The sequence below is a fragment of the Corynebacterium lowii genome, assembly GCF_001412085.1.
GTDB classification, from domain to species: Bacteria; Actinomycetota; Actinomycetes; order Mycobacteriales; family Mycobacteriaceae; genus Corynebacterium; species Corynebacterium lowii.
Genome location: NZ_LKEV01000002.1, coordinates 115,344 through 172,169 on the forward strand (window position 1 = coordinate 115,344; position 56,826 = coordinate 172,169).

At 62.3% G+C, this 56,826-nt stretch carries 56 protein-coding genes and 1 pseudogene (1 of these 57 cut by a window edge); 15 read left to right on the forward strand and 42 right to left on the reverse strand.

All coding sequences use genetic code 11. From position 1 onward, the window contains the following. The 3 genes from Clow_RS03885 to rimP all read right to left on the reverse strand — a co-directional run. A protein-coding gene (locus Clow_RS03885; RefSeq protein WP_055176629.1) for a hypothetical protein crosses the window boundary here: on the reverse strand, positions 1–191 show its 5' portion. 31 nt of this gene lie to the left of the window's left edge; only the first 191 of its 222 coding nucleotides appear in the window; the start codon lies at positions 189–191; the stop codon falls past the left edge of the window. 201 nt (positions 192–392) lie between these two features. Then, the gene (nusA, locus tag Clow_RS03890) at positions 393–1,391 is read right to left on the reverse strand and encodes a transcription termination factor NusA (protein WP_055176631.1); all 999 of its coding nucleotides are present in this window, start codon (positions 1,389–1,391) and stop codon (positions 393–395) included. Next, entirely contained in the window at positions 1,388–1,930 is a 543-nt protein-coding gene (rimP, locus tag Clow_RS03895) for a ribosome maturation factor RimP (protein WP_055176632.1), read from the reverse strand. Before rimP ends, nusA begins: the two co-directional genes overlap by 4 nt. Positions 1,931–1,968: 38 nt before the next feature. Here rimP and Clow_RS03900 point away from each other — a divergent pair, with 38 nt between their 5' ends. After that, positions 1,969–2,796, forward strand: coding sequence for a hypothetical protein (locus Clow_RS03900; RefSeq protein WP_156334614.1), 828 nt, complete (start codon positions 1,969–1,971; stop codon positions 2,794–2,796). A 76-nt stretch (positions 2,797–2,872) separates the two neighbouring features. Here the strand turns inward: Clow_RS03900 and Clow_RS03905 are convergent, their stop codons facing one another. Further along, positions 2,873–4,630 carry a proline--tRNA ligase gene (locus Clow_RS03905; protein WP_055177532.1) on the reverse strand — a complete coding sequence of 586 codons (1,758 nt, stop codon included), beginning with the start codon at positions 4,628–4,630 and terminating at the stop codon, positions 2,873–2,875. A 31-nt stretch (positions 4,631–4,661) separates the two neighbouring features. On the opposite strand from Clow_RS03905, the gene yaaA reads away from it, so the two are divergent. After that, complete coding sequence (yaaA, locus tag Clow_RS03910; protein ID WP_055176637.1) at positions 4,662–5,393, forward strand: peroxide stress protein YaaA; 732 nt, start codon at positions 4,662–4,664, stop codon at positions 5,391–5,393. On the opposite strand, the gene Clow_RS11350 is transcribed toward yaaA, so the two are convergent. The 8 genes from Clow_RS11350 to mqo all read right to left on the reverse strand — a co-directional run bounded on the left by Clow_RS11350 (position 5,390) and on the right by mqo (position 13,816). Next, entirely contained in the window at positions 5,390–6,577 is a 1,188-nt protein-coding gene (locus tag Clow_RS11350) for a chymotrypsin family serine protease (RefSeq protein ID WP_082418515.1), read from the reverse strand. The genes yaaA and Clow_RS11350 overlap by 4 nt on opposite strands. 80 nt (positions 6,578–6,657) lie before the next feature. Then, complete coding sequence (locus tag Clow_RS03920) at positions 6,658–7,815, reverse strand: chymotrypsin family serine protease (RefSeq protein WP_156334616.1); 1,158 nt, start codon at positions 7,813–7,815, stop codon at positions 6,658–6,660. Positions 7,816–7,872: 57 nt separating this feature from the next. After that, on the reverse strand, positions 7,873–8,601 hold the full coding sequence (locus Clow_RS03925; RefSeq protein WP_055176639.1) for a hypothetical protein: 729 nt from the start codon (positions 8,599–8,601) through the stop codon (positions 7,873–7,875). 29 nt (positions 8,602–8,630) lie between these two features. Beyond that, the gene (locus Clow_RS03930) at positions 8,631–9,536 is read right to left on the reverse strand and encodes an ABC transporter ATP-binding protein (protein WP_055177540.1); all 906 of its coding nucleotides are present in this window, start codon (positions 9,534–9,536) and stop codon (positions 8,631–8,633) included. Between the two features lie 60 nt (positions 9,537–9,596). After that, positions 9,597–10,283, reverse strand: a complete 687-nt coding sequence (locus tag Clow_RS03935) for a response regulator transcription factor (RefSeq protein WP_082418516.1) — start codon at positions 10,281–10,283, stop codon at positions 9,597–9,599. Continuing rightward, positions 10,280–11,377, reverse strand: coding sequence for a sensor histidine kinase (locus Clow_RS03940; protein ID WP_156334618.1), 1,098 nt, complete (start codon positions 11,375–11,377; stop codon positions 10,280–10,282). The genes Clow_RS03935 and Clow_RS03940 overlap by 4 nt, the downstream gene beginning before the upstream one ends. A 42-nt stretch (positions 11,378–11,419) precedes the next feature. Then, on the reverse strand, positions 11,420–12,181 hold the full coding sequence (gene cobA, locus Clow_RS03945) for a uroporphyrinogen-III C-methyltransferase (RefSeq protein WP_055176645.1): 762 nt from the start codon (positions 12,179–12,181) through the stop codon (positions 11,420–11,422). 147 nt (positions 12,182–12,328) lie between these two features. Beyond that, complete coding sequence (mqo, locus tag Clow_RS03950; RefSeq protein WP_055176648.1) at positions 12,329–13,816, reverse strand: malate dehydrogenase (quinone); 1,488 nt, start codon at positions 13,814–13,816, stop codon at positions 12,329–12,331. A gap of 262 nt (positions 13,817–14,078) precedes the next feature. Between mqo and Clow_RS03955 the strand changes: the two genes are divergently transcribed. Both Clow_RS03955 and mtr read left to right on the forward strand, forming a co-directional pair. Then, on the forward strand, positions 14,079–15,098 hold the full coding sequence (locus Clow_RS03955) for an alpha/beta hydrolase (RefSeq protein WP_055176650.1): 1,020 nt from the start codon (positions 14,079–14,081) through the stop codon (positions 15,096–15,098). A 19-nt stretch (positions 15,099–15,117) separates the two neighbouring features. Continuing rightward, positions 15,118–16,509 (forward strand): mycothione reductase, encoded by a 1,392-nt coding sequence (gene mtr / locus Clow_RS03960; protein WP_055176653.1) that lies wholly within the window; start codon positions 15,118–15,120, stop codon positions 16,507–16,509. Between the two features lie 4 nt (positions 16,510–16,513). On the opposite strand, the gene map is transcribed toward mtr, so the two are convergent. Beyond that, a complete protein-coding gene (map, locus tag Clow_RS03965; protein ID WP_055176656.1) occupies positions 16,514–17,404 on the reverse strand; it encodes a type I methionyl aminopeptidase in 891 nt (296 codons plus the stop codon). An 88-nt stretch (positions 17,405–17,492) separates the two neighbouring features. On the opposite strand from map, the gene Clow_RS03970 reads away from it, so the two are divergent. After that, positions 17,493–19,316, forward strand: a complete 1,824-nt coding sequence (locus Clow_RS03970) for a LamG-like jellyroll fold domain-containing protein (protein WP_156334620.1) — start codon at positions 17,493–17,495, stop codon at positions 19,314–19,316. A 3-nt stretch (positions 19,317–19,319) separates the two neighbouring features. On the opposite strand, the gene Clow_RS03975 is transcribed toward Clow_RS03970, so the two are convergent. From Clow_RS03975 to dxr, 7 genes are all read right to left on the reverse strand, one after another. Then, positions 19,320–20,327, reverse strand: a complete 1,008-nt coding sequence (locus tag Clow_RS03975) for a poly-gamma-glutamate biosynthesis protein PgsC/CapC (protein ID WP_055176662.1) — start codon at positions 20,325–20,327, stop codon at positions 19,320–19,322. Further along, positions 20,327–21,583 (reverse strand): poly-gamma-glutamate synthase PgsB, encoded by a 1,257-nt coding sequence (gene pgsB, locus Clow_RS03980; protein ID WP_245625696.1) that lies wholly within the window; start codon positions 21,581–21,583, stop codon positions 20,327–20,329. Before pgsB ends, Clow_RS03975 begins: the two co-directional genes overlap by 1 nt. A 66-nt stretch (positions 21,584–21,649) precedes the next feature. Next, complete coding sequence (locus Clow_RS03985; protein ID WP_055176668.1) at positions 21,650–23,467, reverse strand: gamma-glutamyltransferase; 1,818 nt, start codon at positions 23,465–23,467, stop codon at positions 21,650–21,652. Between the two features lie 111 nt (positions 23,468–23,578). Next, entirely contained in the window at positions 23,579–25,414 is a 1,836-nt protein-coding gene (locus tag Clow_RS03990) for a penicillin-binding transpeptidase domain-containing protein (RefSeq protein ID WP_055176671.1), read from the reverse strand. A gap of 32 nt (positions 25,415–25,446) precedes the next feature. Beyond that, the gene (gene ispG / locus Clow_RS03995; protein WP_055176673.1) at positions 25,447–26,601 is read right to left on the reverse strand and encodes a flavodoxin-dependent (E)-4-hydroxy-3-methylbut-2-enyl-diphosphate synthase; all 1,155 of its coding nucleotides are present in this window, start codon (positions 26,599–26,601) and stop codon (positions 25,447–25,449) included. Between the two features lie 155 nt (positions 26,602–26,756). Further along, entirely contained in the window at positions 26,757–27,893 is a 1,137-nt protein-coding gene (locus Clow_RS04000) for a M50 family metallopeptidase (protein ID WP_055176676.1), read from the reverse strand. Between the two features lie 42 nt (positions 27,894–27,935). Then, positions 27,936–29,132: a 1-deoxy-D-xylulose-5-phosphate reductoisomerase gene (dxr, locus tag Clow_RS04005; protein ID WP_055176679.1), complete on the reverse strand. Its 1,197-nt coding sequence runs from the start codon at positions 29,130–29,132 to the stop codon at positions 27,936–27,938. Positions 29,133–29,295: 163 nt separating this feature from the next. On the opposite strand from dxr, the gene Clow_RS04010 reads away from it, so the two are divergent. Next, positions 29,296–29,721, forward strand: coding sequence for a DUF2631 domain-containing protein (locus Clow_RS04010; protein ID WP_055176682.1), 426 nt, complete (start codon positions 29,296–29,298; stop codon positions 29,719–29,721). Between the two features lie 139 nt (positions 29,722–29,860). Here the strand turns inward: Clow_RS04010 and Clow_RS04015 are convergent, their stop codons facing one another. The 3 genes from Clow_RS04015 to rlmN all read right to left on the reverse strand — a co-directional run bounded on the left by Clow_RS04015 (position 29,861) and on the right by rlmN (position 33,416). Continuing rightward, positions 29,861–31,447: a hypothetical protein gene (locus Clow_RS04015; RefSeq protein WP_055176685.1), complete on the reverse strand. Its 1,587-nt coding sequence runs from the start codon at positions 31,445–31,447 to the stop codon at positions 29,861–29,863. Then, positions 31,444–32,223, reverse strand: a complete 780-nt coding sequence (locus Clow_RS04020) for an ABC transporter ATP-binding protein (protein WP_055176688.1) — start codon at positions 32,221–32,223, stop codon at positions 31,444–31,446. Before Clow_RS04020 ends, Clow_RS04015 begins: the two co-directional genes overlap by 4 nt. An 83-nt stretch (positions 32,224–32,306) precedes the next feature. Then, on the reverse strand, positions 32,307–33,416 hold the full coding sequence (gene rlmN, locus Clow_RS04025; protein WP_055177545.1) for a dual-specificity RNA methyltransferase RlmN: 1,110 nt from the start codon (positions 33,414–33,416) through the stop codon (positions 32,307–32,309). A gap of 94 nt (positions 33,417–33,510) precedes the next feature. Between rlmN and Clow_RS04030 the strand changes: the two genes are divergently transcribed. Next, the gene (locus tag Clow_RS04030) at positions 33,511–33,885 is read left to right on the forward strand and encodes a LapA family protein (RefSeq protein ID WP_245625697.1); all 375 of its coding nucleotides are present in this window, start codon (positions 33,511–33,513) and stop codon (positions 33,883–33,885) included. On the opposite strand, the gene Clow_RS04035 is transcribed toward Clow_RS04030, so the two are convergent. From Clow_RS04035 to rpsB, 5 genes are all read right to left on the reverse strand, one after another. Continuing rightward, positions 33,882–34,763, reverse strand: coding sequence for a phosphatidate cytidylyltransferase (locus Clow_RS04035; protein WP_370871871.1), 882 nt, complete (start codon positions 34,761–34,763; stop codon positions 33,882–33,884). The genes Clow_RS04030 and Clow_RS04035 overlap by 4 nt on opposite strands. Positions 34,764–34,799: 36 nt before the next feature. Next, positions 34,800–35,357, reverse strand: coding sequence for a ribosome recycling factor (frr, locus tag Clow_RS04040; RefSeq protein WP_055176694.1), 558 nt, complete (start codon positions 35,355–35,357; stop codon positions 34,800–34,802). Between the two features lie 91 nt (positions 35,358–35,448). After that, the gene (gene pyrH, locus Clow_RS04045; RefSeq protein WP_370871892.1) at positions 35,449–36,135 is read right to left on the reverse strand and encodes a UMP kinase; all 687 of its coding nucleotides are present in this window, start codon (positions 36,133–36,135) and stop codon (positions 35,449–35,451) included. Between the two features lie 234 nt (positions 36,136–36,369). Further along, on the reverse strand, positions 36,370–37,188 hold the full coding sequence (gene tsf / locus Clow_RS04050; RefSeq protein WP_055176699.1) for a translation elongation factor Ts: 819 nt from the start codon (positions 37,186–37,188) through the stop codon (positions 36,370–36,372). A gap of 195 nt (positions 37,189–37,383) precedes the next feature. Beyond that, positions 37,384–38,190, reverse strand: coding sequence for a 30S ribosomal protein S2 (gene rpsB / locus Clow_RS04055; RefSeq protein WP_055176702.1), 807 nt, complete (start codon positions 38,188–38,190; stop codon positions 37,384–37,386). A 338-nt stretch (positions 38,191–38,528) separates the two neighbouring features. Between rpsB and Clow_RS11355 the strand changes: the two genes are divergently transcribed. Then, complete coding sequence (locus tag Clow_RS11355) at positions 38,529–39,101, forward strand: M23 family metallopeptidase (protein ID WP_082418519.1); 573 nt, start codon at positions 38,529–38,531, stop codon at positions 39,099–39,101. Here the strand turns inward: Clow_RS11355 and Clow_RS04065 are convergent. From Clow_RS04065 to rplS, 8 genes are all read right to left on the reverse strand, one after another. After that, a complete protein-coding gene (locus Clow_RS04065; RefSeq protein ID WP_055176708.1) occupies positions 39,028–39,981 on the reverse strand; it encodes a tyrosine recombinase XerC in 954 nt (317 codons plus the stop codon). The two genes, Clow_RS11355 and Clow_RS04065, sit on opposite strands and share 74 nt — an antisense overlap. A gap of 11 nt (positions 39,982–39,992) precedes the next feature. Next, on the reverse strand, positions 39,993–41,177 hold the full coding sequence (gene dprA / locus Clow_RS04070; protein WP_055176711.1) for a DNA-processing protein DprA: 1,185 nt from the start codon (positions 41,175–41,177) through the stop codon (positions 39,993–39,995). Further along, complete coding sequence (locus Clow_RS04075) at positions 41,174–42,745, reverse strand: YifB family Mg chelatase-like AAA ATPase (protein ID WP_370871872.1); 1,572 nt, start codon at positions 42,743–42,745, stop codon at positions 41,174–41,176. Before Clow_RS04075 ends, dprA begins: the two co-directional genes overlap by 4 nt. Then, a complete protein-coding gene (locus Clow_RS04080; protein WP_055176717.1) occupies positions 42,735–43,109 on the reverse strand; it encodes a YraN family protein in 375 nt (124 codons plus the stop codon). Before Clow_RS04080 ends, Clow_RS04075 begins: the two co-directional genes overlap by 11 nt. Positions 43,110–43,222: 113 nt before the next feature. Then, complete coding sequence (locus Clow_RS04085) at positions 43,223–43,528, reverse strand: DUF2469 domain-containing protein (RefSeq protein WP_055176719.1); 306 nt, start codon at positions 43,526–43,528, stop codon at positions 43,223–43,225. Between the two features lie 115 nt (positions 43,529–43,643). Then, positions 43,644–44,288 carry a ribonuclease HII gene (locus Clow_RS04090; RefSeq protein WP_055176722.1) on the reverse strand — a complete coding sequence of 215 codons (645 nt, stop codon included), beginning with the start codon at positions 44,286–44,288 and terminating at the stop codon, positions 43,644–43,646. A 1-nt stretch (position 44,289) separates the two neighbouring features. Continuing rightward, positions 44,290–45,153 (reverse strand): signal peptidase I, encoded by an 864-nt coding sequence (gene lepB / locus Clow_RS04095; protein ID WP_055176725.1) that lies wholly within the window; start codon positions 45,151–45,153, stop codon positions 44,290–44,292. Between the two features lie 107 nt (positions 45,154–45,260). After that, on the reverse strand, positions 45,261–45,602 hold the full coding sequence (gene rplS, locus Clow_RS04100; protein ID WP_055121671.1) for a 50S ribosomal protein L19: 342 nt from the start codon (positions 45,600–45,602) through the stop codon (positions 45,261–45,263). A gap of 280 nt (positions 45,603–45,882) precedes the next feature. Here rplS and Clow_RS04105 point away from each other — a divergent pair, with 280 nt between their 5' ends. Genes Clow_RS04105 through Clow_RS04125 form a run of 5 tightly spaced genes read left to right on the forward strand, consistent with a single transcriptional unit; the run spans position 45,883 to position 49,708 of the window. Further along, entirely contained in the window at positions 45,883–46,512 is a 630-nt protein-coding gene (locus Clow_RS04105; protein WP_055176727.1) for a thiamine phosphate synthase, read from the forward strand. Then, entirely contained in the window at positions 46,509–47,588 is a 1,080-nt protein-coding gene (thiO, locus tag Clow_RS04110) for a glycine oxidase ThiO (protein ID WP_055176730.1), read from the forward strand. The genes Clow_RS04105 and thiO overlap by 4 nt, the downstream gene beginning before the upstream one ends. A 10-nt stretch (positions 47,589–47,598) precedes the next feature. Further along, entirely contained in the window at positions 47,599–47,796 is a 198-nt protein-coding gene (gene thiS / locus Clow_RS04115) for a sulfur carrier protein ThiS (RefSeq protein WP_055176732.1), read from the forward strand. A gap of 2 nt (positions 47,797–47,798) precedes the next feature. Beyond that, positions 47,799–48,584, forward strand: a complete 786-nt coding sequence (locus Clow_RS04120; protein ID WP_055176735.1) for a thiazole synthase — start codon at positions 47,799–47,801, stop codon at positions 48,582–48,584. Then, complete coding sequence (locus tag Clow_RS04125) at positions 48,584–49,708, forward strand: ThiF family adenylyltransferase (protein WP_055176738.1); 1,125 nt, start codon at positions 48,584–48,586, stop codon at positions 49,706–49,708. The genes Clow_RS04120 and Clow_RS04125 overlap by 1 nt, the downstream gene beginning before the upstream one ends. Before the next feature lie 73 nt (positions 49,709–49,781). Here Clow_RS04125 and Clow_RS04130 read toward each other — a convergent pair whose 3' ends face one another. The 3 genes from Clow_RS04130 to Clow_RS04140 are packed head-to-tail and all read right to left on the reverse strand — an operon-like array spanning position 49,782 to position 53,650. Further along, positions 49,782–50,915 carry an ATP-binding protein gene (locus Clow_RS04130; RefSeq protein WP_156334679.1) on the reverse strand — a complete coding sequence of 378 codons (1,134 nt, stop codon included), beginning with the start codon at positions 50,913–50,915 and terminating at the stop codon, positions 49,782–49,784. Between the two features lie 39 nt (positions 50,916–50,954). Further along, positions 50,955–51,287, reverse strand: coding sequence for a hypothetical protein (locus Clow_RS04135; protein WP_055176742.1), 333 nt, complete (start codon positions 51,285–51,287; stop codon positions 50,955–50,957). An 11-nt stretch (positions 51,288–51,298) separates the two neighbouring features. Next, the gene (locus Clow_RS04140) at positions 51,299–53,650 is read right to left on the reverse strand and encodes a Tex family protein (protein ID WP_055176745.1); all 2,352 of its coding nucleotides are present in this window, start codon (positions 53,648–53,650) and stop codon (positions 51,299–51,301) included. A gap of 54 nt (positions 53,651–53,704) precedes the next feature. Between Clow_RS04140 and Clow_RS04145 the strand changes: the two genes are divergently transcribed. Then, positions 53,705–54,070: a GntR family transcriptional regulator gene (locus tag Clow_RS04145; protein ID WP_055176748.1), complete on the forward strand. Its 366-nt coding sequence runs from the start codon at positions 53,705–53,707 to the stop codon at positions 54,068–54,070. Further along, positions 54,067–55,008 (forward strand): hypothetical protein, encoded by a 942-nt coding sequence (locus tag Clow_RS04150; protein WP_055176751.1) that lies wholly within the window; start codon positions 54,067–54,069, stop codon positions 55,006–55,008. The genes Clow_RS04145 and Clow_RS04150 overlap by 4 nt, the downstream gene beginning before the upstream one ends. Here the strand turns inward: Clow_RS04150 and Clow_RS04155 are convergent. The 3 genes and pseudogenes from Clow_RS04155 to rimM form a co-directional block, all read right to left on the reverse strand. Then, positions 54,968–55,277: pseudogene (locus tag Clow_RS04155) on the reverse strand (hypothetical protein). The gene Clow_RS04150 and the pseudogene Clow_RS04155 overlap by 41 nt on opposite strands. A gap of 79 nt (positions 55,278–55,356) precedes the next feature. Further along, positions 55,357–56,208 (reverse strand): tRNA (guanosine(37)-N1)-methyltransferase TrmD, encoded by an 852-nt coding sequence (gene trmD, locus Clow_RS04160; protein WP_055176754.1) that lies wholly within the window; start codon positions 56,206–56,208, stop codon positions 55,357–55,359. Beyond that, complete coding sequence (gene rimM, locus Clow_RS04165; protein ID WP_055176757.1) at positions 56,208–56,708, reverse strand: ribosome maturation factor RimM; 501 nt, start codon at positions 56,706–56,708, stop codon at positions 56,208–56,210. Before rimM ends, trmD begins: the two co-directional genes overlap by 1 nt. Positions 56,709–56,826: the final 118 nt, after the last annotated feature.

Genomic DNA, 56,826 nt, shown 5'->3' on the forward strand with positions numbered 1-56,826 from the left:
ACCAGTTCATCATAAATATCGCGATCCGCTTCAGTGAGAACTCCCATATCGGCAAGATAATGCAGATTACGATAGCTCAAACCCGGCCCCTCAATACCGAGGTAAGCAGACACATCAAGCTGAGCTTCCAAGAGCCTTCGACGCTCGCGGAGCCCCTCTTCCGTAACGTACTCAAACTGCAAATCACTCATAGCAGCGCTTCCTTCCCCAACAGTGTCGCCCACAGTAGCACAGCTCCCGATCAATAGACCATATATCTGCCCTACAAAGCCCCAACATGCCTAGCGATATTGCCCTGCCCAATCTCTCGTGAGGGATTTTTGCGGGATCAATCCCCCGCCCCGCGAACACCCCCAAAGTTTTCGCAGGTCAGAACCCCTAGAATCGAGCATTTATTCCGCATCGGAGTGAATATCAATCTTCCACCCCGTGAGCCTAGCCGCCAAGCGCGCGTTCTGCCCTTCTTTACCGATAGCCAAAGAAAGCTGATAATCCGGCACCACCACGCGCGCGGATTGTTCCTCCTCACTGAGGATTTCCACCCGCACCACCTTGGAGGGGGAAAGCGCGTTGGCCACAAACTCCTTGGGGTTATTGGAGTAGTCGATAATGTCGATCTTCTCCCCTCCCAGGGCCTCCATGATGTTGCGCACGCGCTGCCCGCGCGGCCCAATGCAGGCTCCCTTGGCATTGAGTCCTCGGGAGCGGGCCTTCACGGCCACCTTGGAGCGGTGTCCGGCCTCGCGGGCGATGCCCACGATTTCCACGGAGCCCTCCACGATCTCGGGGACTTCGAGCTCAAAGAGGCCGCGCACCAGTTCCGGGTGGGTACGCGAGAGGTTGATTTGCAGGTTGCGCGGGCCGCGGTTTACCCCCACCACGTAGGCCTTCACTCGCTCGCCGTGGCTGAGTTTTTCGCCGGGGAGCTGCTCGGCAGGCAGCAGAATACCGTCCTGGGAGTCCAGCTCGGTTCCCAGTTCCACCACCACGATGCCCTTTTGGTTGGCGTAGGCATCGCGCTGCACCACGCCGGATACCACGGTGCCTTGGAGTTGCTGGTAGTTGCCGTAGGCCACTCCGGTTTCAGCCTCGCGCAAGCGCTTAACGAGGGCGTCGCGCACGGCGGGGGCGGCCACGCCCACGAAGCCCTCGGGGGTGTCGTCGTATTCGGAGGAGACGGTGCCGTCCTCCTCGTATTCGGTGACGATCACGGCCACGGCCCCGGTGGCGGGGTCAATGTCCACGCGGGCGCGCTCGGAATCGCTGGGCGTGGTGCCTCGATAGGTGCGATAGGCCTGGAGGAGAGCCCCTGCTACCGTCTGGAGCAGTTCTTCAACGGGGATTTCCCGGTCGTTTTCGATCGCTTGAAGCGCGCCGAGGTCAATATTCACTTGTTCTCCTCCTGCCACTGCGTGGCTTCCTCGAATGTCATGCCGGTGAGTGCGGTCTGTTCCACCGGCGGTTGTGCGAACTCAATTTGTACCACTGCCGTGAGTTCTTGTTCCAATCGCAGTTCCTCTACGCGCAGGGTTTTCCCCTCCTTGCGCACCAGGATCACGGCATTTTCGTCCTCGGATAGCGCCCCGATGCGCCCGGTTAGGGTCTCATCCCCCACTTTCACTTCCACCATGCGGTTGCGGTTGCGCTTCCAGTGACGCGGAGCGGTCAGCGGGGTGTCCACGCCGGGGGTGCTCACTTCCAGGGTGTAGCCGGGGCCGAAGTTGAGGTCACCTGCGGCCTCAGCGGCGTCGAAAAGTGCGGAGAGCTCGCCGGAGATGGCCTCAAGGGTATCGGAATCGGCATCCACCATGACCCCTACCAGGGATTTCTTGCCCGCACGGTTGATGCGTACCCCCTCGATGGGGTGTCCGTGGGCCTCCACGATGGAGCGGGCGAGGTCGGTGATTTGTTCAGCGCTCGGGAATGGCATGATCCAAGCCTAGCGTGAGGCCGGTATGGTCAATGCACGTGTCTTTCTTCCGTTCCCGCGCCAGCCTTACCCTCGCCGCTACCCTCGCCGCCGCTCCTCTGTTGAGTGGCTGCGAGGTCGATTCCCTCTTTGGCCCCAAGCCCAACGCCGCCGTGAGCGCTCTGGCCCAAGGTGCCCGCGAGGACGCCGAGCGCCTGGAAGGCAGCGATCCGGAACTTTCCGCACTGCGCGGGGAGCAGGCCCTTGCTTTCGACGCCGAGGTAGCCCGGCTCTGCGGCACCCTTGAGGATGGCTCTACCCCCGCCTCTTGCTCCGCTGAAAAAGTCGAGGAAGCCAGCGAGCCGGTGGAAACCACGGGGTTGGAGCAAATCATCGCCACCTTTGGCGACCTCCCGGAGGAATCGCGCCCCCTGGCGGCCCAACAAGCCATTATCCTGGCTGAGGCTACCGGCTCTACCGACGTCGCCAAGGCCGCCCAAGCCGCCAACCTCACCGAGGAACCGGAGGCCGCCGAAGCTGCCCGCGAGGTACTGCGCGGGGAATATGCTCTGGCCTACGGGGTGGGCGTGGCCAAGGCCTTTGGTGCCACGAACCTCAAAGACCTCACCGCCGCCATTAATGAGCGCATCGCGGCACTAACCACCGCCCTAGAGCCCACCGGCGAGGTACCCGTGGCCGAAGCCGGATATGAGATTACCGGGATAGCCTCTCCCACCGACGCCGCCTCTGCCCAGGCCTTCATCAACGCCGCCATTGCCCAGGCGGCCGATTCCTGGGAGGCCGCCGCAGCAGACGCGGAAAGCAACGAGGGCGGTTGGCTCAACCTGGCGATCACCGGGGCCGCCCACGCCGGGCGGTTCCGTTAAGTGCCCGGCTAAACATTCAGCCCCAAGCACCCAGCCCCGTTAAGCCCCAAGCGCTCAACGGAGGCACCTAGCAAAGCTAAGCCCGCACCCACTCCACCAGGGTCTGCGCGGCCTCGGCGGCGGGAACCTCCACGGTCTCCCCACCGCGGCGGCGCACCTCGATAACGCCCTGGGCGTAGCCACGGCCCAGAACCGCGGCGAAGGGCATGCCGAGCAGTTCGGCGTCCTTGAACTTCACGCCGGGGCTGACCTTGGGGCGGTCGTCGAAAAGCACGTCGATTCCCGCTGCGGAAAGTTCCTCGGCTAGTTTCTCGGCGGCCGCAATGGCCTCGGCGTCCTTGTTCGCGGCCACCACGTGCACCTGATACGGGGCCACCTCAACGGGCCAGCGCAGGCCCTTCTCATCGTGCATCTGCTCAGCAAGCACCGCCATCACGCGGGATACGCCAATGCCGTAGGAGCCCATCGTGGGCACGGAGCGCTTGCCATTGCCGTCCAGAATTTGTACGTCGAAGGCCTCGGTGTACTTGCGCCCCAGCTGGAAGATGTGGCCGATCTCGATGCCGCGTTCCAGGGTCAGCGTGCCCTGGCCTGCGGGGGCGGGGTCGCCCTCCTTGATCTGGGCGGCCTCCACAAAACCGTCCGGGGTGAAGTCGCGCCCGCACACCAGGTTCACGATGTGGCGGTTCTTCTCGTCGGCCCCGGTGATCCAGCGCGTGCCGCTCACCACGCGGGGGTCGGCTAGCACGCGCACGTCGTTGGCGGCCAGACCCTTGGGGCCGATGTACCCCTTGACCAGGAAGGGATTTTTCTTGAAGTCCTCTTCGGTGGCTAGTTCCACGGTGGCGGGCTCAAAGGAGGCTTCCAGGCGCTTCATATCGGCCTCGCGGTCGCCCGGCAGCAAGATTCCGGTGAGTTCGGCCTCTTCCGCGCCAGGTTGAGTCACCCGCACCATGAGGCACTTGAGGGTATCTTCCAGCTGCACCTCGCGGCCGTCGATAGTTAAGCCCTCCTCGCGTGCCCAGGCCACGAGGGTATCCATCGTGGGGGCGTCGGGAGTCTCGCACACGCGGGCCTCGGGCTGGCCCTCGATCTCGCGCTCGGTGCCCGGCTGGGTAACCACGGCCTCCACGTTGGCGGCGTAAGCTCCCTCGGTGGCGCGCACAAAGGTGTCCTCGCCGTTGGGGGAAATAGCCAGGAACTCCTCGGAGGCCGAGCCACCCATCGCCCCGGAGGTGGCCGCGCAGATCACGTATTCCAGGCCCAGGCGGTCAAAAATGCGCTGGTAGGCGGCGCGGTGCGCCTGGTAGGAGGCATCAAGACCCTCGTCGTCCATGTCAAAGGAGTAGGAATCCTTCATCACGAACTCGCGGCCGCGCAGGATACCCGCACGCGGGCGTTCCTCATCGCGGTACTTGGTCTGCACCTGGTAAAGCGTGACCGGGAAGTCCTTGTAGGAGGAATAGAGGTCCTTGACCGCCGTGGTGAACATTTCCTCGTGGGTGGGGCCAAGCAGCATGTCCGCACCCTTGCGGTCTTTCAGGCGCAGCAGGGAGTTGCCGTACTCCGTCCAACGCTGGGAGGTCTCATAAGGCTCGCGCGGCAGCAGCGCGGGGAAGAGAAGTTCCTGGGCGCCGATACCATCCATCTCCTCGCGCACCACCGTTTCAATCTTGCGCAGCGTGCGCAAGCCCAGCGGCAACCAGGAATAAATACCGGGGGCAACGCGGCGAATATATCCGGCGCGCACCAGTAACTTATGGCTGGGTACTTCTGCGTCGGCGGGGTCCTCACGCAGGGTTCGCAAAAAGAGCGTGGACAAGCGAGTAATCATGGCCACTGACTTTACCCGTAGGCTATAGCGCATGTTGATCGTCCTCCCCCCTTCGGAAACCAAGGCCCACGGGGGCGATGGCGCGCCACTGCGCTGGGAAAGCCTTTCCTTCCCCTCTTTGAACCCGCAGCGCGCCAGCATCGCCGCCGACCTCACCCGCTTAACGGTGGATGAAGCACTCGCGGTGCTGGGCATATCGGAAAAACTGCGCCCCGAGGCCGAGCTGAGCGCCCGCCTCCTGCATAGCCCCACCATGCCCGCCATTGAGCGCTACACGGGGGTGCTTTACGACGCCCTCGACGCCCCCTCCCTGCCCCCGCAAGCCCGCGCGCGCCTGGCCATCGGTTCTGCACTCTTCGGGGTGCTCGGCGCGGAGAACCCCATCCCCCACTACCGGCTTTCGGCCTCTACCAAACTTCCCGACGCCACGGGAGCCACCCCCACCATGAAGGCCCGCTGGGGCTCGGCTATCACCCAGGCTTTGAGCGAGGTGGAGGGCCTGGTGATTGATCTGCGTTCCGGGGGGTATCAGCAACTCGGCAAACTCCCCGGCGCGCTCACCGTGCGGGTGGAATCCGTGCGCGAGGACGGCAGCCGCAAGGTGGTGAGCCACTTCAACAAGCACTACAAGGGAGAACTGGCCCGCGTGCTCGCGCTATCGGAGACCGCGCCTGCCGACGCCCCCGAGGTCGCCCAGGTAGCGCGCGCTGCGGGCATGACCGTGGAGGAGAACTCCCCCACGGAGCTGACCTTGGTGGTCTAGCTTTCTGTCAGCGAGTTCTGCAAGGCCGCCTCATACACCTCGGCGGTCTGCTCTACGAGGCCACCGATGCGCTGCGTGCCCTCGATAGCGCTCTCCACCACGGTGCCAACTTGAGTGGGGTCCTGGGAAAGGGTATTCACGGCGTCCTGGGTTTGGAGGCGAGCCTCCCCCACTCCTGCCTCAAAGTTCACCTCTGCCACGATCTGCGCGTCCTCCAACGTGAGAGGCTCCTCGGGGACAGTCATCTCCTCGGGAAGGTTCTCTTCCGCCCACTGCGCCTTGCGCTGAGACTCCTCCTCCAGGGTGTACATGGGGGTGTGCAGCTGGGTGGATTCCGGCAAGGTGAAGTGCTCATTGACCTCCCCATCGGGTATGCCATACACCTCCTCGATGGCCACGTCGATGGGCTGGGCGCGCCCACCAAAGCCATAGAAGCCCATCGAGGTCACTCCCAGGGCCTCGCCGTTATTGGGGTCAAAGTTCACCCCACCGGAATCACCGGGCAGGCTCAAAGCGGTATGCCACAGGCCGTTGCTCGTCCGCAGCACCTGTACCCCGCAGGTGCGCCCGCTGGTCTGGCCATCCTTGCAGATAGGCTGGCCAAAGTTATCAAACGATACCTCCCACGGACCCAGGTCGCGATAATCGCGCACCCCGGTCAGTTCCACCGGCTCACCGTGCCGGCGCCCGTACTGATCCACGGAATCGGCCACGCGGGTGGCCTCCACTCCTTCGGGGATTTCCGCAGTGGCCCAGTCCGCGCCGTTGTATTGCACGGCCAGTTGTTCCGCGTTTAGGCTGTCCTCGGCCGGATACACCTTTTCTCCATGCTCGCGCTGGGCGATGAGGCCGTGCTCATCATAGAGCGGAGCATAGACCTCCGGGTAGGTCTCCGTGCCGTCTCCCTCGATTCCATAGAGGCAGTGTCCAGCGCTCACCAGCACGTTCTTGGTGGTGCCATCGGGCAGGGTGACGGTGCCCGGCACACCCTGGGAGCAGCCGCCGGTAGCCTGAATCTCCAAGGGGATGTCAATGGGCTCATCTTCGTAGGCATCCGTTTGCATACGCATCGGAGCACCGGGGGCCACCTCGGCCGCTGAGGCGATGGCGCCTGGGGCGGTGGTCACTGCCACCGCAGAGATCATGACCGCCGAGGCGGTACCAATGAGGTTACGAGTCTTCATTTTCTCCCCTATCTGATTCTTCCGTGTTGTTTGCTGTGTTCACCGTAACTCAGCAAGTGCACCTGTGTCCCCACTTTCATTCATTCCTCTTCCAGAGAGGTTTGGAAGGCCTCGGCATAAGCCCGTGCAGTCCCCTCCAACCGCTCACCCACATAGAGCGCGGTATTCACGGCATTTTCCGCCACCTGCCCCACCTGGGTGGGGTCCTCGGATAGCAGGTTCACCGAATCGCGGGCTTGTACATGCGCCTCGGCCACGCTCTCTGCTATGTTCTGGTCCGCCTTCTTCTTTGCGCTCTCGAAAGTAACTGGCTCATCAAGCGCCTCCGGGGAGTTCTCCTCCATCCACTGGCGCGTTGCCTGCTGATCTTCCTCAAACGTCCTCATGGGAGCATGCGGGGCGGTGGAGTCCGGCAGGGCGAAGTACTCATTGACCTGCCCATCGGGAATGTCATAGGCCTCTTCCAGCGCAATATCCACCGGCTGGGCGCGTACCACCAAACCCCACGAGGCCAGAGAAGATACTCCCAGCGCCTCGCCATTATTGGGGTCAAAGTTCACTCCCCCGGAATCACCGGGGATACCGGTGCCCAGGTACCACAGGCCATTTCTCGTGCGCATGAATTGGATACCGCACGTGCGCCCGCTGGTCTGTCCATCCTTGCAGATAGGCTGGCCAAAGTTATCAAAGGAAATTTCCCAGTCTTGGAGGTCACGGTAATCGCGCACCCCGGTCAGCTCCACCGGCTCACCGTGGCGTCGCCCATATTGATCCACGGAGTCCGCCACACGGCTCATCTCCACGTCGGGCCCGAGGTCAGCGGTGGCCCAATCGGGCATATTAGGTATCCCTAGCTGCGTCTCTATCCAGTGCTCTCCCGGCTCCATGCGCATTTTCTCCCCATGCGCGGCCATAGCGATGAGCTCGTTGCCTTCTTCCAGCGGCGCATAGACGTACACATCGGGCTGTACGTCATCGTCGTCTGTCCCCTTCACGCAGTGCGCGGCGCTCACCATCACATTGCGCTTGCTTCCATCAGGAAGGGTCACGGTACCGGGAACACCCTGCGAGCACGACATCGCCGTAAATACCTCCGGCGGCATATTCTCGGGGCGCTCCATTCCTTCGATTTGCATCCGCATCGGCGCGCCGGGGGCCACCTCAGCGCCATTATCGACGGCCGCAGTGGCGGGGGTTGCCGCAACGGTTACGGCGGGAACACAGGTCAGAGCAGCCATCAGGGCCAGGGAAATACGATTGGTCTTTATGATTCTTTCCTTTCAGTTCTTTCTTTTTCAGTTCACCGCGCGGCGATCAGTAATCCGCCAAGCGGCGGCTCCCAGAAGCGCGATGAGGGTGACGATGATGAGGGTGGCGCCCAGCCTTCCGATCTCCCCTGGTTCAGCCCCCAAGGCCATGACCATAGTGTTACGCATGGGAAGCAACTGGGCGAGTTTATGCGCCCATTCCTGGGGCATAAGGTTCAGTGACATTTCCAGAAGGAATAGATCAAGCACCAACAGCATGACGGCATAGACGGCCCGACCAAAGATGTAGGTGAGCAACACCGCCAGGATGCTAAAGACAATCCATTCGGAGAAAACAGTGGCAATACCCTGCCATTGCTCCTTATCCAGAGCAAAGTCCACTTTGTAACCCAAGGCCAGCACGAGCAACACGGACACCGCCGCGCCGAGAACCGTCGCCGCAGAAAAAGCAGCGATCAGCAAAGCCACCTGGCTGAGCAGGAGCGCAAAACGATGATTGGTGGAGAGGTAGCACCACCCCAGAGTTCCCTTGGTGAGGTCCGCGCCGGGGAGCATGGCGGCCCCAAAGACCATCACGAGGAGAGCAAACTGGCCCGGGTTCACTAAGAATCCGGCAGCCACCAGCTCTTCCTCCTTCCCCGTACCAAAGGCCACCAGGAAACCGATCCCCGCCATGCCCAGGCAGATGATGCCCAGATAAATCCAGGTGGCTCGGAGAGAGAAGAGAGCACGCGCTTGGCTCTGTAAGAATGACACGATGAATAGTCCTTTTCTGTGAGAAGGTTTTAGGAGGCCCGATATTCGGTGGAATCGACGGTGGCGGCCAGGAAGGCTTCTTCCAGGGAGGGAGTACGGCGCTGCAAGCCCGCCACGGTGAGGTCGAGTGCGCGGCACATGGCCCCTACCTCGATGGGGTCGTCCATGCCAAAAACGCGCAGCAGGTTATCTGCCCCGCGCTCCACCTGGATGCCCGCGCTAGCCAGCGCATCTTCCAGCACGTCGGGGCGGTCCACCTTCACCTCGATCACCGTCTCCCCACTGGTGCCCACGAACTCGTCCACGGTGCCCTCACGCACCAACTGTCCACGCCCGATCACCACCAGGCGATCCGCCGTCATGGACATCTCGGAGAGCAGGTGGGAGGAGACCAGCACGGAACGTCCCTCGGCGGCCAGCTCCCGGATGCGATCACGCATCCAGTGCACGCCCTCGGGGTCAAGGCCGTTGACGGGCTCGTCGAGAAGCAAGTGCTTGGGGTCGCCCAGCAGCGCGCAGGCCAGGCCGAAGCGCTGCTTCATGCCCAGCGAGTAGCCGCCCACCTTCTTGTGTGCCACCTCCGCGATGCCCACGCGCTCTAGCACGTCGTCCACGCGGCTCATGGGTACCTTTTGCAGGGAGGCCATCATGCCCAGGTGGGCGCGAGCGCTACGGCCGGGATGGAACCAGGTGGCGTCGAGCAGCGTGCCCACCACTTTGCCGGGGTGGCTGAGTTTGCGGAAGTCCGTGCCGTCGAAGGTTGCCGTGCCCGAGGTGGGGCGTTCCAGCCCGACGGCCATGCGCATCGTGGTGGACTTTCCCGCACCGTTGGGCCCGAGGAAGCCAGTCACGAGGCCATCGGGGACGGTGAAGGAAAGGTTATCCACCGCCTTTTTTGACTTATACGTCTTAGTGAGATTCTTGATTGTGAGCATGGTTTTATCTTCGCCCCCGAACCCCGCTGCCCACATCGCCCTGCGGGTTGAAACCTTAGCTCAGCCTTGAGGATGATTAAGTAGCTCCTGTGGAGATACCACGCCGCGCCTGTACGCAAAAAGCACGGCCTGCACCCTATCCCTGGAACAGGTTTTCATCAGAATATGGCGCACGTGAGTTTTCACCGTGGCCATAGAAACAAACTCGCGCTCCGCAATCTCCTGGTTATTCAGCCCCAGCGCCATAAGGCGCAACACGTGCGTTTCCCGCTGCGTTAATTCCTCCACCGGGGCAGGAGGACTGCTTATCGGCGCCCCCTTTTCCGTCATATCGCGCAGCACATTCGCGGTGACTTTGGGGGATAACACTGCCTCGCCGGAATGCACCACGCGCACGGCGCGCAACAATTCCTCCGGTTGGGCGTCTTTGAGCAAGAAACCGCTGGCCCCGGCCTCGACAGCGCCGCGCACAAAGTCGTGCTCATCAAAGGTGGTGAGCATGATGATTCTGGTTTGTGGGTGCTGTTTCAGAAGCGCGCGGGTGGCCTCTATTCCGTCCATGCGGGCCATTTGCACGTCCATGAGCACCACGTCCGCCGGCTCTTGGGCTAATACCTGGTCACCATCGCTCACGTCCCAAACCACCCGCATATCCGCCTGGGAACCGAGCAGCATCGCAAAGCCCGTGCGCACCAGGGGTTGATCGTCCACCAGCCCCACTCGGATCACTGTATTGTCCGCTTTCATAGGGCCACCTGTGCTTTCACTACGAACTCTCCGTTTTCCCTCTTCACCTCTAACCGGCCTCCCTGAGCCAGCAAACGCTCCTCCATACCAATGAGACCAAAGCCACCCTCATTGGGCTTGCTCTCTGTGGGATTGTGAGATTGAATCAATAGCATTTGACCTTGAGTTTCGACCTTGATCCCACCCGTGGCCGTGGAGGAGTACTTGAGCATATTCGTGAGTAATTCCTGCATGGTGCGATAAATAGTGAATTGAACGAACGTAGGAAGATCCGCAGGAATATCGCCTAAGCCAATAACGGTAAGCTCCAAACCATTGCGGCGAGCATCCGCCACCAGGGCCGCTATATCGGCTACACCTGGGGCCGCGTTACGTTCCCGCCCTCCCTCTTCCCGCAAAACTGAGAGCAAACCCCGCATTTGAGTCAGCGCCTCCCGGGAGGTCTGTGAGATAGTTTCCAAGGTCTCTGCCGCCATCTGCGGGTTCTTAACAGCGTTATATCGAGCGCCATCCGCCAGCGCAATCACCCCGGAAAGATTATGAGCGATAATGTCGTGCATCTCCCTGGCGATGCGGGTGCGCTCTAGGGTTCCGGCGAGTTCGGCCTTCTCTCGCATCAGTACGATAGTTTCGGAGCGTTGACGCAACAGCGTGCCCAGTAGCCAAAAAGCCACAATGGGAATAATTCTACCCGTAAATGCCCCGAGCATCCCCCAGGTATCATACACTTCATGCAAGCGCGCAAGACAAGCGAGAAAAATAACACCAACTATATAGGATATATAAATAATAGAAATGTACCAGCCGCATAAAGTGGCAACGAAATATGAAAAATATATAAGGGCAATGAGAACTATCCCGCCCCCTTCGGACGTCCCAGAAAAAAGCGCAATAGTAACCAATACCCCCACAAATATAATCAAAACATTGGGCGCACGGCGAAAGAATAATGCAACGAGGACCAGCAGGGACATAGTAGTAGCTTTAACCGGCCCCTCATCCCAGTAAGCAGCCACAGTAAGCACAGCAAATAAAACTAGTACTACTTTGCCGGTTCCCCGTGCAATCTTCTTCCACCACGCCGCGCTCATCATTTTCCCCACGCTACCCACCGGGTAGCGCCCCGCGCCTCATTCCTAGGGTTGATTCGCGCTCAACCCCGCCACCTCACCAATCACGTAGGTAGCCGGGGAACGCACCTCGTAGCGCTCCATCGTCTCGGCCAGGGTTCCCAAGTCGCAGCGGAACACGCGCTGTTGGGAGGTGCTGCCCTCCTGCACGATGGCGCAGGGGGTGGTGGGCGCCAAGGGGGCGTCGATAAGCGCCTGAGCAATCGCCGGGGCCTGGCGTACCCCCATGATGACCACGATGGTGCCGCCGCTGCGGGCTAGGGCCTGCCAATCGACCTCCGAGCGCGGGTGGCCGGGTGGCAGGTGACCGGAAACGACGTGGAAGGAATGGACGAGGCCGCGCTGGGTCACGGGTACTCCGGCCAGGGCGGGCACGGAGACCGCCGAGGTCACGCCGGGTATGACCTCGCAGTCAATGCTGTGGCGCAGGCAGTATTCGTATTCCTCGAAGCCCCGGCCAAATACGTAGGGGTCTCCCCCTTTGAGTCGGGCCACGACCTTCCCCGCCTGGGCGTGTTCCACCAGGAGTTCATTGATCTTTTCCTGAGCGGTTTGGCGCTCGTAGGGCAGCTTGGCTACGTCGATGATCTCTTTGTGCGTGGTATCGCACAGCTGGTCCAACTCCCCCGTGGGGCCGAGGTGATCGGTGAGAATCACCTCGGCGCGCTCTAGGGCCTTCATGCCGCGCACGGTGATGAGGTCCCAGGCGCCGGGCCCTCCTCCCACGAGGTAGACGTGTCCGGGGTTGGGCTGTTGTGCTGCGCTCATGGGGCATGAGTGTACCCGCCGCCCCAGCCCAACCAGGCCTTTATAACCAGCAGCCCCGGCAACGCACGAGCCGCGCCTTGCCTCCCGGGAAGAGCACCCAGGGAAAGCAAAGCGCGGCTCGTGCCGCTGCCATGCAGCAGAAGAGTATTAATCCTCCAATTGCAGCGTGCGCTGCGTGCTCTCCCACACCTGAGAGAACATGTCCGGCTCCCCGGCCAGCTTGTGGCCGTAGGAGGGGATCATCTCGATGAGCTTGTCTGCCCAGTCAATCATGCGTTCGCCAAAGCAGCGTTCCAGCAGTTCCACCATCGCCGCAGGAGCAATCGAGGCGCCCGGCGAGGCACCGAGCAGGCCAGCGATGGAGCCGTCGGTGTCATTGACCAGAGCGGTGCCGAACTCTAGGGAGCCAAAGCGCGGGGCGGCCACGGGCTGAATCACCTGCACGCGCTGTCCGGCAATCACCGTCTCCCAATCCTTGCTCTCGGCCAGGGGCATGTACTCGCGCAGGGAGTCCACGCGGTGCTCAAAGTTCTTCAGCACCTCGGTGACCAGGTACTTGGTCAATCCGAACTCCTGGACGGCCACGCCCAGGTAGGAGGGGATATTATCCGGGCGGATGGACTTGAAGAGGTCAAGGTAAGAGCCCTTCTTGAGGAACTTGGGCGTCCACCCGGCAAAGGGGCCAAAGAGCAGGCCGCGCTTGCCGTCGATCACGCGGGTATCCAGGTGCGGCACGGACATCGGCGGGGCACCCACGCGGGCCTTGCCGTACACCTTGGCCTGGTGCTGCTCAATGAGTTCTTCATTGGTGCAGCGCAGCCACATGCCGGAGATGGGGAATCCTGCGATACCGCGCACATCGGCCACCCCGGCTTTGCGCATGAGGTCCAGGGCATAACCACCCGCGCCCACGAACACGAAGTTCGCGCGCACCACGGAGAGATCACCGGTGTGGAGGTTCTTCACGGTGATGCGCCACTTCTTGCCCTCGCGCTTGAGGGCCTTGACCTCGTGCCCGTAACGGAACTGGGTACCGGCGCGCTGGCCGGCGTCGAAGAACTGGCGGGTCAGCGAGCCGTAGTTGATGTCCGTACCGGCGTCGGTCCAGGAGATAGCCACGTCCTCGGAGTAATCGCGGCCGCGCGCCATGAGCGGAAGTTTCTCGGCAAACTCATCGCGGTCAGCGGTGAACTGCATATCGGGGAAGAGCGGGTGGTTCGCCAGCACCTCGTAGCGGCGTCGCAAGTAGCCCACCTGATCCTCGCCCTGCGCCAGGGATACGTGCGGCACGGGGTTGATGAAGTCGCGGGGGGAGGGCAGCACGCCGCTGGTGACCTGGTGGGACCAGAACTGGCGGGATACCTGGAACTTCTCGTTGATCGCCACGGCCTTAGTGACGTCAATCTTGCCGTTCTTCTCCGGCGTATAGTTCAGCTCGCACAGGGCGGAGTGCCCGGTACCGGCGTTGTTCCAGGGGGAGGAGGATTCCATCGCCGCGCCGTCGAGGCGCTCAAACACCATCTGCGTCCACGTGGGTTCCAGTTCGCGGAGCATGGCACCCAGGGTGGCGCTCATGATGCCCGCACCGATGAGTGCGACATCCACCTCGTCGCTGATCTTTGTACTCTCAGACACTTGCTCTTTACCTCTTCATTTTCGTTGCACTGGCGGCCGCCAAGCGGGTCTGTGCCCGTGCGCAGACACCCGCCGAGCCGCTTCCTGCTCACGCGGGCCACAGTCAGTGACCTACACCTTACGCCCCCAGGGGGCGAATCCGCGCATTATCCCACGAGTTTTTGGTATAAAACGGGTGTTCTGCCATGCCATCGCCGCCGAATGACACCCCCGATTCCCTCCCCCGCTTGCCCGCCCGCGAGACTGTCTACACTAGCTCAATATGAATCACACCTCCGAGGAAAGTTTGCACTGGGGCGAGGACATACTGGGGGACGGCTTTTCCGCCACCACCCTGGACTTTGGGCGCGACCCCGACGGCGAGGGGGAGGCGGTGGCCACCCTCGTGCGTGCCGACGCCTCCGTGGGCACTGAATCTGCGCAAGGTAACGGTAAACCTGCGGTGCTGTGGATACACGGCATGACCGATTACTTCTTCCAAGCCCACGTGGCCGAGCAATTCGCGGAGCACGGCTACCCCTTTTACGCCCTGGATCTGCGCAAGTGCGGGCGCTCCCACCGGCCAGGCCAGCACTGGCACTACACCAGCGATCTGCGCCACTATTACCCGGAGCTCACCGCCACGGCCCGGATACTCGTGGAGCGCCACGGCAGCGTCGTTCCGCTGGCGCATTCCACCGGCGGGCTCATCGCTACGCTCTGGCTTGACCACCTGCGCAGCACCGAACCCGCGCTATTCGATTCCGTGCCCGCGATGATTCTCAATAGCCCGTGGCTGGACATGCCCTTCCCCAACGCCGTGGTCCTCGCCACCAAGGCGCTTACCTCCACCGTCGGCAAGGTGCGCCCCCTGCTTTCCCTGCCACAGAAAGAGGTGAGCGCCTACGGCCAATCCCTGCACCAATCCCTCGGCGGCGAGTGGGATTATGACACCACCATGAAACCCCTGGGCGGGCACCGTAAATATTACGGCTGGATCAACGCGATCTTTGCCGGACAGGCGGCAGCCCAGGAGCAAAAGAAACTCCCCACTCCCCTACTCACCCTGTGTTCCTCCCGTTCCTGGTTAGGCCACGAGTACTCGGCGGCCGCCGATAGCGCCGATACGGTGCTGGACGTGGACCAGATTCAGCGCATAGCCCCTATGCTCTCCGAGCGGTCCACGGTGCTGCCCATTGATTCCGCGCGCCACGACGTTTTTCTCTCTACCCCCCTGGTGCGCGAGGAAGCCTTTGAGGCCACCTTTGACTGGCTGGATACTGTACTCAATAAGACTAAATAAATAAGGAAGGAACTGTACCGTGACCAGCCCCACCAAACACTACGGTCTCATCGTGATCGGCTCCGGTTCCGGCAATAGCCTGCCCCCGGAGTTCGACGACCTCTCCATCGCCATCGTGGAGGAATCCCGCTTTGGCGGCACCTGCCTCAACGTGGGGTGCATCCCCACCAAGATGTACGTGTATGCCGCCGACCTCGCCCTAGACACCCGCCACGCCGCCGAGCTCGGGGTCAACGCCCAGGTGAACTCCGTGGAGTGGCCGGCGATTGTCTCCCGCGTATTCGAGCAGCGCATTGACCCCATCTCCCAGGGCGGCGAGGAATATCGGCGCGGGCCGCAGACCCCCAATATCGACGTTTACGATCAACACGCGGTATTCGTGGGCGAGCGCACCCTGCGCACCGGCCAAGGGGATACTCCCGTTACTATCTCTGCCGATAATGTGGTGATCGCCGCGGGCTCGCGCCCCATGATTCCCCAGGTGATCGCAGACTCCGGCGTGAAGTATCACACCAATGAGACGATCATGCGCCTGCCCGAGCAGCCGGAATCGCTGATGATCGTGGGCGGCGGATACATCGCTATGGAGTTTGCCCACGTATTTGAGGCCCTGGGCACCCGCGTGACCATCATCAACCGCTCCGATTCCCTACTGCGCCACCTGGACGCGGAGATCAGCCAACGGTTTACGGAACTTGCCGCCGAGCGCTTCGACGTGCGCTTTAACGCCGAGATTAAATCCCTCACCCAAGACGCTGACGGCGGGATTACCGCTACGCTCAGCGACGGCAGCACGGTAACTAGTTCGCAGCTCTTGGTAGCCACCGGGCGTATCCCCAACGGCGACCGCTTGGAGGCCCAAGCGGGGAACGTGGCCGTGAACAAAGGCCGCGTGGAGGTAGATGAATACGGCCGCTCCACCACCGCCCCCGGTGTATGGGCGCTAGGCGACGTCTCCTCGCCTTACCTGCTTAAGCACGTGGCCAACGCGGAGGCCCGCGCCGTGTGGCACAACCTCCTCCACCCCGAGGACCTACACGCCATGCCCCATGAGCACGTTCCGGCGGCGGTGTTCACCCACCCGCAGATTGCCACCGTGGGGCTCACCGAGGAACAGGCCCGGGAAACCGGGGCGGACGTGACGGTGAAGGTACAGAAATACGCCGATGTGGCCTACGGCTGGGCGATGGAGGACACCACCGGAATAGTGAAGCTCATCGCGGATCGCTCCACCGGCAAACTCCTGGGCGCGCACCTCATGGGGCCGCAGGCCTCCACGCTGATCCAGCAGCTCATTACGCTCATGGCCTTTGACATTGACGTGCGCCAGGCCGCGCGCGAGCAGTACTGGATTCACCCGGCGCTGCCCGAGGTGGTGGAAAACGCCCTGTTGGGGCTGGAGCTGGATTAGGGGTTTACTGCGCAGGCTGTTCCGTAGGCAGCGTAAGAATCTCGTTGCCGTCCTCGGTAATCACAATGGTGTGCTCGAACTGCGCGGTGAACTTGCCATCGCGGTTCTGCACGGTCCAGCCGTCATCCCAGATGTCGTATTCCAGGCCGCCCAGGTTAATCATGGGCTCGATGGTCAGCGTCATGCCGGGTTCCAGCACGTCACGGTAGGTATCGGAATCGTAGTGCAGCACGATAAGCCCGTTGTGGAAGGTGGTACCCACGCCGTGCCCGGTGAAGTCCGTGACCACGTTGTACCCAAAGCGCTTGGCGTAGCTTTCAATCACGCGGCCAATCACGTTGATCTCGCGGCCCGGCTTGGCAGCCTTAATTCCGCGCATGGTGGCCTCGCGGGTGCGCTCCACCAGCAAACGGTGCTCCTCGGAGACGTCGCCAGCTAAGAAGGTGGCGTTAGTATCCCCGTGGACGCCGTTCTTAAAGGCGGTGACGTCGATATTAACGATGTCGCCGTCCTGGATCACCGTGGTATCGGGGATTCCGTGGCACACGATCTCGTTGAGGGAAACGCAGCAGGACTTGGGAAAGTGCAGGTACCCCAGGGTGGAAGGGTAGGCGCCGTGCTCAACCATGTATTCGTGAGCGATGCGGTCAATCTCATCGGTGGTCACGCCCGGATTCACGGCGGCCCCGGCGGCGGCCAGGGCGTTGGCGGCGATGGTGGAGGCCTCGCGCATGGCCTCGATTGTCTCGGGGGTCTGGATGAAGGGCTCCCCGATATTTTCTTGTACCTCGTCCTTCCAGGCGTATTCCGGGCGAGCGATGTGCTCGGGCACGGTGCGGATGGGGGTGGGCTTTCCTGGGGTGAGTTTTGCACGGGTTGCAGACATGCCGCCCATCGTAGTCCCCTCCATCTGTTCACTCAGTCTTAACCCGCTCGCCATATCGGCGCGATAGGTTCGCCCTATGCCGACCTCACTGCCAAAGATGAAACGCCGCCAGTTCCTCTCACTCAGCGCCCTGGGAGCGCTGAGCGCCACGGCCCTCTACCCCACCCTCGCCCGTGCGCAGGCCAGTGCCGCGGCAGGCTCCGGCTTCACCATCGGGGTGCTGCCGGATACGCAGTTTTATTCCCGCTACGCCACCCCGGATACCGGTAATCTCTACCGCGCCCGCTACGGGTCGGAGCCCTACGAGGCCCAAACTCGCTGGCTAGTGGAACACCGCGAGGAATTGGGAATCGCTTTCACCACTCACTTAGGCGACATAGTGGATCAGGCCGAGGTTATCCAGGAGTGGGACGTAGCCAACGCGGCGATGAGTATTCTCGATAACGCCGCCATGCCCTATTCCCTGTTGCCGGGAAACCACGATCTCTCCGAGCAGGAACCCACGCACTTTAGCGAGTACTTCCCGGCGTCGAGAAGCAAAGCCTTTTCTACCTTCCGCGAGCGCTATTCCGCTCCCAATAGCGAGTGCGAATATCACATATTCCATGCCGCAGGCAGGCAATTCCTGGTGCTCGCTCTGGCTTGGCGCGCGGACGACGCCGCCCTTGACTGGGCGCAAAGCGTGCTCAACTCTCACCGCGATATTCCCACTATTCTCACCTCCCACGAGATCACCGGAATTAAACCCGATGGCGAGGTATTCCTCACCGAGGAATACGGCGAACACCTATGGGAGCGGCTTATTTACCCCAATAGTCAGATTTTTCTGACCATCGCCGGGCACCATCACGGCGCGGGATATACCACCCGCACTAATGCGCAGGGCCGCGAGGTTATTCACGTATTGCAGGATTATCAAATGGCCTATCAGGGCGGCAATGGGCTCATGGGATTGCTCCACTTTGACCTCGCCGCCGCCACGCTCACCATGACGGCTTTCTCCCCCTGGGTGGCGCTCAAACCCGTCGAAAGCCTTAATCAATTTGACCAGATACTCCTGGAAGAGCCCGATTCCTGGACGCTCCCGCTGCACCTTCCCCCTGCCCCCGAGGCCACTGCGCCCGACTACACCGAGCGCACCCGCGGCCTCATCACCGCGGGCTACTCCGCCCCGCACATTGACCCCGGCCAACTGCCCACCTCTGCCGAGGATTATCCGCACGTGCCCGCCGCCGTGCATTGGCGCCCCAGTGCCTCGACACCGGGGAGGCTTATCGACGTCTCCGGCAACAATAACCACGCCACCGCCGCCGACCCCGGCGGGCTGCGCATTATCACCGGCGCTCACCCCCTTTCCGCCGATGGCGCGGCGCTGTACTGGCAGCGCCCACACCGCAGTTGGCTGCGCACCGATAAAGACGCTCCGCTGAACTCCCTGACCTTTGAGGAGGGCTACACCCTAGAGACCTTCCTGTATATTGACCCGGCCTTTGGGGAGGAGAATCACTGGATGGGCGCACTGGGGCGCTTAGGCCAACGCGGCGGCGAGGAACCGGAAGAGCCACCGGCGGTAATGGCCGTTTCCTCCCTGCGGGAGGTGCAGTGGTCAGCCGTGGCTACCCAGGGGAATACGGGTGGCACCTCCAATTGGTCCCACGAGGTGCCCGTGGGCCGGTGGCTGCACGTGGCGGTGGTAAATGACCCCGCGCGCGGGAGCATTGAAATGTTTGTGGACCACGCCCCTATCCTGCGCGATGTGCTCGGGGCCAGCGGCCTGGCTACCGCGAATGAGCCCTGGTTAATAGGGGCCTCCATCTGGGCCGGACAACCCGATACGCCTTGGGTGGGCGGTATCGGTGAAACGCGGGTGGTGGCTAAGCCCCTGGGGCGAGAGGAATGGCTGACGGGGTGGGGTAAATAACGGCTAGGAAAGCGCCGCCACCGGAGCCGCAATAGCTGCGCATGCAGCCACCGAAATTGCTAGGCCTCCACCGGTGCGCTTCCAACCGTGCTGCACTAGATCGTTAGCCACGATAGCGGGAAGAATACAGAACACAATGTTTTCCGCACCACCCACTCGATGACCGGTAAGGACCACCACCAGGCCCTCTAATGCCACCACCGTGAGAATGGAAAGGGCGCACAAAACAATAAAACGATCCTTACCAAAAAGCGGCACGCGGCGCGCATAGAGGCTGTATATCGCCCACACTAATCCAGCCGAGGCCGCCAGCACAGCAATGTACCGGGGATTGATGGTGCTGGCCACAAGCAAACCAGCGGTAATGTACCCACCAGTGCGGAGCTTCAAGTTCTTAAGGAACCCATCTTGAATAAGAATCGCGCACAGCACCGAAGCAGCCGCTATTCCAAAGAACTTGGGTTCAGAACGCGGGATTTGTTCAAAGAGCGCGCTAGAGAAGGAAAGCGGCAATGCTACGCTCGTGAGCCACGTAAGCCCCAAGCCCACCAAACCAGAGACAGGACCCATCCATACCAGCGGAATAAGAGTGCGCTTAGGTCCTTGCTTCACCAAGGAATTGCAAAGCATACCCGGAACAATCACGCCGATGAGGGCAAACTCCATTCCGTGAATCTGCTTGCCAAAGAGATACTCGCTGCCCACCACCCATATGGCTCCACAAATTACGCCTACAAAGAGACCAATGGCAAAGATTTGACGCGGACGCGGCAACCAGATTTTGAGGATGACGTACTTAATCAGCAGCCAGGCCACCACGGATACCGCCACCGTGAACACTACATTCCACGGCATGTACAAGGAAGCTGCAAGATACCCTACTGTCAGGGACCCACCCACGCTAACCTGGCGGTGTCGGAAGTAAAGGTAGCTCAGCACCAACCCCACGAGGAAGGTCACGTGAATGAGGTCTACCAGGAAGTAATAGGAACCAAACTCCACGCTGTGCATTAGGCCGTGGCCTCCTTCTGCTCCTCGTTCTTGGCGCCCTTGTCCAAGGTGGCGTCGATGTAGCGGCGCATGGCCGTCACGTGATCGGTGTGGATATTGACCATGCCGAAGATCGCCACGTCGTGCCCCTCAAAGCCCTCGCGGGCGCGGTCCACCAGCACGCGGCCATCCTCGGTGGATTCGGCGTGTTCACAGTCGGCGGTGGTCACGATCTCGCTTTCTGGGAAGCCCTGGTCGATGAGGCGCTGGCGCACCACCTCTTGAAGGTCGCCGTAGAGCACCACGCGGTCAATCTCTTTGCGCAGGTCGGTGCTCACCAGATCGATGAACATGGCGGCGCGGTCGGTGCGGTCGGCGCGATTATTCAGCGCCACCACGCGGCGGCACTCCTCCGGCAGCGTGGTCTCGGAAACGCTATCGAATACCCGCACGGTGGATTCCCAATCATTCACGGCGAACATGGGCACCCAGAACATAGAATCCTGGCCCTGCTGAATCTGCGTGACGGAGGTGGTGCCGGGGTCGGGCTGGGCGGAAAGCATGCCGCGCACGGCGGTATCGGTATCAATGCCCAATTCCTCGGCCACGGCCAGAGCTACCGCTACGTTTTCCTCGAATTGCTGGTAGCTAAAGCGCGGCACCAGGGAACGGGAAAGGTCACTTTCTTCCGCCACGATAAGGCGGCTGTCACGTTCCTCGGCGTGACGGCGAATAATCTCTACCAATTTGGGAGAACGCTCGCCGGTAACCACAACGCCGTTATCTGGCACGGTATTGCACAGCGATTCCGCGATCTCCTCCAAGGTATCGCCCATATCCTCTTGGTGATCCAGGCGCACATTGGTAATCACGGTGATCGGTGAACGCAAAATGGTGGATTGGCAAATCTTTTGGTATTTGGGCTTTACCGCCATGCACTCCACCACCAGGGCATCAATATCCTCGGTGATCCATTCCCTGACAAAGCGGTATTGCTCATTAATGTTGGCCGGGCCGGTGCGGCGAATGGGGTGTTCTTCCGCCTGGCCGTCGATCACGCAGGCATAAGTGCCGGTGGTTTTAGAGATAGTGTTGTGCCCCGCCGCGCGCAATACCCCGCCAATCATGCGGGTGAGCGTGGACTTTCCGCGAATCCCATTGACGTGGACGTTAAAGCGCAGCCCATCCAGGCGGGCGCGATGGGCGCGCTCATGGCGGTGAAAATAGGTCATGGACGTACCGGCGAGGGCACCGGACATCGCAAGAAAAGCAAGCATGGTATCCGTTTTCTTCCTGTGTGGAGGGTAAAAGGGAGTTTCTTCGGGTACTTTCTTTTGCTGTTTTTATCCGCCAGCCACGGCACCACCACGGCGAGAATCAGCGCCGCCTTCCCATTCCTGCCCGGAGCGGCGCACGATACCCGCCCCGCTATCGGCGTCGCTCACGCTCAACGGCTGGCCCCACTCGCGCAGCAACCTTTGCAGGGAACCCTGGCGGGTGAGGCTTTCCTCCCCGTGCATGGTCTCCGCATAAGCGCCGTTGCGGTTATCCGCCCCAAAGTTCGGCATAGCGATGGCCTCGGCGGGGCTGAGCCCCCACTGCGTCATCGCCACGAGGTTTTTGAGGTTATAGGAGGGAATCTTGCGCCCACCGGGGGAACCCAGCCCCAGCACGGACTCACCGGAGCGCACGATCAGCGGGGACATCATGGTCTTAGGGGTAGAAGCGTTGCGACGCCCATTGGGTGCCTCCGGGGCGGCGTCGGCCGTGAAGTTGTCCAGGGAGTTGTTGAGGAAGAAACCCTGCACCATGAGCCCGCTGCCGAAGTTGCGCTGCAAGGTGGTGGTCATAGAGGCCACATTGCCGTGCTTATCCGCCACCGTGATCTGGGCGGTGCCCTCCTCGTCGGAATCCCGGTAGCCATTGTGGCTAAAGCCCTCCAAGGCGGCGGGCTGCGGGTTATCTACGCTGCTCTTTTGATGAATCTCCCCTGCTTTAATTTGCAGGTATTCATCATTGGTAACCACCTGATCCAGGTAGGCCTGAGCGCGATCGGGATAGGCGGCGGGATCGTCCATCCAGGTATTCGCATCGGTGAAGGCCAGGCGTTCGGCCTCCGTCATGAGGTGCGCCGCCGTGGCGCGAGCCACCTCGGTGCCCTCCTCCGAGTAGGGGTCCAGGTGGCCCAGATCGAGGTGGCGCATGATGCCCAGCGCCTCGGCCACTACCATCGTTCCGGTGGCCGTCGAGGGGCTACCACAGGCTTTCGACGCCGCGTATTCCGTGCACAGCGCCTCCCGCGACTCCACCGGGGCGGCGGCCTCACGCACCCACTCCTCCACGAGGGATTGGGAGTACTCCTCCCCTTCCGCCTGCTTCTGGAGCTCGGATCGAATCTTCTCCGCCATGTTCTCAGTCAAGCCGCCCTCGGCGGCCCACTCCTTAAGGAACTCCGCGTAGGGCTTATTGCTCAATTCATCGCCTGCCGCGGGGCGCTCCCCGCTGGCATTGCGCAGCACGGCGCCGGGCTGGGAGAGCCTAAAGGGGCGCTGATTACCATTGATGGCCTCAGCCAGGCGCTCACTGGCCTGGAACCCGGAGGTTCCCAGCTGATAGGCCGGGTCCACCAAATCCTCCAGGGACATCGTGCCGTGGTCCTCGTTGAGCTGGCGCAGCAGGCGCAAGGTCTGCGGCACGCCGATGCTGCTCATGGAATCCTCGGCAGCGTCGGCGGCCTCCTCATCGTTGCTCAGGCTGTGCACGATGGCGTTATAGGAGCGCGTTTGTTGCGTGGCGGCGTCGTAATATACCGCGATGGCCCCACCACCCGGCCCCGAGGATTGCGGTTCTACCAGGCCGAGCACCGCTTGGGCGGCCACGAGGGCGTCGGCAGCACTGCCTCCGGAGGCCAAAACGTCACAGGCGGCGCGGGTGGCGTCGGGATGCGTGGTGGCCGCCATATACGAGGCTGCCGTGGCGGCGGTATCGGACCCGTCCACCTCGCATTGAGAATGTTGCGCGATAGCGGCTTCCGAGGAGGAGGAACAGGCACTCACCCCCGCCCCGATTCCCAGGGTGCTCAGTGCAAGCGCGAGGGCGCGTAGCCCGCGATGGCGCAAAACAATCTCTCCCTTTGTTTCCTTGAGAAACTCTTTATGCACAGAGGTGTTCTGCGCTGACAGTTACCCGAAGATAGCAATGCTACTTAGGTCTGACAACCCTATCTCACACTACTGTGCTGCGTTTTTAGGAAAACAGGGAAAGATTAGGTACTAAAGTATATCCTCCTCCTGCTCCGGATTCTTATACTTATCCAGGGTGCTCAGGAAGTGATCGGTGATCTGAACCGATACCTCGGAACCGCCACCAAGTACCACGAGTGTGGCGAAGGCAATATCATCGCGGTAGCCCGCGAACCAAGCGTGCGAGCCTTCGTTGATCTCGGCCTCACCGGTCTTGCCGTAAATATCCCCCTCGGCCTTCATGCCCCGCGCGGTTCCTTGAGTCACCACGGCGCGCATGGAGCGGCGCAGGTTCTCGATGGCGCCCTGCTCCGGCGCCTCTACCTTCTCGCTCACCTTGGTCTCATGCCCAGTAATCAGCGTGGGCGTGGGGGTATGCCCCGCCGCCGCCGTGGCCGCGCTCAACGCCAAACCAAAGGGGCTGGCGAGGTCCAGGCCCTGCCCATAGCCCGCCTCCGTGCGGTCAAGCTCCGTCTCCCCCTGCGGCACGGAACCGGTAATCGTATCGAGCCCCGGAATCTCATAATCCAGCCCCAGGCCAAACTGCTTGGCGGTATCGGCCAATTCGCCGGGATTGAGCTTGGTGGAAATATCGGCAAAACTCGTATTGCAGGATTGCGCAAAGGCCTGTTCCAGGGGCACGCTACCCAGGGCAAACTGATTGTAATTCACCACCGTGCGGCCATAAATATCCATCGTTCCTGGACAGGGCACGATGGAATCCGCACTTAATCCCTGGTGTTCAAATCCCGCCGTGGCGGTAATCATCTTAAATACCGATCCCGGGGGATATTGACCACTCAGCGCAATATCACCATCCTTATCCGCCTCACCGGTTTGCGCCACCGCCAAAATCTGCCCCGTGGAGGGGCGAATGGCCACCAGCATGGCCTTATCCCCGGAACGGGTATTCACCGCCTCCTCGGCGGCGCGTTGCACGTCATAATCAATGCTCACACCCACCGCCGGGGCCACCTGCGCATCGTGGTATTCCACATCATCGAGGGAGGAACCCTGCTCGTTAACCACCGATACCCGCCACCCAGCGGCACCATCGAGGTCATCCTCCACGATCGTGCGCACGCGCGACATAATATCCGGGGCAAAATCGGGCTTGGGGGTCACCATCGCCGCCTCCGGGTTAAGCCGCACCGCCGACTCCCCGGCGAGCGCCTGGGTGACCTGCTCCGTCACGGCATCGGGAAGCAACGCCACCGAATAATCCCCCCGCGCGCTGCGCAACGTGCTCGTCAGGGACCCCGCCTCCACGGTGGGAACGGAAGGATCGGCCTCCTTGGCCTTCTTCAGCGCGTCCTCGATGGTGCGCGCGGTGCGCGCGGGATCGGAAAGTTCATCGGTATTAACCAGGAGGCGCTGCATGACTCCGGGGCTGAGCAGCGCCACCCCATCGGAACTGACCACGCTGGCGCGCTCGGCGGGCACCGGGCGTAGTTCCAAGTGCTGGTGCGCGCCCAGGGTGGGGTGCATGATCGTGGGCTGCCAGCGCACCGACCAATCCTCGTTTTGCCTGGTGAGCAGCATGGAGGATTCGTAGCTCAGCGTGCGATCACGCGGCAACTGCCATTCCAGGCGGTAGCGCGCCGTGGCGGATTGCTCGCTCACGTCCAGATCCTCCACGCTGGCCTGCAAGCCCTCGGCCTGCAAACCATCCACGCTGGCCTGAATCAGCGGCACCGCCGCCGTGGGATCGTCCAGGTAGCCACCCACCGCGTCCCAATCCTGCGCGGCGATGGCATCTAGAAACTCCTGTGCCACCGGGCGGGCATCCGCCGGCTTAGGGGTACAAGCCGTGAGGCTTATCGAAGCCGTGACCAGCGACAAGAGCAGTGCGGACAACCTTTTCATGGGGCTAAGGTTATCAGCACGCCCCCGGATTTTTATTGAGTGACGCGCACCTTCGAGCCCACGCCCGCGGCCTGAGCAGCGGCCAACTCTTCCGGGTCCATCTGCTCCACGATGCGCATGGCCTCCTCGATCAGGGTCTCCACGATCTGAGACTCCGGCACCGTCTTAATCACCTCGCCCTTGACGAAGATCTGCCCCTTGCCATTACCGCTGGCCACACCGAGGTCCGCATCGCGGGCCTCACCCGGACCATTGACCACGCAGCCCATCACGGCCACGCGCAGCGGCACATCCATCCCTTCGAGGGCGGCGGTGACCTCCTCGGCCAGGGTGTACACGTCCACCTGAGCACGGCCGCACGAGGGGCAGGAAACGATCTCCAAACCACGGGGGCGTAGGTTGAGCGACTGCAAAATCTGGTCACCCACCTTCACCTCCTCCTTGGGATCGGCGGAGAGGGAAACGCGAATGGTATCCCCGATGCCATCACCGAGCAGGGAACCAAAGGCCACGGCGGACTTGATGGTGCCCTGGAAGGCCGGGCCGGCCTCCGTCACGCCCAGGTGCAGCGGATAATCGGTTTGCGCGGCGAGCTGGCGGTACGCCTCCACCATCACCACCGGGTCATTGTGCTTAACCGAGATGGCGATGTCCCCATAACCGTGCTCCTCGAAGAGGCTGGCCTCCCACACCGCAGACTCCACCAGGGCCTCCGGGGTGGCCTTGCCGTACTTTTCCAGCATGCGCTTATCCAGGGAACCGGCGTTGACGCCAATGCGGATGGGAATACCCGCGTCGCCCGCGGCCTTGGCTACTTCCTTCACGCGCCCATCGAACTCGCGGATATTGCCGGGGTTCACGCGCACGGCGGCACAACCGGCGTCGATAGCGGCGAAGATGTACTTGGGCTGGAAGTGAATATCCGCGATCACCGGGATCGGGGACTTCTTAGCAATCGCGGGCAGGGCCTCCGCGTCCACCGTCTTGGGGCAGGCCACGCGCACAATATCGCAGCCGGAGGCCGTCAACTGCGCGATTTGCTGCAAGGTGGCGTTCACATCGTGCGTCTTGGTGGTGGTCATCGACTGCACCGAGATCGGATAATCCGAACCAACCCCCACCGAGCCCACCATGAGCTGACGGGTTTTCCGGCGCGGCGCCAGGGTGGCTGGTGGGGCTTCAGGCATACCTAGTCCGACGGGAATGGACAAGTTCTCATACTCCTTGAAGGGGCAATGCCGGGGCTTTCACCCTTGACATCGCCGTCGAATCAACACTCTTCGGCACTCTTGCCAACGCTCACGAGCATACACTGCCCGCTTTTGGTCAGGGGCCAGAGGCTTTACGGGAAAAGCCGCACCGGATTGACCACATCGGCCACCATAAACACCACACCCAAACTCAGCAACGCCGCGCCGATCGCATAGGTCACCGGCATGAGGCGGGTGTAATCCGCTGGCCCCGCCGGGGCCAATCCGCGCAGACGGCGCAGCCCATCGCGCACCTTCTCATAGAGCACCACCGCCACATGGCCGCCATCGAAGGGCGGCAGCGGTATCAAGTTAAAAATCGCCAGGAAGAAATTGAGGCTGGCCAGGAGCATCCAGAACATTCCCCAATAAGAACGCTCTACAAACTCCCCGCCCGCTCTCGACACCCCCACCACGCTCATCGGACTATCGGCGGCGCGCTCCGCTCCAAAGATAGAGGCCACCACCCCGGGAATCTTCGCGGGCAACTGCCCCAGGGCCTGCACGGTGGAGACCAGCAGATCCTTGGTATAAGAAGCCGTCACCCCGATAGCCTCCACCGGCCCAAAGGTGGCAATGGCATTTTCTACCGGGGCGGAGGCCACCCCAATCACGCCCTGGCCCTGCGGCCCCTCGGCCACCGGCACCTGAATCTCGCGCGTATTCCCCTGGCGCTCCACGCTCAGGGTGATGGTTTGGCCGGGACGCTGCCGAATATCAGCGGCTAACTGCCCAAAGTTCTGCGTGGCCTGCCCATCGAGGGCCACGATCCTATCGCCCGGTTCTATGCCCGCTTGCTGCGCGGTTCCCTCATTGACCTCGGCCACCACCGGGGTGTAATCGGCCTTGGGATTGGGCAGCCCGGAGAACATGGCCACGCCATAGAGAATGAGCACGCCCACGATGAGGTTCATGGTGATGCCACCCAGCAGCACCGCTATCCTCTTCCACCACGCCTTCTTATACATGGCATGTGGTTCTTCCTCCGGGGTGAGCGCGGGGTCCTGGGCCGTCATTCCCGCAATATCGCAGAAACCGCCAAAAGGTAAGGCTTTAAGCCCGTATTCCGTTTCACCCCGGCGGAAGGACCACACCTTGGGGCCAAAACCAATGAAGTAGCGGCGCACCTTCATTCCGCAGGCGCGCGCCACGGTGAGGTGCCCCCACTCGTGCAGGGCAATGGTCACCGCGATTCCCAGCGCAAAAAGCGCTATTCCTATCAGGCCCATCGGCTCTGTGCTCCCTTCCCCTTGTCCTCGGTGTGCTTGGTCTTAGCCTTGCTTAATCGTGGCCAGGAGTTCCTGTGCTCGTTGCCGCGCTTCTTTTTCCACGGCAAGCACCTCTTCTATCGTGTCTACCGTGGCAGCGGGAGCGGCCCAGGAATCGGCTTGGGCAACTACCTTCTCCACCACGTCCACGATCTGCGGAAAGCGTATTGCGCCCGCGAGGAAGTCCGCCGCGGCCTCCTCATTAGCGGCGTTATACACCGCGGGGAAGGTTCCACCGCGCCGCACGGCCTCGCGCGCCAATTCCACCGCGGGGAAGGCGGTATTATCCACCGGCTCAAAATCCCAGGAAAAGGCCTGAGAGAAGTCCAGCGGCGGCTCCGCCTCCGGCACCCGATCCGGCCAACCCAGGGCCAAGGCGATGGGCAACTTCATCGAGGGCGGGGAGGCCTGAGCGATGGTGGCACCATCGTGGAAAGTCACCATCGAGTGAACAATGGACTGCAGATGCACGGTGACGTCGATGGCATCGGGATGCACCCCAAAGAGCAACGCGGCCTCGATGAGTTCCAAGCCCTTATTCACCAGCGTGGCGGAGTTGAGCGTGTTCATCTGCCCCATCGACCAGGTGGGGTGCGCCGCCGCCTGCTGCGGGCTAACCTCCCACATCTCTTCTCGGGTGCGGCCCCGGAATGGCCCGCCAGAGGCCGTGAGCACCAGCCGCGCCACCTCCTGTTCCCGCCCCGATCGCAGGCACTGCGCCATCGCGGAATGTTCGGAATCCACAGGAACGAGCTGGCCGGGTGCCGCGGCCTTCAACACCAATTGGCCGCCGGCCACCAAAGATTCCTTATTGGCTAAGGCCAAGCGAGCCCCGGAACGCAGGGCGGCCATCGTGGCGGCCAGGCCCATCGAACCCACCAGGGCGTTGAGCACCACGTCCATACCCTTCTCCGCAGCCAGGGCCTCCACAAGGTCGCGGGCGGCGTCGGCACCGCTTATCACGGTGGCCCCCAGGGCCTCAGAGACCTCGCAGGCGGCCTGTTCATCGGCCACCGCCACGCGCTGCGCGGGTAATCCGAGGCTGCGTGCCTGGGTAACAATCTGCTGCGGGGCAGACCCACCAGCGGCGATGCCCACCACCTCAAAGAGATCGGGATTATCCGCGATCACTTCAAGGGCCTGGGTGCCAATGGAGCCGGTGGAGCCGAGAATAATGATGCGCTGTACCACGGCACCTATTGTTCACCATCGCCGTGGCGACTCATCCCCAGGGGGCAACCAAAAGATGGATTTCAGTGATCTACCAGGGGTGGAGTTCCGCCGCGAGTTCTTCCTGCCCTGCGCCTGTGGCACAATAACAGGCAGCACTTAAGCCCGCAGTATGTCTATAAGGAGAGATAACGTGGCTGGTTCCCACCACATCGAGCCTGAGATTCATCATGGCGTATCCACTTTGGATGAGCCCTCGGCCGCCTGGGGCTGGCACGACATCGGATTTCGTGCCACGCAGCTCTCCGGTTGGATCTGCGTCATCATCCTGCTGGGCTACAACTTCGGTAACCACAAGGGCCACGTGGAGACCATCTGGCTGTTCACCCTGGCCGCCCTCATCGCCGTGGGATTGCTCTTTCACGCTTTCCGCCCCAAGCTCAGCCAGGTGCGCACGCTGAGCTCCCACAACAAGCCTGTGGGCCACAAGGAGCCCGAGTGGGCTTACCTTCAGGCCACCCTGCAAGGCCCCTACGCCGAGCTCAGCGATAGCGAGTTGCGCGCTCTCAACATTGAGCCCTCCCGCGTGGAGAACCTGCGTTCTCTGCCGCAGCGCTAAACTGACGGGACCGTCAAACTACGGAATCGCTAAAACTACCCGCAGTATTCAAACCGCCGCAGCGCTAAAAGCGGTTTTTCTACAAAATAAAGGAGCCGGGCATGACGCCCGGCTCCTTTATTCGTGCACTACTGAGCAGTTAATTCACCCAAGAACGCACCTTGTTATATATCTCCGGCCAGGTATCCTCCAACTTCGCCGTGGTCTGGCGGATGATAAAGAGATAGCAAACCAGCGGGATAGCCACGCACACCAGCCCACCCAACGCCATGAGCCATATCTGTTTATCCTGGCTCCACCCCAGCGCCATAAGCACGATTCCGGGAATCAGGGGCAACCAGCCCAGGAAGAGAAAGGCAAAAGAACTCACCATCGCAGAGGAAGAATAACCCGAACGATCCGACCACGGATTCGTGCCCGGCTTCGAGGCAGCAAAGGGGTTATTCACGGTGAGCCACAAGCCCATCCCCGCAGCGCTGAGCACCAAACCCAGGCCCGCCAACACCACCAGGGTGGTCACTCCCCGATCCGGCATGAAGATGAAGAGGATCAAGGAATACACCAGGAAAACAACGGCGGGAATCAACATGGAACCAGCGTGACGGGCAAGCAACAGGGTACGCGGCGGTATTCCACTCATAATGTGCAGCCACCCGCCGGGACCATCAAAGCCGAAGTCATTATTAGCCATGCCCGTCAAGATCAGGCACAGAATAGCCAAGCCCATGTAAGCCGAAAAGGAAGTTTGAGTGAGGCCCTGGTAGAGGAAGAAAATCGAAAATACCGGCAGCATAAAAAGCAGACTCTTCATGCGGCTATCTCGCCCCAGATACCGCACCGCGCGGGAAAACACCGCCGCACCGGGGCTATATCGCAATCCCGGCAGCACAATCTGCGGGAAAACATCTTCCGCGCGCTTCTTCTTTTTCTTCTGGCGTTGCTTGCCCACGTGCATCTGCGGCTCTTCCAAATCCTGCGCCACCCCACGCAGCCACAGCCACAGCACCGCGCCCAGGGTCAGCAGCGCTATCGCCGCCTGCACAGCGGCAATGCCCCACTGCCCGCTTATCGACGCCCCGATGGCCCCGCCCACAGCACCCAGGGGTGTCCAGGCCAAAACCCGGCCGAGGGTATCCACGGGAATCTGTATATCGCCACCGGAAAACATAGAGAAAGCAAGAACCAAGGCGATAAAGAACACACCACCCAGCACCGCCATGCGATCCTTACCCATCGCCCCACGGCCTATTTGACGGTTAAGAACGCTACCGCCCACCACCGTGGTGCAAAGGGAGGCCACCAACAGGGGCACAGCGATCACGGCTACTGCTACAGAACCCGCGGCCGTTATCACGAGCAACCCCGTGAGCGCGGTGCACAATACCGCCAGAATAGAGCGGCTTTGGAGGAATATCACCCACCACAGCCCCGAGCGCAATTCCTGGGGAGATACCGGGAAGAGAGCCATATCGCGGGCAGTCACCTGCTGCTCACCGGAGGGCATCATCGCCTCAATCAACACGTAAGCGAACATGCCCAGGGAGATAAACAGCGGAATATAGAATGTTTCCCTCTCCTGAATGAAGAAGAACATGACGAGCCCTGTGGAAAGCATGCCCATGAGGGCGTAGAGGATCACCATAATCATCATGATGAGAATGGCGGGATTAGCCCGAATGGTGCGCCACCACAAGGTCGTTTGAAGTTTTAAGAGCGTGCGCGTCATTGCTGCGAACCTCCCAACCAAGTCAGGGAATCCCCGCTGGCGGCACCGCCCACGGCGTCCACAAAGACGTCGCTCAGCGAACGCCCACCGCGAACCTCCTCCACGCTTCCGGATACCTGCACCTGGCCCTGGTTGATGATGGCCACGTGGCTGCACAGCCCTTCCACCAGCTCCATCACGTGCGAGCTAATCACCACCGTGCCCCCGGAGGCGGCATAACTGCGCAGGAGATTCTGAATGGTGCGGCCCGATACCGGGTCCACGGCCTCCAACGGCTCATCCAAGATGAGCACCTCGGGGTTGTGGAGCAGGGCCAGGGCCAGCAGAATCTTCTTGGTCATGCCCGCGGAGTAATCCACCACGCGCTTATCCCCCGCCTCTTCTAGGCCCAGGGCGGCAAGAAGTTCCCGGCTGCGCTCCTCAACTACGGCCACCTCCATGCCGCGCAGGGCACCCACGTAGCTGAGCAATTCCGGCCCGCTCAGGCGATCAAAAACGGGCACGCCATCGGCCAAAAGGCCCATAGCACGCTTGACTTCCAGGGGTTGCTCCCACGTGTCGTAACCCGCCACCCATGTGTGTCCACGATCGGGGCGCAAAAGACCCGCGACCATAGAGATCATCGTGGTTTTTCCGGCACCGTTGGGCCCTACAATGCCGTAAATAGCGCCTCGGGGAATATCTAAATCAATCTGATTAACGGCAACGGTCCCGTTAAAGGCTTTACATAAACCGCGCACGGCCACGGCCTGCGCGGTGGGTTCGCCCTGAAGCATGAGGGGCACATCCTTTCCCTAGAAAGTTATGGTGCCCTTCATATTAAAATTGCAAGGTAAACAAAAGGTTAAGGCGAACGTAATTAGGCCGAGGCTTCGCGCTCCTCTGCCGCCAATTGCCCGCAGGCCGCCGCGATCTCCGAGCCCTTGGTATCGCGCACCGTGCACGGCACTCCCTGGGCAATCACCCGGCGCACAAACTCATTTTGCCGTTCCTTCGGGGAGGCATCCCATTCCGAACCGGGAGTGGGATTCAGCGGAATCACATTTACGTGCACCTTCGATCCCAGGGCCGCATGGAGCTTTTTGCCCAGCATATCGGCGCGCCAATCCTGGTCATTCTTATCCCTAATCAGCGCATATTCCACGGATACGCGGCGGCCGGATTTATCCGCGTAATAACGCGCGGCATCCAGAACCTCCGCCACGGGCCAGCGGTTATTCACCGGAACCAGGGTATCGCGCAGTTCATCGTCGGGGGTATGCAGGGAGATAGCCAGGGTGACGGACATATCCTCGTCCGCGAGTTTCCTAATGGCTGGGGCCAATCCCACCGTAGAAACGGTGACATTACGCTGCGAAATACCAAAACCCTCCGGCACGGGGCTAGTGATCTGGCGCACGGCAGAAACCACGCGCTTATAATTCGCCAGCGGCTCCCCCATGCCCATGAACACGACGTTGGAAAGCCGCCCGCCCTCCGCCTCCATCGTGGCGGCGGCATTGCGCACCTGATCCACAATCTCTCCGGTGGAAAGGTTGCGATCCAAACCACCCTGGCCCGTGGCGCAGAAGGGGCAGTTCATGCCGCAGCCCGCCTGGGAGGAGATACACAAGGTGGCGCGGTCCGGGTAACGCATGAGCACCGATTCCAGCAGGGTGCCATCGTGCAGCCGCCACAGCGTCTTTTGGGTCTCCCCCTCGTCCGTGGCCGTCTCATTCACCGGGCGCATCAGCGGCGGAAAAAGCGCCTCGCGCACCTTCTCCCGAGCCTGGGCGGGCAGGTCCGTCATTGTGCTGGGGTCGGCCTCATAGCGCCCGTAATAGTGCCGCGCAATCTGATTAGCTCGGAAGCGCGGCAGACCGAGGTCAGTAATTGCCGCGACGCGCGCCTCGGCGTCGAGATCTGCAAAATGCTTGGGGGGCATACCGCGCTTGGGCGCAGCAAATTGGAGCTTGATTGGTTCAGCCATGATGGGCACCATTGTTCCACCTCTTTGGCGGTGAATCTAATCCTGCGCACCCCGGTGTAGCCTCCCACCCACTCGGCACGATTGAATAGAGGGCATGGCTACCGATAAAGAAAGCACGCCCACCTACGATACTGCTGCCGACGCCCCCACCGCTGCTCCCGCTTCAGCCCCCGAGGTCGCAGAAATGCAGGGCTCCCCTGCCAAAACCTCCCCCGCCAAGCCCCAGCGCACCTTTGCCGCTACCACCTGGGCCGCCCTCATCATCGGCGCGCTGCTGCTGATTGTGTTGCTGGTCTTTATCATGCAAAACCAGCAATCCGTGGAACTTACCCTCTTTGCGTGGTCCTTTAGCTTCCCCGCCGGGGTGGGATTCCTTCTCGCCGCCATCGCCGGGGCACTCATCATGGCCCTCGTGGGTGGCGTGCGCATGATGGAGCTGCGCCGCCTGGCCAAGAAAAACTCCCGCTAGGTGAGCAATCCCCTGGTGACCAGGCTGAGCAACAGCCAGGTCACCATCGCCGCCGGGAGCAAACCGTCGAGGCGATCCATCATGCCACCGTGCCCCGGCAACATTCCGGACATATCCTTAATCCCCAGGTCTCGCTTGAACTGCGATTCCACCAAGTCACCCAACGTGGCGCAAACCGCCATGAGCAGGCCCATCGCTAGGCCGAGCCACCACGGGTGACCCAATAAAAACACCACGCACAGCACGCCGATGGTTGCACCGCCTATCAGCGAACCGGCGAAGCCCTCCCAGGACTTCTTGGGGCTCACGGCCGGCGCCATCGGATGAGAACCGAAGAATACCCCCGCGATATAGCCACCCGTATCCGAGGCCACCACGCAGGCCACGAAGGTGATAATGAACATCGGACCGGTGGCAAAATCCGATTCCAGGTGCGAGATGAGTGCCGCAAAGGAACCGAACATCGGTATCCACGTGAGTACAAAGAGTGATATTGCTACATCGCGCACGTAATTGCGGGCCCGCACGCTATCTACCTGGACAAAGAGTCTGCCGTACATCACCACCAGGGCCACGGCCACATAGGCCGCCGCCATACCGCCCACCCCCAGGGGCCAGGTGAGCCAGATCAAAAACTGTCCCCCCACCACCAGCACCGGGCGGCTAATCACATAATCGGCCTCTTTTAGGCGGGTACTGACCTCCCAGGTGGCTAGGCCCACGGCCAGGCTCACCAGGAGATACCAGCCGAAGGGACCCGCCAGCACCGCAGCTATCACCAGTGCGCCCAGCGCCACCCCCACGCCCACCGCGACGGGTAAGTTACGCCCCGCGCTATTTTTAGGTTTAAAGCGCTCAGCGCTGCGAGTACCGATCACGATGATGCTCCTTTCGGCTAACGGTGCAGAACCTCTTTAAACCTCCATCAGTTCCGCTTCCTTGTTGGCCACCACCTCATCCACCTTGGATACGTATTCCTGGGTGGTCTTATCCAATTCCTTCTCGGCGGCGATCACCTCGTCCTCGCCAGCGTCGCCATCCTTTTGCAGCTTCTTGAGCTGTTCCATTCCCTTACGGCGCACATTGCGGATAGCAATTTTGCCGTCCTCTCCCTTGGACTTGGCCAGCTTCACCATTTCTTTGCGGCGCTCCTCGGTGAGCTGAGGCACGGTCACGCGCAGCACGTGGCCATCATTCGTGGGGTTAACGCCGAGGTCGGAGTTGCGGATAGCGTCCTCGATCTCCCCCATGATGGAGGGCTCATAGGGTTTGACCAGAAGCATGCGCGGCTCCGGGACGGAGATGGAGGCCATCTGGGTAATCGGGGTGGGCACCCCGTAGTACTCCGCGATAACTCCGTTGAACATGGAGGGGTTCGCGCGGCCGGTGCGAATGGTGGTGAGGTCCTCGCGGGTGTGCTCCACGGTATTGCCCATGCGCTCTTCGGCTTCCATCAAAATCTCATCAATCATGGTTTGCTCCGCTCTCTTTGTGCTTTTGTTTTGTCAGGCCTCATGGCCACTCCATGAGGCCCTAATCTATCAGGTTTTGCCCCGTGAACTTCTAGGACTTCACCAGCGTGCCGATGCGCTCACCGGCCACTGCGCGTGCGATATTGCCCTCGGTTAGCAGGTTGAACACCAAAATCGGCATATCGTTATCCATGCACAGGCTAAACGCCGTGGCATCGGCCACCTTGAGGTTCTTCTCAATCACCTCGCGGGGGGTGATCTCGTCGTACAGCGTTGCCTCCGGGTTGGTGCGGGGGTCGTCGGAATACACCCCATCGACGGCCTTGGCCATGAGCAGTACCTCGCAGCCGATCTCCAAAGCACGCTGTGCGGCCGTGGTATCGGTGGAGAAGTACGGCATGCCCATGCCCGCACCAAAGATCACCACGCGGCCTTTTTCCAGGTGGCGCGAGGCACGCAGCGGCAGATACGGCTCCGATATTTGCGCCATATTGATAGCCGTTTGCACGCGGCACTCCACCCCCTCTTGGAGCAGGAAATCCTGCAAGGCCAAGCAGTTCATCACGGTACCCAGCATGCCCATGTAATCAGAGCGCGCCCTGTCCATGCCGCGCTGCTGCAATTGCGCGCCGCGGAAGAAATTACCGCCACCGATCACCACGGCGATCTCCGCTCCGGTGCTGGCCACCTCCGCGATCTGGCGGGCCACGTTCTCCACCACATCGGGATCAATGCCCACTTGCCCCCCACCGAACATCTCTCCACCGAGTTTCAGCATGACGCGGCGGTATCCTTCGCTTCTGGCGCTATCCTGCGGAGAGGTCACCGGGAGACTCCTTCTTAAATGTATGCGGCTGGCTTATCCCTGGACATTCTACCGTGCCACACTCCCCAGCCCCGGCTGCGGCACTCGCTCATTTACGCCTCACCCAAACGCGAATTATCCCCAGCCACGAGCAAAGGCCCGCGCGGATCACTCGATCACGCGCGGGCCTCTAGGAACCAAGCAGAATTACTGCTGGCCCACCTCGAAGCGAGCGAAGCCGGTAACGGTGATGCCGGCCTCCTTGGCCACGTCACCCACGGACTTCTTGCCATCGGCCACGGAAGCCTGCTCCAGCAGCACGACGTCCTTGTAGAAACCGTTGAGACGACCCTCCACAATCTTCGGGATAGCCTGCTCGGGCTTACCCTCCTCGCGGGTGATCTGCTCAGCGATGGAACGCTCCTTCTCCACAACCTCGGCGGGCACGGACTCGCGGTTGAGGTAACGCGCCTTCAAGGCAGCCACCTGCATAGCCACGGCGTGCGCAGCCTTCTCGTCCTCACCCTCGTAAGCCACCAGCACACCCACGGCCGGGGGCAGGTCAGCGGAACGCTGGTGCAGGTACACGGAGATGTTCTGACCCTCCAAGGTCACCGCGCGGCGCAGTTCCAGCTTCTCACCAATCTTGGCGGAGAGCTCCTGAAGCACGTCAGCAGCAGTCTTGCCATCGACGTCCACCGCGGCAAGCTCCTCGGCGGAGTTAGCCTTGGCGGCGGCAGCGGCCTCGGCAATCTTGGCGGTGAGATCTTTGAACTCAGCGTTCTTAGCCACGAAGTCCGTCTCGGAGTTCACCTCGATCATGGTGTTACCGGACACCGCGATCAGGCCCTCCAGGGCGTTGCGCTCGGCGCGCTTGCCCACGTCCTTGGCACCCTTGATGCGCAGGTTCTCCACGGCCTTGTCGAAATCGCCGTCGGTCTCATCGAGGGCCTTCTTGCAGTCGAGCATCCCGGAGCCGGTTATCTCGCGCAGCTTCTTCACATCAGCAGCAGTGTAGTTCGCCATTTTTGGGGCGATCCTCCTTGTGTAGAAACAGTTACCGTTGAAAATCGTAGCGGAGAAACGCCGTGCGCGTTGGCCACGATTCCCAAGCGTGTTTATGAGGGGGAATAAAGCAAGAGCCCTCGTGGTGCGCCACCGATATGATCGCGGCGTTCACCCGAGGGCCTACGCTTTTATGGGCGTGATACCCGGTGAGGCTTAGGCCTCCTGGGGAGCCTCAGCGGCGGCGTCGGCTTCTTGAGCCTTTTGCGCGTCCTGAGCTTCCTTCTCCTGGGTATCCCCAGCGGCTTCCTTAGCGGCGGCCAACTGGCGCTCCTCGCGGGACTTCTTGCCCTCGATAACGGCCTCACTCACCACGTGGGTGAGGATGTTCACAGAGCGGATAGCGTCGTCATTGCCCGGGATCGGGTAAGCAACGTCATCGGGATCGCAGTTGGTATCCAGGATAGCCACCACGGGGATACCCAGCTTGTGGGCCTCGTGAACGGCGATGTGCTCCTTGTTGGTGTCCACGATCCACAGAGCGGAGGGCACCTTGTTCATCTCGGCAATACCGCCCAGAACGCGCTCCAACTTCACGCGCTCACGGGTGAGCATGAGAACTTCCTTCTTGGTACGGCCCTTGTAGCCGTCCTCGGCGGCGTCCATAGCCTGAAGTTCCTTCATGCGGGCCAGACGCTTGGAAACAGTCTGGAAGTTGGTGAGCATGCCGCCAAGCCAGCGGTGGTTCACGTAGGGCATACCGACGCGCTCGGCCTCGGTCTGAATGGCCTCCTGGGCCTGCTTCTTGGTGCCCACAAAGAGGACGTTGCCGCCGTGGGCGACGGTCTCCTTGATGAACTCGTAGGCCTCATCGATGTAGGTCAGCGTCTGCTGAAGGTCGATGATGTAGATGCAGTTGCGATCGGTGAAGATGAAGCGACGCATCTTCGGGTTCCAGCGACGGGTCTGGTGACCAAAGTGGACACCGGCGTCGAGAAGCTCGCGCATGGTCACGACTGCCATGGTGTGCTCCCTTTCTTGTAAAAGTCTTTCGGTTTTAAAAGTGCAACAGGTTTTGTTGGTTTGTCCTGCGCCCTGGCGGTAAGGCTGTGGTACTCCAACACCCGGTGTGATGGCCGGGACCACGTCGGAGCGCTATGCCCTTTCCGCGCGTAGTCAGCATTTCTGCCCTGCGGACAGAGACACTGCTGTCGCACATACTAACGCCCCGTTCCCCGTACTTCAAACCGAACCCGTGGCTTTTCCACAGGTAAGCCCCCATGTTTCACTTCCGTACCACTATCCACAGCCCCTTCTTATCGCCCTTCCCACAACCTCCGGCGCGGTGCAGGCTATGCGTTATGACGCACCACCGCCTGCCCATCCCCATAACCCTCTGTGTGGCCCTCTGCACAATCTGGTTGCTGTTTTACGCCCCAGCCGCCCGCGCCTGGGTCTCTCCCACCACCCATGACGCACACCCCGGAGTAGTGCGTCACCCCTATCAACCGCCACAGCACAACTGGCTCTCCGGGCATCGCGGAGTAGACCTCGCCGCTGCGCCGGGCGATCCCATTTACGCCGCAGGGGCCGGAACCGTGGCCTTCGTGGGCGTGGTGGCAGGAAGCCCGATTATCTCCATCGACCACGTCGAGGGAATCCGCACCACCTATCAACCAGTCCACGCCCAGGTAGAGCGTGGCGACGCCGTGGCAGAAGGACAGATCATCGGCACCCTCGGTGGTATCCCCGCGCAGAGACATTCCGCTGATTCAGGCCTGCATTGGGGCGCGCGGATTTTGCCTACCGACGACCGCTATATCAATCCACTCAGCCTGCTACCCACACCGATTATCCGCCTCAAGCCCGTGGATGGGCCTGCTCGTAGACCTTCCGCAAACGCTGAGAACTCACGTGGGTATACACCTGCGTAGTCTGCATAGAGGAATGACCCAGCAATTCCTGTACCTCGCGCAGATCGGCGCCGCCTTCAAGCAAATGCGTAGCAGCGCTATGCCGTAGCCCGTGTGGGGTTAATCCTTCCGCCCCTACCCCACCCGCGGCTACTTCCACGATGCGGCGCACCTGGCGCGGATTGATCCTGCCGCCTCGACTCCCCAAAAACACCGCCTCGGTGGGCTTAGACCCCTTCGCCCCCTTGGCGGCCAATACTGGGCGCCCCTCTCCCAACCACCTCTGCAAGGCCCGGCGCGCGGGCATCCCAAAGGGCACCACGCGTTCCTTATTTCCCTTACCCAGCACTCGCACCGTACAACCCGCTAGATCAAGCCGGGAAAGATCCAGCCCGCATAATTCAGAAACACGAATCCCCGTGGCATAGAGGAGTTCCATCATGGCGTGATTGCGTAGCCCCTCGGGAGTTTCTGTTTCCCCGGCAGCGCCCTTTTCGATCTTCCCCTCGTTTACTGCCTCCGGGTGGCCCTCCATTAATTCCTGCGCCTGGGTAGTACTGAGCACTTGTGGCAGCGTGCGATGCACCTTGGGGGTTTTCAGCCGGATGGATACGTCCGATCCCACATGTCCTTGGTCAAAGGCCCAGCGACAAAAGGCTCGGGCCGCAGCTGTGCGGCGCGCAATGGTGGATCGGCTCAGACCCCGCGTAACGGAATCGGCCAACCACATGCGCAAACCATTAAGGTCCAATTCCTTAAAAGAAGGGATATGCCCGGCAAGATCGAGCAGGTCATTGCGGTAGGCGCGAATAGTGGCCTCTGAGCGCCCCAAAACAAAACGCTGGTACTCCGCAAAATCCTCTACTGCCTCGCCCACCTGCGTACCCGCCGCCTTGTTCATGGCGCCCTATTTTAGGTGGGGTCGGTGGCTCCTTCCACGCGACGCCATTGGTCTCCATCGAGTATCACCAGGTTTTTGCTGCTCAAATCCACCAGCAGATGCACGGTGAGAGGAAGGGAAAGACCTGCACTGCGCGCTATCTCCTGAGTCTCTGCCGCCCCGGTGTCCGGGAGGGCGTCGAAAACGCGCAGTTCGTTGCGGCTGAGCGCCTGAATGGAATCGGGGGCGTAGGTGAGTTCATACTGTTCTTCCACATCCATCGCTCCTACGGCACTGAGCAAGGCGCGAATATCATCGGCGCTGGTGACCATCTGGGCACGGCCCTCACGGATCCGTTCGTGGCAGCCAAGAGACCCGGTTCCGGTAATCGGGCCGGGTACCGCCATCGCCACCCTCCCCAATCCCTCCGCCCAGCTCAGAGTGTTGAGCGCCCCGGAGCGCCAGGCGGCCTCCACTACCACGGTGCCTTGGCTCAACGCCGCCACCAGGCGGTTGCGGGTGAGAAAGCGATGGCGCTGCGGTGGAACCTCGGGCGGGTACTCGGTGACCACCGCCCCGGCTGCCGCGATGGAATCAAAGAGCCTACCGTGGCGCGCGGGATATACTCGATCAATCCCACAGGCCAGCACCGCGATGGTGGTCCCACCTGCGGCAAGGGCCGCCTGGTGAGCCTCGGCATCAATCCCCAAGGCCCCGCCGGAGACGATGGTCCAGCGATGTTGGCTCAATCCGCGCACCAACTGGGCGGTGGCCTGGGCTCCATAGCGCGACTGCGCTCGGGTGCCCACCACGGATACAGCCTGCGCACACAGCTGGGCAAGACTACCGCCGCGTACCCACAGCGCATGGGGTGCCACAGCGTCGGATTGGTAAGTGCGCACGTGTTGGCTCATGCCGGTGCGGGCAAAACCAAACGCGTGCTCTATTTGTTCGGTGGGCCATTCTTCATGGCCTGGGTAAATGAGCCGCGCTCTGTGCGCCTGCGCTATCTCTAGGTCCTGCTGTGCTCTATCCCAGTCATAACGGGTAGCGGTGTGGGCCAAGAGGTCCCCCACCCAGCGTTTTCGAGCACGTATTGCTTCGGCTATCTGCGGAGCCTCGCGCCCCTCGGCCAAGAGCGCCTGCACCTCCCGCGATGGCCCCTCCACCACCCGCGAGAGATAGGCAAAGGCTAGTTCTTCCTGTGTAAAGGTCATGTCTCCCCCTGTACCGATCCGTGGAGGTCTATCGCCTCCGTGATTTCTTTGAGTCCTGGGCGCGTACCACCGGAAAGATCGCTGAGCGTCCAGGCGATTTTGAGAGTGCGATCCACCGCGCGCTGGCTCAAACTCCCCTGAGCCAGATAGCCCTCTAACAGCGCCATCGCCTCCGGGGTGGCGGGAAAGCGACGTCGCAAAAGCGGAGAGGGAATCTCCGCGTTGCACCGCTCGGTGCGGCCGGCCTCCCGCCACCGCCGTGCGGCTCTCTCCCGCGCTTGTTTCACTCTGGCGGCAAGATCGGCGCTGCTCGGAGAGGAACCATCGGCACCCAGGTTGGACCCCACCGCGTGAGTACGCACCACGATGTCCAGTCGGTCACGCAAGGGGCCAGAAAGATTATCCAGGTACGTGGCCCGCTGTCGGGGCGCGCAGCGGCACAACTGTGGTTCGCTGGCCGCACAGCGGCAGGGGTTGGCAGCCATGACCAACTGGAAGCGCGCGGGAAAGAGATATTCGCGCTGCGCTCGCACCATGCGCACCTGGGCGTGATCCAAGGGGGTGCGCAGGCTATCAAGCACCGTGGCGGGTATTTCTGAGGCTTCGTCGAGAAAGAGCACCCCGTGATGGGCCAGGCTCACCGCGCCCGGCTGCGGGATACCGCTGCCGCCGCCGAGCAACCCCGCGCGTGTGATTGAGTGATGCGGGGCAATGAAGGGGGCTCGATATATCGGGCCGCAAAAAGACGGAGCCACCAGAGAATGTACCGCCGTGGCCTCCACTATCTGTTCCGCCGAAAGCGCGGGAAGAATACCGGCAAGACGCTGGGCAATCATAGATTTTCCCGAACCCGGCGGCCCGATGAGCATGAAGTGATGTCCACCCGCGGCGGCCACCTCGGCGGCGCGAATGGCCTGGGGCTGGCCCGCCACCTCAGCAAAATCCCCTATGCTCCGGGAATCAGAAGAATCAGAGCCTAAGCCCACAGGACCAGGCAGTGAGCACTCCCCTAATACCCACTCCATCGCCTCACTCAAGGTAACGGCCACGCGAATATCCAGCCCGGATACAAGCGCCGCCTCTGCCGCATTTCCTGGGGGAATCACGGCACTGCGCAACCCACCGCGCTGCGCGCTAAGCAAGGCGGGAAGCGCCCCGGAGATGGCGCGCAGGCTGCCATCTAGGGCAACCTCGCCCACAACCAGGGTGGAATCTAGGCGCTGCCGGGCGCGCTGTGCTTGCTGCCCACCCAACATGGCGCTGAGCACCGCCAAGGTGATGGCGAGGTCAAAGTGCCCGCCCGACTTGGGTAAGGAGGCCGGGGAAAGAGAAACCACCACCTTGGTGCGCGGCCATTCCAAGCCGCTATTGGCCACCGCCGTGCGAATACGCTCGCGCGATTCCCGCACCGAGGTATCCCCCAATCCCACCACCTGCATGCCGGGCAGGCCCCTACCAATATTGGCCTCCACCGTCACCGCGTGGGCTCTCAGACCGTGCAGAGCCACCGTGTGTGCCCGCCCCAACCTCGTAGTGCTAAGAAGCCCAGATACCAGCTCAGCAGGCACCGCGTTCTACCCCCTCGTAGTGTTCCGTCTCGAACACGGGGATACCGCAACGGTGCTCCGCTACGGTGAGCACCAGGACGTCGAAACGCACCGGTGTCCACGGGCGGCTCCGCAGCCAGGCCGAGGCCGCGCGGCGCAGGCACAATAATTTGCGGCGATCCACCGCCTCGGCTGCCCCAAAGCCACGCCCGCTGCGGGTTTTTACTTCCACGAACACCACGGTGCCGCCTGGTTCCTCCGCGATGAGGTCGATCTCGCCCACGCGGTAGCGCACGTTGCGGTCCAGGATTCGTGCCCCGCGTTCCAAGTAATAAGAGGCTGCGTAGTCCTCGCCTTGCTGGCCCAGCGTCATTGTTGTTGTCATGCCGCTCATGCTGCACCGCTCGCAGCGAGTTCGACAGCAAAGCAAAGCCGCCCTGTGGATAGCAGTGCCCTATCCACAGGGCGGCCCGGCACACCTTGGCAAAAGGTAGAAAACTACTCCGGCATAATCAGATCCGGCTTATCTAGTTCCTCGATATTGACGTCCTTGAAGGTAATCACCCGCACGTAGCGCACAAAGCGCGCGGGGCGGTACATATCCCACACCCACGCATCGGACATGCGAACCTCGTAATATACGTCGGCCCCGCTGCCGTGCGGAATCAACTCCACCGCGTTGGCCAGGTAAAAGCGCCGTTCCGTCTCCACCACGTAGGAGAACTGGCTTACCACGTCACGATATTCGCGGTAAAGAGATAGCTCCGCCTCGGCCTCATAATTATCGAGTTCTTCGGCACTCATCGCTCTCCTATTCCTTCCTTTTAAAACTTCCTACGGCCGCCCGCCACAACAGCTCCGCAGCGCCAAAGGCAACAGCGCCACAAAGGCCAAAAAGGCAGCGCCACGAGCACCAACCTCAACCTCTAGCACTCAACCACTGAGAATGTGCGGCGGCCACGTTGGAGTAAGTGTATCTATGCACCGGCGCGGCACCGTGGCGGCGCACCGCGTCCATGTGTGCCTTTGTTCCATAACCCTTGTGCCCGGCAAAGCCGTACTGGGGATATTCTTCGTCGAGGTCGGCCATCATGTGATCGCGGGTGACCTTGGCCAGCACGCTCGCGGCGGCAATGCACCGCGCGGCGGCGTCCCCGCCGATGATCGGCAGGTGAGGTTGCCTCATGCCGGGGATTTTCACGGCGTCGCTCAGCACATAGCCGGGGGCCTGGTTCAAGGCCACCACCGCGCGCCTCATGCCGGAAACATTGGCGCGCTGGATACCAAAGGCGTCAATATCCTGGGCGCTCACCACGATCACGGACCATGCCACGGCATGCTTTTTAATGAGGGGAAAAAGCCGCTCGCGGGTGGCGGGGGTGAGTTTCTTGGAATCGGTAAGCCGCGCTAATTCCGCGATGGTGCCGGTGGGCAGCACGCAGGCCGCGATCGTCAGCGGCCCGGCGCAGGCCCCGCGCCCGGCCTCGTCCACCCCGGCCACCGGGCCTAAACCCGCGCGGTCGAGGGTGACCTCTAAGGTGCGCAGTTGCGTCAAGCGACGCATCTTAGGCGGCGGCGCCGGTATCCTCGGCGTCCTGAATATCCGGGGAGTCCACCAGGCCAATGCGATCCAGCGGCCAGATGCGCGCCACCGTCTTGCCGCGGATATTCTCCACCGGCACGGTGCCCTGGTATTCATCGCCCATATGAGCGCGGGAATCGGCGGAGCCGGTGCGGTTATCACCCATCACCCACACGTTGCCTTCTGGCACCGTGATCGGACCAAAGTACTCGCCACCACAGGCATCGGAGCCGTATTCAGATTCTCCCACCGGGTCTTGCGGGGGATTCAGAATAAAGGATTGGTCGGTGGGCTTGCCATCCACCATCACCGCGGGGTCGCCCGCCTGGCAGGAAACCGTCTGCCCCCCGGTGGCGATGATGCGCTTCACCAGGTTGTTCTCGTCCGGGGCCACCAAGCCTACGTAGGAGCCGAGGTCTTGGAGGCCGTGAATCACGGGGTTCTCGGAACGCTGGGACACAAAGTTGCCATTCCAGGAGGGGGTGCCTGCAAAGACCACCACGTCACCGGGCTTGGGGTCGGAGAAGTAGTAGGACACCTTTTCCACTGCAATGCGGTCCCCCGCGCAACCCGTACACCCGTGCAGGGTGGGCTCCATCGAGCCACTGGGGATCATGTACACGCGCCCGATGAAGGTTTGCACCACAAAGACGATAAGCAGCGTGATCCCGATGATGAGCGGAATCTCCAGATACCAGGGCAGCTCTTTCTTCTTTTTCTCCTGGGCACCATCGGCCTGGGTATCGGCCGAGGCCGCCGCAGCCGAGCCCGCAGCGCCGTCGGCAGCCGAACCGCCCGCAGGGCCAGGAACGCCAGGAGTAAGGGAAGCATTCGAGGAATCAGTCACGGCACCTGACTCTAGCAGCCGGGCGGGGCGGCACTACTCCACCACGCAGAAAACCCCCGCTATCCTGCTCACAGAGCAAGAAAACGGGGGTATCCACGAGAAAGGAACTAGCGGCGTTCCTTAATGCGGGCTGCCTTACCGCGCAGGTTGCGCAGGTAGTACAGCTTGGCACGGCGCACACGGCCGCGGCGGGTGACCTCGATCGAGGCAATGTTCGGGGAGTGCACCGGGAAGGTACGCTCCACGCCAATGCCGAAGGAGACCTTGCGCACCGTGAAGGTCTCACGGATACCGGAGCCCTGACGGCGAATCACCACGCCGGTGAACAGCTGGGTACGCTCGTTAGAGCCCTCGATCACCTTGACGTTCACGCCGAGGGTATCGCCGGGGCGGAAGTCGGGAATATCGTCGCGCAGCTGCGCGGCATCGACCTTATCGAGAATGTTCATAGCAACAATCCTTATTCTTCGGGAAAGAGGACCCTGGCGGCACTTCCCTTCACAGGGCGCTCGGCCGGTTCGTATCCGTGACATATTTTCGCCGCAGGCCCTCACATGTAAGAGCAGGCAACCAGTGCATTATTCCATCTTGGCTTAAGAAAAACCAAACGCGCTACACTGGGCCCATTGCCTCACGGGAGCCCGGGGAACGCGGGCTGAGAACGCGCTGCGCCGCGCGGACCGTTAGAACCTGCACGGATCATACCGGCGAAGGAAGTCAAGGAGAATCATGCTGGATCTGCGCTGTTATCTGGTCACCGGCCCCGGTAACGCCCCTCACGTGGCTGCGGCCGCCGCACGCGGGGGCGCCGGAGTGGTGCAGGTGCGCAGCAAACCCATCGGTACCCGCGAACTCTTAAGCCTTGCCACCGAGGTGGCCCGCGCCGTGGCACAGGCCAATCCCGCAACGAAGGTGCTTATCGACGACCGCGTGGACGTCGCCGCCGCACTCATGCGACGCGGGGAGCACGTGCACGGGGTGCACCTGGGCCAAGAGGATCTGCCCGTGGCCGATGCGCGCGCGATTCTCGGCCCGCAGGCCATCATCGGGCTGACCACCGGCACCCTGGACCTGGTGCAGCGGGCCAACGAGGTGGCTCCCTACCTGAATTACATCGGGGCGGGTCCCTTCCGTCCCACCCCCACCAAGGATTCCGGCCGTCCGCCGCTGGGAGTGGAGGGCTATCCCCCTCTGGTCAAGGCCACGAACTTGCCCATCGTGGCCATTGGGGACGTCACCCCTGCCGACGCCCCGGCGCTGGCCGCCACTGGTATAGCCGGGGTGGCTCTGAGCCGCGCCCTCATGCAGGCCGGGAACCCCGAGGCCACGGCCCGCGCGGTGGTGGAGGCCTTCGCATGAGCCAGCGGGTATATGTGGTGGGCGCGGGAATCATCGGCCTGACCACGGCCTTTGAACTCAGCGAACGCGGCGTGAGCGTGACGCTGATCGACCCTGCCCCCGCCAGCGGGGCCTCGCATTTTGCCGGGGGCATGCTGGCCCCGGTGGCCGAGGTGCAGTACCGCCAGGAACCGTTGTACCCACTCATGCGGGAATCGGCGGCGCTCTACCCCGATCTCTTAGAACGCCTGGGGCGGGTCACCGATCTGCCGCTGGGCTATCACAATCACGGCACGTTGGTGGTGGCCGCCGACCGCGCCGATGCACAGCACCTAGCCGAACTCACCGAGCACCAGCAGGCTCACGGCATGGAGGCCCAGCGCCTCACCCTGCGCGAGGCGCGCCGCTTAGAGCCCGCGCTCTCCCCCGCGCTGGCCGGGGTGGTTTCCATTCCCAGCGATACTCAGGTGGAGCCACGATTACTCACCGCCGCGCTGCGCGATGCCTTAACCCGGCGCGGGATCACCTTCCTCAAGGCGACAGTCACGGGGCTTAGCGAGGGGCACCTCGATACCGACCGCGGCCCCCTCGATACCCGTGGGGCGCAGGTGGTGCTCGCGGCGGGACTGGGCATGGCGTCGATAAGCACGGGCCTGCGCCTGCGCCCGGTGTACGGGGACATTCTGGTAGCGCGCAGCCCTGGTCTGCTGGACCGCGTGGTGCGCGGTTTTGTGCGTGATAGACCTATTTATCTGATTCCGCGCGGGGAGACGCTGGCTATCGGGGCCACCTCCCGGGAGGACCATCGCGGCGATACCCCGCTGGGAGCCGTGCGCGATCTGCTGGATGATGCCTGCCAGATCGTGCCCGCCTTGGAGGAGGCCGGACTAGTGGAATGGGGCACCGGCGCGCGGCCCGGCACCCCCGATGACCTGCCCTATCTGGGGCGTATCTCCCCGCAGGTTGTGGTGTCCACCGGATATTTCCGCCACGGTATTTTGCTGGCCGCGCTCGGTGGGCTGGCCGGGGCGCGCCTGGCCCTGGGCGAGGCGCCCGGCTTTGACCTCAGCGCCTGCGCACCACAGCGCCATAAGTAAAGGAGAAAGCATGATTTCCTACACCCTCAACGGCAAACTTCGCCAAGGCCCGGCGTGCAGCGTGGCCGAACTCGTGGACTCCGAGGTGGGCACCCGCACCGGGGTGGCCGTGGCTATCGACGGCGCGGTGGTACCCGCCTCTCAGTGGTCGCGCACCCTGGCCGAGGGCAACGCCGTGGATATTCTCACTGCCGTTCAAGGAGGCTAACCATGCTCACCATTGCCGATCAGCACTTTGATTCCCACCTCATCATGGGCACCGGCGGGGCTACTTCCCAGGCGATTTTGGAGGATTCGCTGGTGGCCTCGGGCACGCAACTGACCACCGTGGCTATGCGCCGCCACAGCGCACAAACCGGACACAGCGGGGAATCCCTCTTTGACCTGCTGAAACGTCTGAATATTGCGCCGCTGCCCAATACGGCAGGCTGCCGCACAGCCCGCGACGTGCTGCTGACCGCCCAGCTAGCCCGCGAAGCCCTGGGCACCACCTGGATTAAGGCCGAGGTCATCGCGGACGAGCACACCCTGCTGCCCGATACCGTGGAGCTCATCGACGCCTGCGAACTCCTCGTGGCCGAGGGCTTTACCGTTCTGGCCTATACCTCCGACGACCCCGTGACCGCCCGCCGACTAGAGGACGTGGGAGTGTCCGCCGTCATGCCGCTGGGCTCTCCCATCGGCACGGGGTTGGGTATCCTCAACCCGCACAACATCGAACTCATCTGCCAACGTGCCGAGGTGCCCGTGATCCTCGATGCCGGAGTGGGTACGGCTTCCGACGCCGCCCTGGCGATGGAACTGGGCTGTTCCGGGGTGCTGCTGGCCAGCGCGGTGAATCGCTGCCAGGACCCGGTGGCGATGGCGCGCGCTATGCGCCTGGCCGTGGAGTCCGGATTGCTCGCCCGCCAGGCCGGGCGCATACCTCAGCGCCGCCACGCCCAGGCCTCCTCCACCTTTGAGGGCCTGGCTAGTTGGGCCGATGAGGTGCTGTGATGGCGGTACTTCCGGTTGAAGAGTTACGCCGCGTGGCCCGCCACCTGGCCCTGCCCGGCTTTGGCATGGAAGAACAGGAGCGGCTGCACGCCAGCCGCGTACTGGTGATTGGCGCGGGTGGACTGGGCTGCCCGCTCCTGCAATCCCTGGCCGCCGCGGGGCTGGGCCACATCGTGCTGCTCGATGATGATGTGGTGGACCTGAGCAATATCCACCGCCAGATTCTCTTTGGCGCCAGCGACGTGGGCCGCCCCAAGGTGGAGGTGGCCGCCGCACGGTTGCGTGAACTCCAACCAGGTATCTCGGTGGAAGCACGCCAGGAGCGCCTGGATAATACAAACGCGCTGGACTACTTCCGGGGCGTGGACCTGGTGATCGACGGCTCCGATACCTTCGCCACCAAGTACCTCAGCGCGGATGCCTCCGAGATCACCGGCACTCCCCTGCTCTGGGGGACGGTGCTGCGCTTTAGTGGACAGGTGGCGCTGTGGCACTCCGGGGCGGGTGCTGAGACCGGCGCCCAGCCCAGCGTGGGACTGCGCGATCTCTTCCCCGAACAACCCGCCGCCGATTCCGTGCCCGACTGCGCCACCGCCGGGGTACTGGGAGCCACCACGGCGGTGGTGGCAAACCTCATGGCCACCGAGACCATCGCGCTGCTCAGTGGCCTGCGCCCGGTGGTGCCAGGCACGGTGCTTACGTACGACGCCCTGGCCGCCACCCTGTGCACCTTCCGTGTGAGCGCCGACCCGGCGCGCGAGCCGGTGACAGAACTGGCCGATGATTATGGTGCGGGGGCGTGCGGTGTTGATTCGTCCGGTCTGGCCGGCTCTCTCCTTCCCGAGGTGCGCTCTGGCGCAGCCGCTGCCCTGGACATACGCGAGCCCCACGAGGTATTGCTGAGCGACCTTCCGGCCGATCTTCACCCGCACCGATTGCCGCTGAGCTCGGTTGGCTCTATTGATGACGTCAGCGCGGCGCTGCGCGGCATGGGAGCGGAGAAAGTGGTGGTGTACTGCGCCTCTGGGAAACGCAGCGCGGAGTTTGTGCGCCGCTACGGTGATTTGGGGTGGGAACTGGTGAGCTTGCCGGGCGGGGTGAAAGGGATAGGAGAAAACATATGAAAGACGGTGCTGCGGCGCGCGCACGCCTTTGAGGAATTGGGTAAGAGTATCCGGGAAGTGAAGGGGGCAAGGGCTAACTTTCTCTCATATATTCCCTCAGATACGGCAAGGCAAAGTCCACATAACCCCGCTGTGGAGAATAAATCATCTGGTTAAGAAGCAACCGCTCCCGATAGCGATTGACATATTGGGAACTCACTGCCAAGCGTTCCGCAATAGAGCATATGGAAGAAGGCCCCTCATCTTCCGCCATAGCGGAAAGAAAGTCCCGATCCTTCTCCGATAAATCAGCCACCGCTGGCTCGTGGACAAGTTGGCGTAATTTAGCCCGGGCCTTGTCCACGCCCGCTTGCACAGTCGGCTCATCAATCACCTTCGACGCCGCATAACGCACCGACCATTGGCCAACGAGCTGAATCATAAATGGATACCCAGCGCAGGCCTGTACTGCCTGGTCCAAGGCAGACTTTTCCCAGGATAAACCCCTCTCCTGGAGCGGTATGGATAAACCACGCCGCACCTCCGAAGTATGCACTCCGCGGAGTTCAATGCGGTTTGCCCGGCGTAAAAAGGTGAGTTGGTTAGTGCCATCTTTATCCGAGAGCAGTGGCTCAACCGCAGAGGGGATACCCGCCATTGCCACCGCTATTTGCCTATTTTCGCGTAAGAGATGCTGCACCGTAGTGGCAAACTCGATGATTTCCGCGCGGGATAGATAATGCAACTCGTCCAGAGTAATGAGAAGGCCAGGTATCTCCTGCCCCACTCGCGCCGCCCTGTCCACCTGCGATTCCAAAAGCATGGTGAGGGTATCGCGTAGCGTCAATTCGGGTTGGTGCATCTCCTGGCGCTCCATATCCATGCCTACAGACCCAAACTTGAATCCCCGTACCCTGGCTTTCTCTGTATTCTCACTTTGGCTCAACAGCCGATAGGCATAGTCACGAATACGCGCAACAAAACCCCTCGTGGCGGTTTCAGAAATAACGTGCCACCCGCGTTCTCTCGCCACGTCCTCGAAAGCATTAAGCAACACCGTCTTACCCATGCCACGGGTGCCCTTAATGAGGGAGATGCGCTCGTGACTTCCCGGACCCGAGTCGAGCGCCCAGGAAAAATCTTCGATGTCCCCGTCGCGGCCCACGAGAACTGGAGGACTCACGCCCAAGGAGGCATTGAAAGGGTTGAGAGATGGCACCATGTCCATCACAGTACCCGAGCCTTGTTTATTCTTGTTTAAACTTGTTTATTTTCTACCCAATACCACTTTCCACCCCACCAACACCGCTGCCCAGCCGGCCCCGATACTCAAACCCGTAGCCACCAGGGATACCCAGGAGAAATCAACCAGCCCACCGATCAACCCCAACAAGGCACACAGGAGCACTCTCCGCATATCCGCCAAGCGATCTTCCCCCACCGGAGCCTTCCTCCGAATACTCTCCGCCAGCAGCGCACAAAAGATAAGCTCCACGCCGAGACCAAGCAGCACGCTGCTCACTCGGAAACAGACCGCCAGCACACTGCATAGCCCCACTCCGGTCAAGGTCAATAACCACTTCGGAGAGTTCGTCGTCATGGCTCCCCAGCCTAGCGACCAAACCCGGCGCGCTTAAGGGCTTCGGCCATCGAGCCAGCGGCGGGCTTTCCGCCACCGGAGCCCTGGGAACGACGCGAACCCTTCGCACCGCCGCGACCACCACCGCGCCCGTTAGCACCACCACCAGAGCTCCTATCACCACGCGGCCCCTTACCCCGGCCACCGGCATGACCTTGCTTCTTCCCACCACCTTCGGCACCGGGCTCGTCGTTAAGCCGGAGGGAAAGGGAGATGCGCTTGCGCTCCACGTCCACCTCCATGACCTTCACCCGCACCACCTGGCCGGAGCGCACCACATCGCGGGGGTCGGAGACGAAGGTGTCTGACATCGCGGAAACGTGTACCAGGCCGTCCTGGTGAACTCCCACGTCCACGAAGGCACCGAAGGCCGCCACGTTGCTCACGGTACCTTCCAGGATCATGCCGGGGCGCAGGTCGGAGACCTTTTCCACGCCCTCCTTGAAGGTGGCGGTCACGAAGTCGGGGCGGGGGTCGCGGCCAGGTTTGTCCAGCTCCGCGATAATGTCCGTGACGGTGGGGAGACCGAAGTTCTCATCGGCAAAGTCCTGGGGCTTGAGCTTGGAAAGCACGTTGGTATTGCCGATGAGTTCGGCCACCGAGCACCCCTGGGAGGCGGCGATGCGCTGGGCCACGGGGTAGGCCTCGGGGTGGACGGCGGAGGAATCGAGGGGTTCCGTGCCGCCGTTGATACGTAGGAAGCCCGCGCACTGCTCGAAGGCCTTGGGACCCAGGCGGGGAACCTTGGTGAGTTCCTTGCGGGTAGCAAAGGCCCCGTTCTCATCGCGGTAGGCCACGATGTTACCCGCGAGCGTGGAGGAAACCCCCGCCACGCGAGCCAGCAGCGGCGCGGAGGCGGAATTGAGGTCCACACCCACGCCATTGACGGCATCTTCCACCACGCCGTCGAGGGTGCGGGCCAGGGCGGTTTGGTTGACGTCGTGCTGGTACTGGCCCACGCCGATAGATTTGGGGTCGATCTTCACCAGTTCCGCCAGGGGGTCTTGGAGGCGTCGGGCGATGGAAACCGCCCCGCGCAGGGAGACGTCCATATCGGGGAACTCGCTCGCGGCGAGTTCGGAGGCCGAGTACACCGAGGCACCCGATTCTGAAACCACCACCGGGGTGGGGCGCACTCCCCCGGCCTCCGCCACGGCAGCGGCCACCTCGCGGGCGAGCTTTTCCGATTCCCGCGAGGCCGTGCCATTGCCCACGGCCATAAGCTCCACCCCATGCTTGCGGCACAGGCTAGACAGGATTGCCACGGCGTCCGACCAGCGATTTTGCGGCTGGTGCGGGTAGACGATGGCGGTATCGAGGACCTTGCCGGTGGCGTCCACCACCGCGCACTTCACGCCGTTGCGGTAGCCGGGGTCCAGGCCGAGCACGGCCTTGTGGCCCGCGGGGGCGGCGAGCAGAACGTCGCGCAGGTTCGCGCCAAAGACCTCTAGGGCTCCCTGTTCCGCGCGCTCCTTGAGGCGGGTGCGCGCGTCCAGGCCGGAGGAAACCTCCAACTTGGTGCGCCAACCCCAGTGCACGGCGGAGGCCAGCCACTCGGAGGATTGAGTATCGAGGTCAAAGCGCTGCGCAATCATGCCCTCGTAGAGGGAATCCTCCCCGGCGTCCAGGTTCAAGGTGAGCACCCCCTCGGCCTCACCGCGCAGCAGCGCCAGGATTCGGTGGCTGGGGAGTTTGGTCAGCGGCTCGGAGAACTCAAAGTAATCCTTATACTTGGCTCCCTCCTGCTCCTTGCCCTCCACCACGGAGGAACCCAGGGTACCGCGCTGAAATACCTGCTCGCGTACCTCGCCCACGAGGTCGGCGTCGAGGGCAAAGCGGTCGATGAGAATGGCCCGCGCACCGTCGAGGGCCGCCTTGGCATCGGCGTAGCCCTCGGTGAGGTAGGCCGCGGCCGCCTCCTCGGGGTTGAGCGCGGGGTTGGCCACCAGGACGTCGGTCAGCGGTTCAAGCCCTGCCTCGCGGGCCTTATCTGCCTTGGTCTTGCGGCGCTTTTTGAAGGGTGCGTAGAGATCTTCCAGGCGAGCCTTGGTGGTGCACTCCATAATCAGGCTGCGCAGCAGATCATCGAGTTTGCCCTGCTCCTCGATGGCGGCGAGCACAGTCTGCTTGCGTTCTTCGAGTTCGCGCAGGTAGGTGGCGCGTTCCTCGATGGCACGCAGGGCGGTGTCGTCCAGGCCGCCGGTGACCTCCTTGCGGTAGCGCGCGATGAAGGGCACGGTGTTGCCCTCTTCTAACAGGCGGAGCGCGGCTTCTACCTGGTCGCGGCGCACGCCGAGTTCCTGAGCAATGGTGGCTGCAATCATTCGGATCATTCTAGCGGTAGCCCGTGGCGGCACATTGTGCTAGTTTTACTAGTTGTGCTAGTTCTTATCGGCCCGCAGGACCCCCGCCCCATCTACGAGCAAATCGCCGGACAGGTCACCGAGCAGATACGCGACGGCACCATCGCCCCCGGCCAGCGCCTACCCGCCGCCACGGAACTAGCCGCCTCCCTCGACCTCAACCGCAACACCGTGCTCCAGGCCTATCGCTTGCTGCGCGACCGGGGCCAGGTGGAACTGCGCCGCGGGCGCGGAGCCGTGGCCCTGGCCCCCACATCGCCGCCCCCAAAGATCAACAAGGAAGTGCAGCGCAGCGTGGAGGCGCTTATCGACGCCGCCCGCCGCCACAACCTCTCCCTCGACGCCGTGACCACCCTGCTCTCCCAAGGAGGACTGCAATGAAACGCTTTTTATTCCGCACCGTCTTACCCGTTGGGCTCATCAGCCTGGCCTGCCTTATATGGTCAGCCTCCCTCATTCCTGCGGTGCCCGATCCCCTGGCCGTGCATTTCAGCGGTTCTAGCCCCAATGGTTTTGCCGACCCGCTCGTATTTTGGCTCCTGACCAGCGGCCTCGTGGTGGGGCTTGTGGCTCTGTACTGCTGGCTGCTCGCCCAGGGAGCTGCGCGCGGGCCGATGGCACGATTTCATGCCGCGAGCATGGCCTTTGGTTGCTTTCTAGTCAGCGGCGCACAACTGAGCACCTTTCTCACCCAGAAGGGACTAAGTGACGCCACCCAGGCGACTCTTTCCTGGGGCCACCTCGCCGCAATTTTCGGCAGCGCCCTCGGTGGGAGCGCGCTCATCACCCTGCTTGCCACACCCCTACCTGCGGCGGAAAGCACCGTGATACACCCCGAAGCCCTCGACGTCCCCGCCGGTGGGGCCGCCTCCTGGAACGCCACCCTCACCATTCCCCTTCCGTTTGCCACCGTTCTCGGTTTGAGCACCGCCGTGCTCCTCAGCCTGGGGATATTCACGAACCCCTGGCTGCTGCTCGCAGCGGGTTTCCTGCTTCTTCTTTCCCTGAGCATGGGTTACTGGCGGCTGCGCGCCGATTCTCGCGGTCTCTCCTGCCGCAGCATGCTCGGCTGGCCCCGCCGCAATATCCCCGCCGCCGAGATCGAGCGCGCCGAGGTCACCGAGATTCAGCCGATGAACTGGGGCGGCTGGGGCTGGCGCACCAACCCACGCGGCCAAGCCCTCGTGCTAGGCAAAGGCCCCGGCCTGCGCATGGTACTCCGCAGCAGCAAGATCATGGAGATTACCTGCGAGGATGCCCCCACCGCCGCTGCCGTGCTCAATCACTATGCGGGTGCTGCCACGCGCACGCCGCGCTAACCCCCGGCTCTAACTCCCCCGCCATCGAGGTGCCATACCAATAAGCACCCTCCGGCAAGCAGGCCACCACCGCAGCCGTGGCCTGCCGCAGGTCAAAGATCACTATGACCGGTCACCACGAGCCGATAGAGCACCTGGGCAATGGGTGGGTGCCCCTCCACCTGGGCGTACTGGGTGACCAGCATATTATCGGGCTCGCAGGTGAGGTCCACCTGCTCGGCCCAGATTCCGGTGGGCTCATATCCGCGCTCGCGCAGCGCCTCCGCCATGCCCTCGCTCACCTGCTCCCATTCGGCAGGAATGAGCAGTACGTTAAGGTCCGTGGAAATACTAGGCAAATTAGAAGTACTAGGCACGCGGCCACCCCTGTTCCGCCAAAAAGGCGAGGTCTTGATTATCCAACTCCGCGCTCTCTAATAATTCCGGGCGCACCTCCAAGGTGCGCAGCAAGGATTGCTCGCGCCGCCAACGATCCACCTTGGCGTGGTTGCCGCTGCTGAGAATCTCCGGCACGTCGAGACCGCGCCACTGCCGAGGCTTGGTATAGCACGGCCCCTCTAGCAACCCATCGGAAAAACTATCCTCCTCGTGGCTGCGCCTATTGCCCAGTACTCCGGGAATGAGCCGCACGATGGCCTCCGCGATCACCAGGGCCGCCACCTCCCCACCGATGAGCACGTAATCCCCAATGGATACCTCGCGCACCCGGTAGCGCTGCTGAGCGTCCACTAGCACGCGCTGGTCAATCCCCTCATAGCGCCCGCAGGCGAATACCACGTGTTCTTCGTGGGACCAGGCGCGCGCGTCCTCCTGACTAAAGGGCTTTCCCGCCGGGGTGGGCACGATGAGCAGGGGAAGATCGCGTTCCTCTTCCCGCTCGGTGTACTCGTGGGCGGCCACGCCCTCCAATTCATCGTGGCGGGCGCGATCCAGGTGCGGCAGCGCGCTCACTAGATCGCTGCCCGGCGCGGTACCACGAGCCACATCGTCCAAGGCAGGCCCCCATACCTGCGGCTTCATCACCATGCCGGGGCCACCCCCGGCGGGGGCGGAATCGACGGACTTGTGGGCGTCGGTAGCCCAGGCGCGCAGGTCATGCACACCCACCTCCAATCGCCCCTGCTCGATGGCCTTACCCAAGAGGGCGTGGCGTAGGGGGTCGAGGTATTCGGGGAAAATCGTGATGACGTCCAGGCGCATTAGAGGTCCAACAATCCCTCGGGCGGAGTAATCGTGAGCGTGCCCTCATCCAGATCAACCTCCGGCACGATGGCCTCCACGAAGGGCACCAGGGCCTCCTTGCCAGAGGCAAGCGTGACCTCCAACAGGTTGCGGTGCGGGCCGTGGGTAATGCCGGTGACCTTGCCGATCTCGTGGCCTTCGTGGAGTACCGCAAGGCCCTCTAGTTCGTGGTCGTAAAAGCCCTCGTCGTCCTCGTCCTCGCGGGGTTCGGCAAAAAACTGCATGCCGCGCAGGGAATCGGCCGCCGTGCGGTCCGGCACCTCCTCGAAGGTCACCAGCAGGCGGCCCTTGTGCGGGCGCACGGAGGCCACGGTGAGTTCGCGGTCTTTCTTATTCTGCCGCCCCGTGAGCACCTGGCCCACGGCAAAGCGCTCCTCCGGCTCGTCCGTGGTGGCCTCCACGGATACCTCGCCCCGGATTCCGTGGGACTTAATCACCCGTCCGATCATCAGTTCCATGAGTTAGCAGTGTAGCGAGGGGGTGGGACCGGGGGCACCCGCGCTAGGAGAGTTGGCCGCATACCGATAAACACCCAGGTCAGCGCGCCCCTTCTCCTCGACACGGCCCCCTACTATT

Bases quoted from the DNA above. Each gene is read 5' to 3' on its own strand.
- Clow_RS04150 (WP_055176751.1), top strand. From the start codon at position 54,067: ATGAAACGCTTTTTATTCCGCACCGTCTTACCCGTTGGGCTCATCAGC.
- pyrH (WP_370871892.1), bottom strand. From the start codon at position 36,135: ATGCTGAAACTCGGTGGAGAGATGTTCGGTGGGGGGCAAGTGGGCATT.
- map (WP_055176656.1), bottom strand. From the start codon at position 17,404: ATGGGCGGCATGTCTGCAACCCGTGCAAAACTCACCCCAGGAAAGCCC.
- Clow_RS03920 (WP_156334616.1), bottom strand. From the start codon at position 7,815: ATGGCTGCTCTGACCTGTGTTCCCGCCGTAACCGTTGCGGCAACCCCC.
- Clow_RS04130 (WP_156334679.1), bottom strand. From the start codon at position 50,915: ATGGACATGGTGCCATCTCTCAACCCTTTCAATGCCTCCTTGGGCGTG.
- Clow_RS03955 (WP_055176650.1), top strand. From the start codon at position 14,079: ATGAATCACACCTCCGAGGAAAGTTTGCACTGGGGCGAGGACATACTG.
- Clow_RS04015 (WP_055176685.1), bottom strand. From the start codon at position 31,447: ATGACGCGCACGCTCTTAAAACTTCAAACGACCTTGTGGTGGCGCACC.
- Clow_RS04020 (WP_055176688.1), bottom strand. From the start codon at position 32,223: ATGCTTCAGGGCGAACCCACCGCGCAGGCCGTGGCCGTGCGCGGTTTA.
- rpsB (WP_055176702.1), bottom strand. From the start codon at position 38,190: ATGGCAGTCGTGACCATGCGCGAGCTTCTCGACGCCGGTGTCCACTTT.
- Clow_RS03990 (WP_055176671.1), bottom strand. From the start codon at position 25,414: ATGAAAAGGTTGTCCGCACTGCTCTTGTCGCTGGTCACGGCTTCGATA.
- rimP (WP_055176632.1), bottom strand. From the start codon at position 1,930: ATGCCATTCCCGAGCGCTGAACAAATCACCGACCTCGCCCGCTCCATC.
- Clow_RS03975 (WP_055176662.1), bottom strand. From the start codon at position 20,327: ATGCACAGCGTGGAGTTTGGTTCCTATTACTTCCTGGTAGACCTCATT.
- Clow_RS04000 (WP_055176676.1), bottom strand. From the start codon at position 27,893: ATGGGCCTGATAGGAATAGCGCTTTTTGCGCTGGGAATCGCGGTGACC.
- Clow_RS11355 (WP_082418519.1), top strand. From the start codon at position 38,529: ATGACGCACCACCGCCTGCCCATCCCCATAACCCTCTGTGTGGCCCTC.
- rplS (WP_055121671.1), bottom strand. From the start codon at position 45,602: ATGAACATTCTCGATAAGGTCGATGCCGCGCAGCTGCGCGACGATATT.
- Clow_RS04030 (WP_245625697.1), top strand. From the start codon at position 33,511: ATGGCTACCGATAAAGAAAGCACGCCCACCTACGATACTGCTGCCGAC.
- Clow_RS04125 (WP_055176738.1), top strand. From the start codon at position 48,584: ATGGCGGTACTTCCGGTTGAAGAGTTACGCCGCGTGGCCCGCCACCTG.
- pgsB (WP_245625696.1), bottom strand. From the start codon at position 21,583: ATGCTTGCTTTTCTTGCGATGTCCGGTGCCCTCGCCGGTACGTCCATG.
- Clow_RS03940 (WP_156334618.1), bottom strand. From the start codon at position 11,377: ATGATGAGCGCGGCGTGGTGGAAGAAGATTGCACGGGGAACCGGCAAA.
- thiO (WP_055176730.1), top strand. From the start codon at position 46,509: ATGAGCCAGCGGGTATATGTGGTGGGCGCGGGAATCATCGGCCTGACC.
- Clow_RS03935 (WP_082418516.1), bottom strand. From the start codon at position 10,283: ATGAAAGCGGACAATACAGTGATCCGAGTGGGGCTGGTGGACGATCAA.
- Clow_RS04135 (WP_055176742.1), bottom strand. From the start codon at position 51,287: ATGACGACGAACTCTCCGAAGTGGTTATTGACCTTGACCGGAGTGGGG.
- tsf (WP_055176699.1), bottom strand. From the start codon at position 37,188: ATGGCGAACTACACTGCTGCTGATGTGAAGAAGCTGCGCGAGATAACC.
- Clow_RS04080 (WP_055176717.1), bottom strand. From the start codon at position 43,109: ATGACAACAACAATGACGCTGGGCCAGCAAGGCGAGGACTACGCAGCC.
- dprA (WP_055176711.1), bottom strand. From the start codon at position 41,177: ATGACCTTTACACAGGAAGAACTAGCCTTTGCCTATCTCTCGCGGGTG.
- rimM (WP_055176757.1), bottom strand. From the start codon at position 56,708: ATGGAACTGATGATCGGACGGGTGATTAAGTCCCACGGAATCCGGGGC.
- thiS (WP_055176732.1), top strand. From the start codon at position 47,599: ATGATTTCCTACACCCTCAACGGCAAACTTCGCCAAGGCCCGGCGTGC.
- Clow_RS11350 (WP_082418515.1), bottom strand. From the start codon at position 6,577: ATGAAGACTCGTAACCTCATTGGTACCGCCTCGGCGGTCATGATCTCT.
- yaaA (WP_055176637.1), top strand. From the start codon at position 4,662: ATGTTGATCGTCCTCCCCCCTTCGGAAACCAAGGCCCACGGGGGCGAT.
- Clow_RS04065 (WP_055176708.1), bottom strand. From the start codon at position 39,981: ATGAACAAGGCGGCGGGTACGCAGGTGGGCGAGGCAGTAGAGGATTTT.
- Clow_RS03905 (WP_055177532.1), bottom strand. From the start codon at position 4,630: ATGATTACTCGCTTGTCCACGCTCTTTTTGCGAACCCTGCGTGAGGAC.
- Clow_RS03930 (WP_055177540.1), bottom strand. From the start codon at position 9,536: ATGCTCACAATCAAGAATCTCACTAAGACGTATAAGTCAAAAAAGGCG.
- ispG (WP_055176673.1), bottom strand. From the start codon at position 26,601: ATGCCTGAAGCCCCACCAGCCACCCTGGCGCCGCGCCGGAAAACCCGT.
- Clow_RS03970 (WP_156334620.1), top strand. From the start codon at position 17,493: ATGAAACGCCGCCAGTTCCTCTCACTCAGCGCCCTGGGAGCGCTGAGC.
- Clow_RS04090 (WP_055176722.1), bottom strand. From the start codon at position 44,288: ATGCGTCGCTTGACGCAACTGCGCACCTTAGAGGTCACCCTCGACCGC.
- Clow_RS04120 (WP_055176735.1), top strand. From the start codon at position 47,799: ATGCTCACCATTGCCGATCAGCACTTTGATTCCCACCTCATCATGGGC.
- trmD (WP_055176754.1), bottom strand. From the start codon at position 56,208: ATGCGCCTGGACGTCATCACGATTTTCCCCGAATACCTCGACCCCCTA.
- cobA (WP_055176645.1), bottom strand. From the start codon at position 12,181: ATGAGCGCAGCACAACAGCCCAACCCCGGACACGTCTACCTCGTGGGA.
- rlmN (WP_055177545.1), bottom strand. From the start codon at position 33,416: ATGGCTGAACCAATCAAGCTCCAATTTGCTGCGCCCAAGCGCGGTATG.
- Clow_RS04105 (WP_055176727.1), top strand. From the start codon at position 45,883: ATGCTGGATCTGCGCTGTTATCTGGTCACCGGCCCCGGTAACGCCCCT.
- Clow_RS04085 (WP_055176719.1), bottom strand. From the start codon at position 43,528: ATGAGTGCCGAAGAACTCGATAATTATGAGGCCGAGGCGGAGCTATCT.
- frr (WP_055176694.1), bottom strand. From the start codon at position 35,357: ATGATTGATGAGATTTTGATGGAAGCCGAAGAGCGCATGGGCAATACC.
- Clow_RS04140 (WP_055176745.1), bottom strand. From the start codon at position 53,650: ATGATTGCAGCCACCATTGCTCAGGAACTCGGCGTGCGCCGCGACCAG.